43 protein-coding genes, 1 tRNA gene, 2 rRNA genes and 1 pseudogene (2 of these 47 running past the window's edge) are annotated in these 57671 nt (G+C 59.5%); 20 read left to right on the top strand and 27 right to left on the bottom strand.

The window, feature by feature from the left end:
* Positions 1-333: the 5' end (the start) of an MFS transporter gene (locus ATU_RS18605; protein WP_010973485.1), read on the bottom strand. It extends 1188 nt beyond the left edge of the window; 333 of the gene's 1521 nt are visible here — the first part of the coding sequence; its start codon is at positions 331-333; its stop codon lies off the left edge, out of view.
* Between the two features lie 132 nt (positions 334-465).
* Between ATU_RS18605 and ATU_RS18600 the strand changes: the two genes are divergently transcribed.
* A complete protein-coding gene (locus ATU_RS18600; RefSeq protein ID WP_035215780.1) occupies positions 466-1338 on the top strand; it encodes a LysR family transcriptional regulator in 873 nt (290 codons plus the stop codon).
* On the opposite strand, the gene ATU_RS18595 is transcribed toward ATU_RS18600, so the two are convergent.
* A complete protein-coding gene (locus tag ATU_RS18595; RefSeq protein WP_010973484.1) occupies positions 1335-1952 on the bottom strand; it encodes an exonuclease domain-containing protein in 618 nt (205 codons plus the stop codon). The genes ATU_RS18600 and ATU_RS18595 overlap by 4 nt on opposite strands.
* A gap of 217 nt (positions 1953-2169) precedes the next feature.
* Here ATU_RS18595 and ATU_RS18590 point away from each other — a divergent pair, with 217 nt between their 5' ends.
* Positions 2170-2952 carry a pyrroline-5-carboxylate reductase gene (locus tag ATU_RS18590; protein WP_010973483.1) on the top strand — a complete coding sequence of 261 codons (783 nt, stop codon included), beginning with the start codon at positions 2170-2172 and terminating at the stop codon, positions 2950-2952.
* 55 nt (positions 2953-3007) lie between these two features.
* Here ATU_RS18590 and ATU_RS18585 read toward each other — a convergent pair whose 3' ends face one another.
* The 6 genes from ATU_RS18585 to ATU_RS18560 form a co-directional block, all read right to left on the bottom strand.
* The gene (locus ATU_RS18585) at positions 3008-4606 is read right to left on the bottom strand and encodes an MFS transporter (RefSeq protein ID WP_010973482.1); all 1599 of its coding nucleotides are present in this window, start codon (positions 4604-4606) and stop codon (positions 3008-3010) included.
* The gene (locus ATU_RS18580) at positions 4603-5043 is read right to left on the bottom strand and encodes a DoxX family protein (protein WP_010973481.1); all 441 of its coding nucleotides are present in this window, start codon (positions 5041-5043) and stop codon (positions 4603-4605) included. The genes ATU_RS18585 and ATU_RS18580 overlap by 4 nt, the downstream gene beginning before the upstream one ends.
* Before the next feature lie 209 nt (positions 5044-5252).
* The gene (locus tag ATU_RS18575; RefSeq protein ID WP_010973480.1) at positions 5253-7235 is read right to left on the bottom strand and encodes an amidohydrolase; all 1983 of its coding nucleotides are present in this window, start codon (positions 7233-7235) and stop codon (positions 5253-5255) included.
* Positions 7235-7525 carry a XapX domain-containing protein gene (locus ATU_RS18570; RefSeq protein ID WP_010973479.1) on the bottom strand — a complete coding sequence of 97 codons (291 nt, stop codon included), beginning with the start codon at positions 7523-7525 and terminating at the stop codon, positions 7235-7237. Before ATU_RS18570 ends, ATU_RS18575 begins: the two co-directional genes overlap by 1 nt.
* Positions 7526-7598: 73 nt before the next feature.
* Positions 7599-8288: a hydrolase gene (locus tag ATU_RS18565; protein WP_010973478.1), complete on the bottom strand. Its 690-nt coding sequence runs from the start codon at positions 8286-8288 to the stop codon at positions 7599-7601.
* 138 nt (positions 8289-8426) lie between these two features.
* Entirely contained in the window at positions 8427-9359 is a 933-nt protein-coding gene (locus tag ATU_RS18560) for a VOC family protein (RefSeq protein WP_010973477.1), read from the bottom strand.
* 118 nt (positions 9360-9477) lie between these two features.
* Here ATU_RS18560 and ATU_RS18555 point away from each other — a divergent pair, with 118 nt between their 5' ends.
* From ATU_RS18555 to ATU_RS18535, 5 genes are all read left to right on the top strand, one after another.
* A complete protein-coding gene (locus tag ATU_RS18555; RefSeq protein ID WP_010973476.1) occupies positions 9478-10377 on the top strand; it encodes a LysR family transcriptional regulator in 900 nt (299 codons plus the stop codon).
* Between the two features lie 755 nt (positions 10378-11132).
* The gene (locus ATU_RS18550; RefSeq protein ID WP_010973475.1) at positions 11133-14102 is read left to right on the top strand and encodes a beta strand repeat-containing protein; all 2970 of its coding nucleotides are present in this window, start codon (positions 11133-11135) and stop codon (positions 14100-14102) included.
* A 491-nt stretch (positions 14103-14593) separates the two neighbouring features.
* Positions 14594-16639, top strand: coding sequence for an O-linked N-acetylglucosamine transferase, SPINDLY family protein (locus ATU_RS18545; RefSeq protein WP_010973474.1), 2046 nt, complete (start codon positions 14594-14596; stop codon positions 16637-16639).
* Between the two features lie 101 nt (positions 16640-16740).
* The gene (glf, locus tag ATU_RS18540; protein ID WP_010973473.1) at positions 16741-17898 is read left to right on the top strand and encodes a UDP-galactopyranose mutase; all 1158 of its coding nucleotides are present in this window, start codon (positions 16741-16743) and stop codon (positions 17896-17898) included.
* 215 nt (positions 17899-18113) lie between these two features.
* A complete protein-coding gene (locus ATU_RS18535) occupies positions 18114-23309 on the top strand; it encodes a beta strand repeat-containing protein (protein ID WP_010973472.1) in 5196 nt (1731 codons plus the stop codon).
* Between the two features lie 108 nt (positions 23310-23417).
* On the opposite strand, the gene ATU_RS18530 is transcribed toward ATU_RS18535, so the two are convergent.
* From ATU_RS18530 to ATU_RS18485, 10 genes are read right to left on the bottom strand one after another with little or no spacing between them, the layout of a single operon-like run.
* Positions 23418-24128, bottom strand: a complete 711-nt coding sequence (locus ATU_RS18530) for a ribonuclease activity regulator RraA (protein WP_010973471.1) — start codon at positions 24126-24128, stop codon at positions 23418-23420.
* A gap of 33 nt (positions 24129-24161) precedes the next feature.
* Positions 24162-24959 (bottom strand): NAD-dependent epimerase/dehydratase family protein, encoded by a 798-nt coding sequence (locus ATU_RS18525; protein WP_010973470.1) that lies wholly within the window; start codon positions 24957-24959, stop codon positions 24162-24164.
* A 9-nt stretch (positions 24960-24968) separates the two neighbouring features.
* Positions 24969-26693: an L-arabinonate dehydratase gene (gene araD / locus ATU_RS18520; RefSeq protein WP_010973469.1), complete on the bottom strand. Its 1725-nt coding sequence runs from the start codon at positions 26691-26693 to the stop codon at positions 24969-24971.
* A 37-nt stretch (positions 26694-26730) separates the two neighbouring features.
* A complete protein-coding gene (locus ATU_RS18515) occupies positions 26731-27810 on the bottom strand; it encodes an ABC transporter ATP-binding protein (protein WP_010973468.1) in 1080 nt (359 codons plus the stop codon).
* Positions 27811-27832: 22 nt separating this feature from the next.
* Positions 27833-28876 carry a carbohydrate ABC transporter permease gene (locus tag ATU_RS18510; RefSeq protein ID WP_035258869.1) on the bottom strand — a complete coding sequence of 348 codons (1044 nt, stop codon included), beginning with the start codon at positions 28874-28876 and terminating at the stop codon, positions 27833-27835.
* Positions 28869-29837, bottom strand: coding sequence for a carbohydrate ABC transporter permease (locus ATU_RS18505; protein WP_006313660.1), 969 nt, complete (start codon positions 29835-29837; stop codon positions 28869-28871). Before ATU_RS18505 ends, ATU_RS18510 begins: the two co-directional genes overlap by 8 nt.
* Positions 29838-29894: 57 nt before the next feature.
* The gene (locus ATU_RS18500; RefSeq protein WP_010973466.1) at positions 29895-31166 is read right to left on the bottom strand and encodes an ABC transporter substrate-binding protein; all 1272 of its coding nucleotides are present in this window, start codon (positions 31164-31166) and stop codon (positions 29895-29897) included.
* A 22-nt stretch (positions 31167-31188) separates the two neighbouring features.
* Positions 31189-32262, bottom strand: coding sequence for a Gfo/Idh/MocA family protein (locus tag ATU_RS18495; protein ID WP_010973465.1), 1074 nt, complete (start codon positions 32260-32262; stop codon positions 31189-31191).
* Positions 32259-33275 carry a Gfo/Idh/MocA family protein gene (locus tag ATU_RS18490; RefSeq protein ID WP_010973464.1) on the bottom strand — a complete coding sequence of 339 codons (1017 nt, stop codon included), beginning with the start codon at positions 33273-33275 and terminating at the stop codon, positions 32259-32261. The genes ATU_RS18495 and ATU_RS18490 overlap by 4 nt, the downstream gene beginning before the upstream one ends.
* Positions 33268-34320, bottom strand: coding sequence for a Gfo/Idh/MocA family protein (locus ATU_RS18485; RefSeq protein WP_035258866.1), 1053 nt, complete (start codon positions 34318-34320; stop codon positions 33268-33270). The genes ATU_RS18490 and ATU_RS18485 overlap by 8 nt, the downstream gene beginning before the upstream one ends.
* A 103-nt stretch (positions 34321-34423) precedes the next feature.
* On the opposite strand from ATU_RS18485, the gene ATU_RS18480 reads away from it, so the two are divergent.
* Together ATU_RS18480 and ATU_RS18475 are read left to right on the top strand one after the other, a co-directional pair.
* Entirely contained in the window at positions 34424-35137 is a 714-nt protein-coding gene (locus ATU_RS18480) for a GntR family transcriptional regulator (protein WP_035215740.1), read from the top strand.
* Between the two features lie 32 nt (positions 35138-35169).
* Positions 35170-36087, top strand: a complete 918-nt coding sequence (locus ATU_RS18475; protein WP_035258863.1) for an SMP-30/gluconolactonase/LRE family protein — start codon at positions 35170-35172, stop codon at positions 36085-36087.
* 19 nt (positions 36088-36106) lie between these two features.
* Here ATU_RS18475 and ATU_RS26695 read toward each other — a convergent pair.
* Positions 36107-36237: pseudogene (locus ATU_RS26695) on the bottom strand (ABC transporter substrate-binding protein); the annotation flags it as partial.
* A gap of 380 nt (positions 36238-36617) precedes the next feature.
* Here ATU_RS26695 and ATU_RS18465 point away from each other — a divergent pair.
* From ATU_RS18465 to ATU_RS18425, 9 genes are all read left to right on the top strand, one after another.
* The gene (locus ATU_RS18465) at positions 36618-37328 is read left to right on the top strand and encodes a GntR family transcriptional regulator (RefSeq protein WP_006313652.1); all 711 of its coding nucleotides are present in this window, start codon (positions 36618-36620) and stop codon (positions 37326-37328) included.
* Positions 37325-38236: a dihydrodipicolinate synthase family protein gene (locus ATU_RS18460; RefSeq protein WP_010973459.1), complete on the top strand. Its 912-nt coding sequence runs from the start codon at positions 37325-37327 to the stop codon at positions 38234-38236. The genes ATU_RS18465 and ATU_RS18460 overlap by 4 nt, the downstream gene beginning before the upstream one ends.
* Positions 38229-39746, top strand: a complete 1518-nt coding sequence (locus ATU_RS18455) for an aldehyde dehydrogenase (RefSeq protein WP_010973458.1) — start codon at positions 38229-38231, stop codon at positions 39744-39746. The genes ATU_RS18460 and ATU_RS18455 overlap by 8 nt, the downstream gene beginning before the upstream one ends.
* Entirely contained in the window at positions 39743-41089 is a 1347-nt protein-coding gene (locus tag ATU_RS18450) for an NAD(P)/FAD-dependent oxidoreductase (protein ID WP_010973457.1), read from the top strand. The genes ATU_RS18455 and ATU_RS18450 overlap by 4 nt, the downstream gene beginning before the upstream one ends.
* 78 nt (positions 41090-41167) lie before the next feature.
* Positions 41168-42019: a glycine betaine ABC transporter substrate-binding protein gene (locus ATU_RS18445; protein WP_006313648.1), complete on the top strand. Its 852-nt coding sequence runs from the start codon at positions 41168-41170 to the stop codon at positions 42017-42019.
* Between the two features lie 86 nt (positions 42020-42105).
* Complete coding sequence (locus tag ATU_RS18440) at positions 42106-43197, top strand: quaternary amine ABC transporter ATP-binding protein (protein WP_010973455.1); 1092 nt, start codon at positions 42106-42108, stop codon at positions 43195-43197.
* Positions 43198-43210: 13 nt separating this feature from the next.
* Positions 43211-44059: an ABC transporter permease gene (locus ATU_RS18435; protein ID WP_010973454.1), complete on the top strand. Its 849-nt coding sequence runs from the start codon at positions 43211-43213 to the stop codon at positions 44057-44059.
* Entirely contained in the window at positions 44056-44907 is an 852-nt protein-coding gene (locus ATU_RS18430; RefSeq protein WP_010973453.1) for an ABC transporter permease, read from the top strand. The genes ATU_RS18435 and ATU_RS18430 overlap by 4 nt, the downstream gene beginning before the upstream one ends.
* 27 nt (positions 44908-44934) lie before the next feature.
* Complete coding sequence (locus ATU_RS18425) at positions 44935-45933, top strand: 4-hydroxyproline epimerase (protein ID WP_010973452.1); 999 nt, start codon at positions 44935-44937, stop codon at positions 45931-45933.
* A gap of 134 nt (positions 45934-46067) precedes the next feature.
* Here ATU_RS18425 and ATU_RS18420 read toward each other — a convergent pair whose 3' ends face one another.
* The gene (locus ATU_RS18420; RefSeq protein ID WP_010973451.1) at positions 46068-47396 is read right to left on the bottom strand and encodes an NAD(P)/FAD-dependent oxidoreductase; all 1329 of its coding nucleotides are present in this window, start codon (positions 47394-47396) and stop codon (positions 46068-46070) included.
* A 185-nt stretch (positions 47397-47581) separates the two neighbouring features.
* Between ATU_RS18420 and ATU_RS18415 the strand changes: the two genes are divergently transcribed.
* A complete protein-coding gene (locus ATU_RS18415) occupies positions 47582-48496 on the top strand; it encodes a LysR family transcriptional regulator (RefSeq protein WP_010973450.1) in 915 nt (304 codons plus the stop codon).
* Between the two features lie 2 nt (positions 48497-48498).
* Here ATU_RS18415 and ATU_RS18410 read toward each other — a convergent pair whose 3' ends face one another.
* Genes ATU_RS18410 through ATU_RS18400 form a run of 3 tightly spaced genes read right to left on the bottom strand, consistent with a single transcriptional unit; the run spans position 48499 to position 52074 of the window.
* A complete protein-coding gene (locus tag ATU_RS18410) occupies positions 48499-49956 on the bottom strand; it encodes an aldehyde dehydrogenase family protein (RefSeq protein WP_010973449.1) in 1458 nt (485 codons plus the stop codon).
* 17 nt (positions 49957-49973) lie between these two features.
* Positions 49974-50918 carry an ornithine cyclodeaminase family protein gene (locus ATU_RS18405; RefSeq protein ID WP_010973448.1) on the bottom strand — a complete coding sequence of 315 codons (945 nt, stop codon included), beginning with the start codon at positions 50916-50918 and terminating at the stop codon, positions 49974-49976.
* 10 nt (positions 50919-50928) lie between these two features.
* Positions 50929-52074, bottom strand: coding sequence for a DSD1 family PLP-dependent enzyme (locus ATU_RS18400; RefSeq protein ID WP_010973447.1), 1146 nt, complete (start codon positions 52072-52074; stop codon positions 50929-50931).
* Positions 52075-52205: 131 nt separating this feature from the next.
* Here ATU_RS18400 and ATU_RS18395 point away from each other — a divergent pair, with 131 nt between their 5' ends.
* A complete protein-coding gene (locus ATU_RS18395; protein ID WP_236762311.1) occupies positions 52206-53684 on the top strand; it encodes an NAD(P)/FAD-dependent oxidoreductase in 1479 nt (492 codons plus the stop codon).
* A 307-nt stretch (positions 53685-53991) separates the two neighbouring features.
* On the opposite strand, the gene ATU_RS18390 is transcribed toward ATU_RS18395, so the two are convergent.
* From ATU_RS18390 to ATU_RS18370, 4 genes are all read right to left on the bottom strand, one after another.
* Complete coding sequence (locus ATU_RS18390) at positions 53992-54345, bottom strand: GNAT family N-acetyltransferase (RefSeq protein ID WP_141652186.1); 354 nt, start codon at positions 54343-54345, stop codon at positions 53992-53994.
* Between the two features lie 214 nt (positions 54346-54559).
* A tRNA-Met gene (locus tag ATU_RS18380) sits at positions 54560-54636 on the bottom strand.
* Between the two features lie 240 nt (positions 54637-54876).
* A 5S ribosomal RNA gene (gene rrf, locus ATU_RS18375) occupies positions 54877-54991 on the bottom strand.
* 267 nt (positions 54992-55258) lie between these two features.
* A 23S ribosomal RNA gene (locus tag ATU_RS18370) occupies positions 55259-57671 on the bottom strand (it continues 409 nt past the right edge of the window).

The following is a 57671-nucleotide window of genomic DNA, read 5'->3' as shown; positions in this document are numbered from 1 at the left end:
GAAGCGGGCGCCGATCAATACGGAAACACTCTGCGTCATTCCGCAGGCAAGGGAAGAAAGCGCGAAAGCGACAATGCTGGCAATAAAGACGCGTTTGCGGCCGAAGCGGTCGGCCAGCGCGCCGGTTGCCATCAGCACCATGGTCACGCCGATCGTATAGGCGTTCATGATCCACTGAAGCTGGCGGAAATCCGCCTGCAGCACCTCTTCGAGCGTGGGCAGGATTGCCGGAACACTGGAAATTTCCAGTCCGAACATCAGGGCGGAGAGACAAACGGCAGCAAGCGCCATGGCGCTTCTGCTGCCCGCTTGTTCGGTAACAGCAAGGGTCATTCTTCAGCCTTTCGTGGGTGGAGGCGCACAGGCGCCATCCGCTCAATAAACCAAAGGCAAACTAGTCAAGGCTTGACCATAACGGAATTGGATGATTGAGTATTTCAGAGACAACAAATTGGAATGACCGAAATGAGCACGCTGGATGTGGAAGCCGTCGAGGCCTTCGTCACCATCGCTGATCTGCAGAGCTTCACCCGCGCCGCCGAAACGCTGGGCACCACCCAGGGCGCCATCAGCGTCAAGCTCAAACGACTGGAAGACAGGCTTGGTCAGCGGCTGCTCGAAAGAACACCGCGTTCGGTGCGCCTGTCCGCCCAGGGGGCGGTGTTTCTCGCACCCGCCCGCGAATTTCTCGCGGCTCACGATCGTGCACTGGCAGGCCTTTCCTCGCCGCGCCGCCGTTTCGGCCTCGGCATTGCCGCGCATGTGGCGGGGCCAGAGGTGCCGACGCTTCTCGCGCGGCTCAACGACCACGACCCCGGCCTTACGATTGAAGTCCGGATGGACCATTCCCGCTCCCTGCTCGATGCCTTTGACCGTGGGGAAATCGATGCGGCCATCATCAGGCGCGAGGACGACCGGCGCGACGGCGAGGTGCTAGGACCGGAGCATTTCGGCTGGTACGCAACTCCGCAATTCGAACATCGTCAGGGCGAACCTCTCAGGCTGGCGGCACTTTCACCCGCCTGTGGTGTGCGCAACATCGCCACCCATGCCCTGGATGCGGCGGCGATTGCCTGGACGGAGGTATTTCTCGGCGGCACATCGTCGATGGTGACCGCAGCCGTCTCGGCCGGGCTTGCGATTTCCGCCTTTTCCTGCCGTCTTGCGCCGCCAGGGACAGTCGAGGTTAGCCAGCGTTTTGGCCTGCCGCCTCTGCCCTCCAGCGAAATCATCATGTTTTCGACCCTGACCGACAGCAGGTCCCGCGAAGCGTTGCGTACACTTGCCGCCGCCTTTCGCGAGCATAGGCCGGGACCAATTTCGCCTGATATCGGCTAAGCGGCGAGCGTGAATTCTTCCGGCTTCAACTTTCCGCTCCGCAGGAGATGTTGCAGGGCATAGGAAACTGAAAGTGCATCACCGAGCGCATCGTGGCCCTGCAAAGGCGGATGCGCCACGCCGTAATAGTCGGCCAGACTGTTGCTGGGCGTTTTCGCCAGGTCCTCGACCGGCATCCCCGCCGCAAGCAGGAGCCTGACGGCATTGTCGAAGCGACAGGCAGGCATGGGCGGCTGGATACCCGCGACATAAGTGCTGATCGCCATCATATTCAACTCGTCCTTGCCCCATGACCAGCATTGGGCACCTTCGGAGAAGCTGTCGAAACTCGAGAGGGCATCCTGCAAAGGAACGCCTTCCGCCTCGATATTCTCCTCGGTGATCCCCGTCAGCCTGGTGAAGAACGGATCAATCGCATATCGCCTGCCATGACGGTCGACCGGAGAGATAAGGACCTTATAGGTCTCCAGAAGCGGAAATCCACCCTCCAGCCCGAGCTTGACGGCACCGATCTGCGCGATGACGGGATCGGGATCATGGGCCGCACACCAGAATCTGCGCTGCGACCCCTCCAGGCAGAGGAACTCGCAGTCGAATATGATTGCCTTTTTCATCGATGGCTCTCCCGCCCAAACACAGGTCAGCCGGAACGGAAGTGGCGACCCCATGTCAAATTCAATAGCAGTCCCACATCATCGAGTGTGGCGGGCTCCGTTTCAATCGCAAATTAACGCTATCTGCTTGTCGACAATTCCCGACGGAGAACTTAGCATCGGATGGAAATGACACAGCCGATGCCTCTGTCGGCCCATTCGCCGCAGTGGAGTATTCATGTCCCTTCCCCAGAAAATCGGTTTCATCGGAACGGGTGCCATCACCGATGCGATGGTGCGCGGCCTGCTTGTCAAGCCCGCCGCCGTACCGCATGTCATGGTGTCCCAGCGCAGTGCGGATATCTCGGCCAGACTTGCCGCCGATTTTCCGCAGGTGATCATCTCCCGTGACAATCAGATGATCGTTGATGGCTGCGATACCGTCATGCTGGCAATCCGTCCGCAGATCGCCGAAGAGGTCATCCGGCCTCTGCGGTTCCGGGACGGACAGAAGGTCATCAGCGTCGTGGCTGCAACCAGCCGCGACGCGCTCCTGGACTGGATCGGCGCGGATGTACGTCTCGCCCAAGCGATCCCGCTGCCCTTCGTCGCCCGGCGCAAGGGCGTCACCGCCATCTATCCCGCCGATACGGACACGGCGGCGATCTTCAACGTGCTCGGCAATGCGGTGGAATGCACAACGAAGGCGGAATACGACCTTCTGGCCGCCGCCAGCGCGCTGATGGCCACCTATTTCGGCATCATGCAAACGACGACGGAGTGGCTGGCGGAGAACGGCCTGCCGGAAGACAAGGCGCGGGCCTACGTCACGCCCCTCTTTGCCGGTCTCTCCGAAGTGGCCCTGCTGTCAGGCGGAAAGACTGACTTCACCGAGATGAGCCGCGAATTCGCCACCAAGGGCGGCCTCAACGAGCAGGTCATGCAGGACTTCGACAGAAATGGCGGTTCCAATGCGCTGAAAGAGGCATTGAGCCGGGTGATGGAGCGGATCGCGCAATAACCGGCGGGCTTTAAAAAAACGAGAACGAAAAAGGGGCCTTTCGGCCCCTTTCTGTTTATGCTTTTCCTGGGCGATTGATCGTGAGGAAGTGGCGCACGACAGGCTTTTCCAACCCGGAATGGTAAGCAAGCACCTTGCCCTGCAAATCCGCATCGGCATTGGAAACCCGCTTGTGCTGGCGCAGATGCTCGGCCCAGGATTCCACCATGAACCATTCCACGATCTTCTGCGGATCGGCGGAGTCTTCGGTGACACCCCAGCCATAGGCTCCATCGCGGCGGCGCTCCTGGGAGAGTTCGTCCAAAGCATGCAGGAAAGCCGAACGGTGATCCTTCTCCACAGTATATTCGATCAGGATCAGAACCGGGCCGCGATCATGGGCCACAGGCTCGGCAACGAGCGGTTCGGGCCAATGGTTGGACGGCACCATATCCGCATCACCCGCAGGCAGTTTCAGGCGATGCATGATGAGGCCGGCGATGAAGAGACCGGCTGCACCGATCAGCAGGGTGCCCGGCACACCCGCGGCTTCACCCACAGCACCCCAGCCAATGCTGCCCGCCGTCATCGCACCATTAAAGACGGTGAGATAAACCGCCAGACCACGACCCCGCACCCAGTTCGGCAAGATCGCCTGGGCTGCGCCATTGAGCGTCGTCAGTGCCGTGATCCAGGCGCCGCCGAGGAACAGCAGGATGATGATGGCAAGCCATTTCGGCGGTGCGAACGACAGCCCGGCCATGACGAGCGCGGTGACGATGGCGGCACCCAGAAGCAGGCCATCGGCATCAAAACGGGCACGCAGCTTCGGCATGACCAGCGCACCGGCGATCGCACCGGCTCCAACGGCGCCGAGCAGGATACCGTAGAAACTCGCATCTCCACCCAGCAATTGCCGGGCGACCAGAGGCAACAGCGCCCAGACGGCACTGGCGAAAGCAAAGAAGATCGCGGCCCGCAGCAGGACGACATGCAGCGGCCGGCTGGCGCGGGTGTAACGAAGGCCGGCCCGGAATGCACCGAAGAAATTCTCCTGAAGTGCATTATTGGCGTTCTTCGCCCGTGGCCACCACAGAAGAGCGGCGATGACAAAGAAATAGCTCGCGACATCGGCACCATAGGTAAAGGCAGCACCGAAGGCCGCAAGCAGGATGCCACCGACAGCGGGGCCGATGGAACGGGCGATGTTGATGCCGAGCGAGTTCAGCGCCACGGCGCTCTTGATGTCCTCGCGCTTCACCAGTTCCGGCACGATGGCCTGCCAGGTCGGCCCCATCAGTGCCGCACCGATGCCGCCGAGGAAGGTGAGGCCAATCAGGGCGCTGACGGACAACATGCCGGTATGGGCGAGAACCATGAGGGTGACGCTGACCGAGGCCAGCAGCAGCTGGACTGCGATCAGGAATTTGCGGCGGTCTAGAATATCGGTCAGCACGCCGGCCGGGATCGCCAGAAGAAAGATCGGCAGGGTTCCAGCCGCCTGAACCAACGCGACCGCCGCCGGCGAGGCCGAAAGATCGGTCATCAACCATGAACTGGCGACATCACGCATGAAGCTGCCGGTATTGCCGAGCACCGTCGCGGCCCAGAGGACGGCGAAAACCGGTTGCGCAAGAGGAGCAAAGCTGCTCGCCGAGGATTTTGCGGCACTCATTTGCCTGTTCCTTTCGTGAGATCGATTGCAGCGACGATAACAAAGGCGCCGGCCAGACCGAGATGTTCGAAGAAGGCATTGGTGGCCATCATGCGGTCCATGCCGGGCGCCATTTCCCAGAACCGGAGAGCGATGAAGGTCGCAAGAAGCGTGAAGCCCGAAAGCGCCAGAGCACCCACCCAGCGCAGGACGCCCGTTACCACCATGGCGGAGGCGGTAAGTTCAAAAATAATGACAAAAACGGCAAATGCCGCCGCCGGCTGCAGGCCAAAATGGTTCATCTCGGCAATCGCGCCGGGAAAATCAAAGATCTTGGTGAGCGGCCCCTGAATATACGCCGAACAAAGCGCCAGAAGAGCCACGGTTCGTGTAAGGGGCGCGGCGACGATTTCAGCAAGAAGCCCGCGAAGGCGAAGGGTCGAAGATGGATCAGTCATTTTAATGCTCCTGCGATCTGGCCGTCGATATGTGCGGCGCTGCGTTCATCTGATGGAGCGATATTGGCGCAAAGGATTGCCGCCAACAATTACATCAATTGTTTCGATATAATTGCATAATCTGCAATATTCTTTTTGTTACCGTCCGAGGTTTGCAGGCAACGGGCGGCGGCATGCGTCGCCCGTTGCATTTCTCTTGTCGATCAGGCTCAGACTGCCCAGCAGGAACAGCCCAATGCGCCGAAGAAGCCCTTCAGATCGGCAATCGGCAGTTTCGATGTCCAGGCACCGGCATGGTCGTGACCATGAACACCGCAATCACTGGCGCAACCACAGGAGGTGATCGCGGCGCGTCTCAGCGAGTTCTTTCCGGCACCCTGCGGCTCGCCCCAGGCGGCATAACCGCCGAAGGTGCGGACCGGCGACCAGTCGGGCATGGCGGGCGGAATATTACTCTCGTCGAGCACCCTGAAGTCGCCGGCGCCATAAACGATCTTGCCGCCCACCATGGTCAGTTCCGAGGTGAGGAAGGATATTTCATCTTCCGCGCAGGAGAAATAATCCTTGTCCGGCACGACGAGATCGGCGAACTGCCCTTTCTCGATGCGGCCCTTCTTGCCCTCTTCGTTGGAGAACCAGGTGACCTTTTCCGTCCACATGCGCAGCGCCGTTTCACGGTCGAGGCAATTGGCGCGCGGATAGAGCTGCATGCCGCCGACTGTCTTGCCGGTCACCATCCAGAACAGCGATACCCACGGATTATAGGAGGCAACGCGCGTTGCATCCGTGCCCGCCGAGACGTTCACGCCCTTTTCCAGCATCCGCGCAATCGGCGGTGTGGCTTCCGCCACGCCCTGGCCATAACGTTCGACGAAATATTCGCCCTGATAGGCCATGCGATGCTGGGTGGCGATGCCGCCACCAAGGGCGGCGATGCGATCGATCGAGCGGTCAGAGATGGTTTCCGCATGGTCGAAGAACCAGTTCAGTCCTTCGAGCGGGATATCACGATTGACCTTTTCGAAGACATCCAGCGCCCGCGAAATGGTCTCGTCATAGGTGGCATGCAGACGCCAGGGCCAGCGGTTTTCCGCCAGAATACGGACAACGTCTTCAAGCTCGCCTTCCATCTCCGGTGGCATATCGGGTCGCGGCTGACGGAAATCCTCGAAATCGGCGGCGGAAAACACCAGCATTTCGCCCGCACCATTATGCCGGAAATAATCGTTGCCCTGCTTGTATTTGACCGATGACGTCCAGTTGAGGAAGTCCTCCTTTTCCTGCTTCGGCTTCTGCGTGAACAGGTTGTAGGCCAGCCGAACCGTCATCTGGTTCTCATCCGACAGCTTCTGGATAACCTCGTAATCGTCAGGATAGTTCTGGAAACCACCACCCGCATCGATCACGCCGGTCACACCCAGCCGGTTCAGCTCGCGCATGAAGTGGCGGGTGGAATTGACCTGATAATCGAGCGGTAGTTTCGGCCCCTTGGCGAGCGTCGAATAGAGAATGCCGGCATTCGGCTTGGCGAGCAGCAGACCCGTGGGATTGCCGTTGGCATCACGGGTGATCTCGCCGCCGGGCGGGTTCGGCGTATCCTTGGTATAGCCAACGGCGCGTAGAGCTGCGCCGTTCAGCAGCGCCCGGTCATAGAGATGCAGAAGGAAGACCGGCGTATCCGGCGCTACCGCATTGATTTCCTCGATGGTCGGCAGACGCTTTTCGACGAACTGATGCTCGGTGAAACCACCGACGACGCGCACCCATTGCGGGGCCGGCGTGATTGCCACCTGGCGCTTCAGCATATACATGGCATCGGCAAGCGAGCGAACGCCGTCCCAGCGCAGTTCCATGTTGAAGTTCAGGCCGCCACGAATGACGTGTGTGTGGTTGTCGATCAGGCCGGGCAGCACGCGCTTGCCCTTGAGATCGATGATCTTCGTTTCCGACCCGGCAAGGGCCATGACCTCGGCATCGCTTCCCACTTCAACAAACAGACCATCCTTGATGGCGACTGCCGTTGCATTCGGATTGCCGCGATCAAGTGTCGTGACGCGGCCATTGTGAAGGATGGTATCTGGATGCATGGACGAAGCTCCGCTCTTGATGGGATCAGCGGCCTTAGCCGGTGAAAACAGATTCGGAAAGGCGAGACTGGATGCCGCGCCGAGGAAAGTGCGTCGTGTCGGCATCAGCTTTTCTCCCGGTTGGACGGCTGCTGCGTCTGCGCGAGATCAGTGGTTTCAGCGCCACCCTTGGGCATATGGCCGAACATGTGCGGCTTGATCTGGTTGAACCACGAAACGGCGGCCGGTTCCCTGTCGATGATCGACCTTGCGAAGGGGATGATCTGTTCGCCGACCAATATGCCCAGCAGACCGACAAGCGCAATCACGGGCGGCGCCGGCGAGCGCACGTTAAGCAGGCTGTAGACGATGCCGACCAGCAGGCCGGCGCCAAGCGACAGAAGATAGACTTTCATGGAAACCTCCTTTGGATGGATAAAGCCGCGCCGGACGGGATACTGGTCCCGCCGGCGTGGCATGGCTGAAAGCTTACTTCGCGGGGTTCGGGCCGATGCGCTTGCCGTGCTTGACGCGCTCTGCACCACCATGGACATGGGTGACGGCATAATCGATGCCCATGCCGTAGGCGCCGGAATGTTCCTTCACCAGCGAGGTGACGGCGTCATAAGTTTCCTTGCGGGCCCAGTCGCGCTGCCATTCCAGCAGCACCTGCTGCCAGGTGACGGGAATGACACCCGCCTGCACCATGCGGTCCATGGCATATTTATGCGCATCGAGAGAAGTGCCGCCGGAGGCATCCGCCACCATGTAAATCTCGTAATCCGCGACATCATGCAGCGCCGAGAGTGCGAAGGTGGTATTGCACACTTCCGTCCACAGACCGGAGACGACGATCTTCCTGCGGCCGGTGGCGGCATTTTTCGCCAGCGCATCGCGGACATTCTGGTCATCCCAGGAATTCATCGAGGTACGTTCGAGAATATCGTTTTCCGGGAAGACCGCGAGCAGCTCCGGGAAGGTGTTGCCGGAGAAGCTTTCCGTTTCGACCGTGGTGATGGTTGTCGGGATGTTGAAGATCTTTGCCGCCTTGGCGAGGCCGACGACATTGTTCTTCAGGGTCTGGCGGTCGATCGACTGCACACCGAAAGCCATCTGCGGCTGCTGGTCGATGAAGATCAACTGGCTGTTTGCGGGAGTGAGGACTTCAAGCTTCGACATGGTGGTTCTCCGTTCAGGTGGTGATTGCCGGTCTACGGCGGTGAAATTGACAAGGCTTCGCCGGCCGGCTGCCCGTCAGGGGCAGCCGTCTTGAGAAGGCGGAATGGTATGGTCAGTCGATACGGATCAGCGATCCGCCTATGCGGCGAGCGACACCAGGTTCGCCTCGATCTGGTTGCGGAAAGGCTCGTAGCGGCTGGGCAGCTTCAGCGCTTCGCCCAGATGCGCGGTATCCTCGTCGCGGTCGAAACCGGGTTCATTGGTTGCGATCTCGAACAGGATTCCGCCCGGCGTCCGGAAATAGATCGCCCAGAAATAATCGCGATCGATGACGGGGGTGACCTGATAACCCGTATCCATCAGGGCCTTGCGCACTTCCAGCTGCTTTTCGCGGTTTTCGACCGCAAAGGCGATATGGTGGACCGAACCTGCTCCCTGACGGGCAAAGGGCGTATTCGGCAGGGTCGCAAGATCGATCGTATCGGCCCCGTTGCCGCCGGGAATGACATAACGCGTCACATTGCCCTCGGCATCGGCCCGCTCGTATCCCATGAAGCGAAGAAGTTCTTCGGTGGCAGTCGTATCATTCAGGTTGAAGCGTGCGCCGGAGAATCCGCGTATGGCGTTCTCTTCGGAAATGCCCTCAGCCTGCCAGGCGGCGCGTCCATCATTTGCCGTTTCGATCAGGGCCAGGCCATCGCCATCGGGACCGGTGAATCGCAGGCGATTGGCGCCGAAGACCGTGTCGGCCTGAATGCCGGCGGCACCCATTGCAATCAGCCGGTCTTTCCAGAAGCCCATGGCACCCTTCGGGATAGAGAACTGGGTCTCGCCCACCTCACCCACGCCGGGGCGGCCCGCCATCATGTGGTCGAAAGGAAAATAGGTCATCACCGTGCCGGGCGTACCCATTTCATCACCATAATAAAGGTGATAAACGCTGGGTTCGTCGAAGTTGACGGTCTTCTTCACCCGGCGCAGGCCGAGCGTATCGGTGAAAAAGCTGTTGTTCTGCCGCGCATCCGACGCCATCGAGGTAACGTGGTGCAGGCCCTTGATATCCTTGATCATCATCGGCGCCTTTCGTGGTCGCTGTGTTTGTTTCGATGGACAAAGATGTAACCCGCTTGATCACGTTGCGGAATTGCAATATTTCTCTCGAATGAATTGCGATTTTTGAAATAATGCGATGAACGATCATAAAGCTCTCAAAATCTTTCTGATGGCGGCCGAGAAGCGCAATTTCGCGCAGGTCGCCCGCGAACTCAGCATGACGGCCGCCGGCGTCACGCGCGCTATTGCCGCGCTCGAATGTGATCTCGGTGTGCAACTATTCGTCCGCACCACCCGGCAGGTATCGCTGACCACAGATGGCGCCGTCTTCGCCGCGCAGATACAGCCTGCGGTCGAGGCGCTGGAGAATGCCCGGCGCGATGTCCGCAACGCCCACAAGGCCGATGAGGGCCGGCTCAGGATCAGCGCGCCGACATGGCTCGGCAAGACGGTGCTGCCACCGATCCTGTCGGGTTTCCGGGAACTGTATCCGAAAATGTGTTTCGAGATTTCCCTGTCGGACGGCCTGGTCAATATTGTCGATGACGACTACGATCTGGCGATCCGCATTTCGTCGGCCCCGTCAGACAAATTCACCATCTGGCGCAAGATCAGGGCTGTGCCGAGAATCCTGGTGGCGGCACCGGGCAGCCGGTTCACACAGATGAAACATCCAAGCGACCTCACTCCTGATGATTGCCTTGCCTATAGCGGTGAAAGCCGGCGGGAGAACTGGATCCTCTCGGACGGCGGATCGAGCATCACCATAACGGCCGGTCGCGCCTTCAGCGCCAATAATGGCGAGGTTCTGGCTGATATGGCAGCCGATGGCGCAGGTGTGGCCATGCTGCCGGGATTTCATATCGCCGAACATATCCGCAGCGGCCGGCTTGTCCATGTTCTGCCGGGCTGGGCCCCACCGGAACTCTGGCTGACGCTCTATTATCCGCCCTATCAGACGCTGCCGCCGCGCATCGCCACCTTCTCGAAATTCTTCGAAGAACAGTTGACGGCCCATATGGTGGCGCTCGACTAGAGCCGGCACATTCCAGCATGACGACGCGCGGAAGGGCGGCGGTTATAAGAGCGATCTGACTGCAATAGCGGGAAGGCTCTTTCGGCGCCGTTTGCGGAATGTCGTCATCAGCGTATGGCTGAATTAGCCTATTCGTCGCATCTGCCCGGCTGAAGCATTGTCATGGCCTAAAAACAGCTTCCGATTTTAAAAAAACCTAATACCAGCGTAGAGAATCAAGAAAAAAACGATTTTTCAACCGCGGCGGGCAAGCGTTACATAAGCGCATCAGCCCCTACCAAGCATCGTTATTCAGTTTAGGGCGAGACCGGCAACCAGAACCCGATACTCCTGCCATCCCGAAGTCATGCTACCTATACGATAGCGAACGCATCTGGTTTCTGGCAGTGAAAGATGGCCAAACCGACACTTGTCCGCTTTATTTTATACTTCACTAGAATCTAAAATATGCATCTACCAAGAATAGATGACGCCACTCTAAATATTAACTCGGCTTTAAATGTTCGCCTGATATGACACGCACGTCGTGAGCTTCTTAAGCGGCAAGAAATTATTAGCGGCATTCGCACAAGCTAGCGTGGAAAATCCGGGTCCGATCTCCGGCTCGAATTGCATGAAGCGTTTCCAGCGCAGGTTCACATGAGCCATGTTCTCCACAATTTCGCTTTATTTGCGGATGCCGGGTTCCTGTCATCATGGGCAGTGTCTGGCAGCAGATAGGCGTGACCATCCGCCATTCGGTAAAGGACACGTTCATGACTTCGATCCTCTCTTCACTGTCTGCTGTGCAGATTTCCAAGCTTTCCACGTCGACGATCGCCGGCCTGACGTCGGAAGACGTAAATGCTCTTGATAGCACCAAGATCAAGGCTCTCTCTTCGTCTCAGATCGCCTCGTTGAGCACGGATAACCTTGCTCTTTTCAGCTCCGAAGACCTCCGCGCCATTTCGGTAACGGCGGTCAAGGGCCTGACGCTCACCCAGATGGCGAAACTGAGCTCCGCCCAGGTCAGCAGCCTGTCTTCGTCCCAGGTCACGGCACTTTATGCCAGCCAGATCGACGCCATGTCGACCGACCAGATCAAGGCGCTCAACTCCTCTCAGGTCGCAGGGCTCAGCTCCGCCCAGGTCGCAACGCTGAGCAGCGACGAACTCGCTCTCTTCACCACCGACGAGATCAAGTCGATCAGCGCCAATGCCATCGCAGGTCTTTCCGCGGCGGCTATCGCCGGTCTCAGCACCGACAATGCAGCCGCACTGACGAAGTCTCAGATCGCCGCCATGTCTTCCACGCAGTTCAACGCGCTCACGTCGGGCAGCCTTGCAACCTTCTCGGCGGACGAAGTCAAGGCGATCAGCAACAAGATCCTCGCTGGCCTCGATGTCACCAAACTCAGCACCGGCAACATCGCAGCCCTCAGCAAGGCACAGGTTTCGGCGCTGTCGACGACACAGTTCGCTGCCATGTCGACCGACCAGATCAAGGCCCTCACCTCCGATCAGGTCGCCGGTCTCAGCTCCGCGCAGGTTGCGACGCTCAGCAGCGACGAACTGGCTCTCTTCTCCACCGATGAGATCAAGGCGATCGGCGCCAACGCCGTTGCCGGCCTGTCTGCCGCAGCCCTGGCGGCGCTTACCACCGACAACGCTGCAGCACTGACGAAGACCCAGATCGCGGGTCTGTCTTCGACACAGCTGAATGCACTGACCTCCGCCAACCTTGCAACCTTCTCTGCAGATGAGATCAAGGCCATCAGCACCAAGGCGCTGGCCGGTCTCGATGTTACCAAGCTCAGCACCGGCAACATCGCCGCGCTGACCAAAACCCAGGCCGCATCGCTGTCCTCAACACAGTTCGCAGCCATGTCGACCGACCAGATCAAGGCCCTCACATCCGAGCAGGTCGCCGGTCTCAGCTCCGCGCAGGTTGCGACGCTCAGCAGCGACGAACTGGCTCTCTTCTCCACCGATGAGATCAGCGCCTTCAGCGCCAATGCGGTCGCTGGCCTTTCCACAGCAGCCCTGGCTGCCCTCACCACCGGCAATGCAACCGCACTGACGAAGACACAGATCGCTGGTCTGTCTTCGACACAGCTCAATGCCCTGACATCAGGCAGCATCGCCACTTTCTCCGCCGATGAAGTCAAGGCCATCAGCACCAAGGCACTGGCCGGCCTCGATGTGACCAAGCTCAGCACCGGCAACGTCGCAGCCCTCAGCAAGGCACAGGTTTCGGCGCTGTCGACGACACAGTTCGCTGCCATGTCGACCGACCAGATCAAGGCCCTGACATCCGAGCAGGTCGCCGGTCTCAGCTCCGCGCAAGTTGCGACGCTCAGCAGCGACGAACTGGCTCTCTTCTCCACCGATGAGATCAAGGCGATCGGCGCCAACGCCGTTGCCGGCCTGTCTGCCGCAGCCCTGGCGGCGCTTACCACCGACAATGCATCCGCACTGACGAAGACCCAGATCGCGGGCATGTCGTCCACGCAGATCAATGCCCTGACCTCCGCAAACCTTGCCACCTTCTCTGCAGACGAGATCAAGGCAATCACCACCAAGGCTCTCGGCGGTCTCGATGTCACCAAGCTCAGCACCGGCAACATCGCCGCGCTGACCAAAGCGCAGGTTACATCGCTTTCCTCGACGCAGTTTGCAGCCCTGTCGACCGACCAGATCAAGGCTCTCACCTCCGAGCAGGTTTCGGGCCTCAACTCTGCCCAGGTTGCGACACTGAGCAGCGACGAACTCGCTCTCTTCACCACCGACGAGATCAAGTCGATCGCCGCCAACGCCGTTGCGGGTCTCTCTGCTGCGGCGCTGGCAGCGCTTACCACCGACAATGCATCCGCACTGACGAAGACGCAGATTGCTAGCCTCTCATCCACGCAGCTCAACGCCCTCACCTCTGCAAATCTCGCTACCTTCACGGCAGACGAGATTAAGGCGGTCACCACCAAGGCGCTGGCCGGTCTGGATGTCACTAAGCTCAGCACCGGCAACGTCGCCGCACTCAGCAAGGCACAGGTTTCGGCGCTGTCGACGACACAGTTCGCTGCTATGTCGACCGACCAGATCAAGGCTCTCACCTCCGATCAGGTTGCCGGCCTCACCTCCGCGCAGGTTGCAACACTGAGCAGCGACGAACTGGCTCTCTTCTCCACCGATGAGATCAAGGCGATCGGCGCTACTGCCGTCTCCGGTCTGTCTGCCGCAGCCCTGGCAGCGCTTACCACCGACAATGCATCCGCACTGACGAAGACCCAGATTGCCGGCCTGTCTTCGACGCAGCTCAACGCCTTCAACTCCGCGAACCTCGCCACCTTCACGGCGGACGAAGTCAAGGCGATCACCGCCAAGGCTCTCGGCGGACTTGATGCCACCAAGCTCAGCACCGGCAACATCGCCGCACTCAGCAAGGCACAGGCGGCAGCATTGTCCACGACGCAGTTCGCAGCGCTCTCGACAGACCAGATCAAGGCCCTCACATCCGAGCAGGTCGCAGGTCTGAACTCTGCTCAGGTCGCGACGCTCGACAGCACCGAGCTTGCCCTGTTCTCGACAGACGAGATCAAGGCCATTGGCGCCAACGCCATTGCCGGTCTTTCCACTGCGGCCATTGGCGGCCTCAGCAGCGCGCAGGCTGGAGCACTTTCGGCCCAGCAGATGAAGGTCATGAACGATGCCCAGGTCGAGGCGGTCATCAAAGCCTACAAGACAGTATAAGGCTTAAGAACCCAGACAACACACGACGCGGCCAAAAGCCGCGTCGTGGTACGTTTGAAATAACCTTACAGAATGTTTTAATAGCATATCTTTTCAGCGAAATACGCGATAGTTTTATCTAACCATAAACCGCAATAAATACCCCTAGCGATTGGCGATTATTACGTCGTATTTTCTTTCCGATACTTTATGCGTGAGGGGATCGGCAATTTTATTAGATCAATCCTTCAATCATCATGAGAACGGCGGGATGAAACACCCCCCATCCGCAGAACATGTGAGCAGGCATCGCTTCACATGACTGCGCCAGCGCTTCGGAAGCCGCCGTTTAACTAGAGGGTCATTTCACCTCTCCGGGCCAGGGGACGATCCGGGCAAGCAATCCGGCTTTAAACACATCCAGCCACAGGCAAGTTATCTGCGATAGCTAAAGACGGCCCATCAACAGGCTGTTTTATCTTCGACCCTTTGTCGCCTTGCCGCAGGATGTCATGACCGCCAACCACGTCTCTCCTTCAAACGACGCCGCCGCTCCCAGCGCCCTTGATCTCGCGCGGAACCAACGGTTGAGCCTCATGGATCTGCTGAGCGTATCAGAGGCGCTCAATGCCGCCGGCCAGCAGGCCGCTGCGGCAGAGCTTTACAAGACCTGGGTCGCATTCAACGACAATAACCCGACGATCCATCTCGCCTATTTCAACTATGCCGTCATGCTCAACCAGCTGGGCGATCGCGCAGGTGCGGTACAGGCGTTCCGGGCGTGTCTGAAGGCCAATCCGGAATTTGCTCCCGGCCACATCAATCTCGGCCGCGCGCTTGAAGATGCCGGGCTGATCGGCCACGCGGTGGAGCAATGGTCGCATTATGCCGAGGTGACGAAAAATGTCGACGCCGAGACGATCGGCCATCGGCACATGACCCTGCAGAACATGGGCCGGGTTCTCGAAGGCGCCGGCAAGCTCGAAGAGGCCGAGACCGCTTTGCTGCAGGCATTTGAACTGCGGCCGGAACTGCCGGAAGCCGGCCAGCACTGGGCATCGTTGCGACAGCGCCAGTGCAAATGGCCGGTCCTCGCCCCTTCGAACCACATTTCCCCGCGCAAGATGCTCGATGCGATGTCGTCGCTGACGCTCAGCTGTTACGCCGACGACCCGATGTTCCAGCTGGCCAAAGCTTACCGCCTCAGCAAAACGCTGATCGGCGCGCGTCCGGACCTCAGCCGCTTTCCGCGAAGATCACCGAAGCAGAAATCCGGCACCGGTCAGCGTCTGCGCGTCGGTTACCTCTCATCGGATCTTCGCGATCACGCCGTCGGCTTCGCCCTTTGCGAAGTTCTGGAACTGCATGACAAGGACAGCCTCGAGGTCTTCGCCTATTATTGCGGCAATGTCCGCGGCACCGACAGCACGCAGGAGCGCATCAAGGCCGCAGTCCATTGCTGGCGGGATATTCACGGTGTGGACGATGCCACCGCCGCATCACAGATCATCGCCGACGAGATCGATATATTGATCGACGTGAATGGCTACACCAAGGACGCGCGCGCAAAAATCTTCGCCTATCGTCCAGCACCTGTCATCGTCAGCTTCTGCGGTTACCCCGGATCGATGGGCAGCCCGTTCCATCAATATCTGATCTCTGACGGCTACATGATCCCGCCGGAGAACGAAATCTATTATTCCGAGAAGGTGCTGCGCATCGCCTGCGACCAGCCGCTCGACCGAAAGCGGCCCGTCGCCGCCCGGCCGAGCCGGGCCGACGTCGGACTGCCGGAGGATGCCTTCGTTTATGCCAGCTTCAACGGCATGCAGAAGATCACCGAAAACTGCTTCGCACGATGGATGACCATCCTGTCGGAGACGCCCGGCAGCCTGCTATGGCTGCTGACGGGTGATGACGACGTCAATCAACGCCTGCGAGATCTTGCGGAAAAAAGCGGCGTTGCGTCCGAGCGGCTCGTCTTCGCGCCGAAGGCCCAGAACCCGCAGCATATTGCCCGCATCGGTCTTGCCGATCTGTTTCTCGATACATTCCCCTATGGCGCACATTCCACGGCATCGGATGCGATAACCTCAGGCCTGCCCGTCCTCACCATGTACGGCAAGACCTTCGCCGCACGCTTCTGCGGCAGCATTGTCACCGCAGCGGGCGTGCCGGAAATGATCTGCTCTTCACCGGAAGATTATGTCGCCCGTGCCATCGGTTTCGAACGAGACCGCCAAAGCCTTCTGGAGGTCAGGGAATCGATCGCCCGGCAGCGCGAGACGAGCGTCCTGCGGGATATCCCTGCGCTCGCACGGCGTCTGGAAGAACTCTTCTGGCAAATGCAGGGCGAATGCGAGCGCGGCGAGACCCCGGTGCCCGATCTCAGCAATCTCGATATTTATTATGAAGCGGGTGCGGAAGCGCTGCTGGAAAACATCGAGTTCGAGGACGAACAGAGCTACCGCGAGCGCTACCTGAAGAAGCTGAGGCAATGGCACGATTACGCGCCGATCCCTTATGACCGCCGCCTCTGGCAGAACCCGGACAATTGAGCGCCGCATCAAACGGCACCGGCCAGGACAAATGCCATGCGGCACCTCCCGGCAAATCTTGACCGCCCGCGGGGCGATGGATGAACAGGACTGACTTACCAATGATCGCGGACGAAAGAATTGTCATTGTGGGCGCCGGGCTTTCCGGCGCGGTCATTGGCCGGGAGCTTGCACTGGCGGGCCATCTGGTCGACATCATCGATGCCCGTGATCACATTGCCGGCAATTGCCATACCGAACGCGACGGCGAAACCGGCGTCATGGTGCATGTTTACGGTCCGCATATTTTCCATACCGACGACCGGGAAGTCTGGGACTACGTGAACAGCTTCCAGACCTTCATGCCCTACAAGAACCGCGTCAAAACGACGAGCGGTGAGCAGGTCTACTCCCTTCCCGTCAATCTGCACACGATCAACCAGTTCTTCGGCAAGAATTTCCGGCCCGATGAAGCGCGAACCTTCATCGAGGACAAGGCCGATAAATCGATCACCGATCCACAGACCTTCGAGGAGCAGGCGCTGCGCTTCGTCGGCCGCGATCTCTATGAGGCCTTCTTCAAGGGATATACCGAAAAGCAATGGGGCTGCTCGCCGACGGAACTGCCGGCCTCTATCCTGAAACGCCTGCCCGTGCGCTTCAATTACGACGACAATTACTTCTTCCACAAATATCAGGGCATGCCGGAAAGCGGTTATACTGACATGATCGAGCGCATCCTCGATCACCCCAATATCACGGTAAAACTCGGCACGCGCTTTGACCGCGCCGAAGCGCCGGCCACCGGACACGTCTTTTACTCCGGTCCGCTCGATGGCTATTTCGATTTCGAATTCGGCCGCCTGGCGTACCGGACGCTCGACTTCGAACGGTTCACCTATGACGGCGACTACCAGGGCTGCGCGGTGATGAATTACGGCGACGTGTCGGTACCCTTTACCCGCATCACCGAACACAAGCATTTTTCGCCGTGGGAAGACCATGCCGGCTCCGTCTGCTACCGGGAGTTTTCCCGCGAATGCGGCCCACAGGACATTCCCTATTATCCGATCCGGCTGGTCGAGGATAAAGAACAGCTCGCCGACTATGTGGCGCGGGCCGAACGGGAAGCGTCGGTCACCTTTGTCGGACGGCTCGGGACCTACCGTTATCTCGACATGGATGCGACCATCCGCGAAGCGCTCGACACTGCCCGCCTCTATCTCGCCAGGCGATCAGAGGGCGGTTCCATGCCGGCATTTCTGCATTCACCCGTCTGAGATTTATCGGCCGGCGAGCACGCCGGTGTCCGAGCCTCTGCTGTACTGAACTCAATATTGCAAAGGGCGATCGGCGGAAGCGCAACTTAAGGTTCAGGCAAGCCCGATTGCGTACTCAACATCTGAAAAATGATGGACCTGAGTAACCGATGCTCTTCCGAGGGCTGGGGCAGGAAATTCATCTGTCGAGGCTTGGGCTTTAGGATTTTCCAGACATGACGTCGATCATTGCTTCCCTGAATGTCAATCAGATCAGATATCTCTCGACAGAGGCGGTCGCAGCCTGGACAACCGAGGACGTCGCGTCACTCTCCACAACGCAGATCAAGGCGCTCTCATCGGATCAGATCGCGGCATTGGATGTGGAGGATGTGAAAATCCTCAACTCTCAGCAGCTGAGCGCCATTTCACAGGGCGCCATTGTTGGTTTGACGCTCGACCAACTCAACATTCTCGATCAATACGCCATCAAAAGTCTGAGTGCGAGCCAGGTTTCCGCGCTGACGACCACCCAGTTTCATGCCCTGACGACGGATCAGGCAGAAGCCCTGACCTCTTCCCAGGTGCGCGTTCTCAGCTCCGCACAACTTGCGGCGCTGAGCGCAGAGGATATCGCAACCTTCTCGACCGCTGACATGGCGGCGATCACGGCCAAAGCCATGCCGGGCCTCGGCACGGAGGTGATCGCAGGACTTACCCCGGATCAGATCGCGGCTCTGAACATCAGCGCGATCGCAAGCCTGACGACCGAACAGATCGCGATCCTGAGCCCGCAGCAGGCGGAAGCCTTGACCCCTGCCCAGGTGAGGGTGTTGAGCTCGCTTCAGCTCGCTGCCCTCGGCACAGACGATATCGCCACCTTCTCCGCGGCCGACATCGCTGCTATTACCGGCAAGGCCATAACGGGCCTGAGCATCGAGGCAATCGCGGAACTGACGTCGGATCGCGTCGCCGCTCTGAATGCAAGCGCGATTGCCGGCCTGACGACCGAGCAGATCGAGGCCCTGAGTACCGCTCAGATAGCCGCCTTGACGACAGCGCAGATCGCAGCACTCAAAACGACCCATGTCGCGGCCTTGAGTACGAGCCAGGTCGAAGCCCTGTCACCGTTACAGGTACGGTCGCTGACTGCGTCGCAGCTCGCGGTCCTGAGCGCAGAGGACATCGCAACATTCTCCACCGCCGACATCGCCGCGATCACGGGCACAGCCATGCCCCGCCTGAGCACGGAGGCGATCGGTACTCTGACGCTGGATCAGATCGCCGCGCTGACGACAGCCCAGCTGAACGCCCTCAGTTCGGCACAGTTCCAGGCCCTGAGCGCCGGTCAGGTCGAGGCCCTGTCGGCCACTCACATTGCGGCCCTGAGCACCGGCGTGATCGCTAGCCTGACAGCCGATCAGATCGAAGCCTTCAGCACCCGGCAGGTCGAGGCCCTCTCCGCGGCACAGGTGAAGCTGCTGAACTCGGCTCAAATTGCAGCCCTGAGCCCGGATGATATCGCGACATTTTCGACCGCCGATATTGCGGCGATTGCCGGCAAGGCAATATCAGGCCTGAGCACCGGCGCAATCGCCGCGCTGACCACCGCTCAGATCGCCGCCCTGACGACCGGCGCGATCGCCAGTCTGACCGACGACCAGATCGAAGCCCTGAGCACCAGTCAGGTGGCAGCCCTCTCCCCGACACAGGTGAAATCGCTGAGTTCAACACAACTCGCTGCCCTGAGCGTGGAAGATCTCGCGACCTTCTCGAGCGCTGATCTTGCCGCGATTACCGGTAAGGCCATGTCGGGCTTGAACACGGATGTCATTGCAGCACTGACCGCCGCTCAGATCGCCGCCTTCGGCGCCAGTGCGATCGCCGGCCTGACGTCCGATCAGGTAGAAGCCTTGAGCGGCAGCCAAGTCAGCCTTTTGTCCACCACGCAGATCAAGGCGTTGAGTTCAACGCAGGTCGCCGCCTTGGGTAGCGATGTCGCTGCCTTGTCCACCAGCCAGACCGCCGTATTGAGTGCGGCAAGCATCAAGGGCCTGACCCCGGAGCAGATTGCAATCCTGCGCCCCGATCAGTTTTCGGCTTTGACCACGGCCCAGATCGCGGCTCTCAGCTCGGGACAGATAACGGCGATGGGCGCCAGCAACATCGCATCGCTTTCCATGGCCCAGATCGCGGCCATAAGCACGTCAAGCATGACCGGACTTTCAACCGGCCAGATCGCCGCGCTCAGCACCGAGCAGATTTCCAGGCTGTCGAGCAGGCAGATGGCAATGTTGAGCTCGGCACAAATTGCGGCGCTTGGCACCGAGGCCGTCGCGGCTCTTTCGACAGCACAGATTTCCGGCCTGAGCGCCGCGGGTATTTCTGGGCTGAGCAAGCAGCAAGTGGCGACATTCAGCACCGCCCAGGTTGAAGCCCTGACGAGTGCGCAGATCCTCAACTTCAGTTCCATGCATATTGCCGAACTGGGGACAGAAGATCTGGCAAAATTCACCACCAAGGATATCGCTGCGATCAGTTCAAGTGCGATCGCGGGATTGTCGGCGGAGGCAATAGCCTCACTGACGACCGCCCAGATTGCGGCTCTGAACACGCAAAGCATCAATGCGCTGAGCACCGCGCAGATTGCCGCCTTGACGACCGCTCAGGTGGAGGCCTTGACCTCCACGCAGGTCAACGCGCTCACCTCGAAGCAGATCGCGGCCTTGAGCACGGATGATATCGCGACATTCTCGACCAAGGATATTGCCGCGATCAATTCGGATGCGATTGCAGGCCTCTCCGCGGAGACCATTGCGTCGCTCGCTACAGGCCAGATCGCCGCACTGAATGTGAGAAGCATCGCGGCGCTCAGCACCGTGCAGATCGTGGCCCTGACAACGGCTCAGGTCGAGGCATTGACCACTGTTCAGGTCGGCGCGCTCAGTTCTACGCAGCTTGCTGTCCTGAGCACGGACGATATCGCAACCTTCTCGACGAGGGACATGGCCGCGCTCGGTTCAAGTGCGATCGCCGGCCTATCGAAGGACACCGTAGCGTCGCTGACGACAGCCCAGATCGGCGCGCTGAGCATGGCCGGCATCAGCGGGCTGAGCACGGGGCAGATCGCCGCATTGACGGGTGATCAGCTCAACGTCCTCACCAATACCCAGATCGCCGCCCTCACCTCCAAGCAGGTTGCGGCATTTGATGTGAGCGACATCACGGCACTGTCGACAGGCCAGATCGCCGCCCTCAGCGCTGCGGGTGCGGCAGGTCTCACCACCGATCAGATCGCCGCCCTGAGTACCGATCAGGTCGGGGCGATGACCAGCGGCCAGATCGCGGCTCTCAGCGCAAAACAGATCGCCGCTCTCGGCACAGACGACATTGCGACTTTCTCGACCGGGGACATTGCCGCGCTCAGTTCGAATGCGGTTGCGGGCCTCTCAAGGGACACTGTCGCATCGTTGACGACAGCACAGATCGCCGCGCTGAGTTCGGCCGGCATCAGCGGTTTGGGCACCGGACAGATCGCAGGCCTGACAAGCGAACAGGTCAACGTCCTCACCAATGCCCAGATCAGCGCCCTCACCTCAAAGCAGGTTGCGGCACTTGAGGTGACCGATATTGCCTCGCTTTCAGCGGCACAGATAGCCGCCATCGGCGCCGCAGGCGTGGCAGGCCTCACCACGGATCAGATCGCCGCCTTGAGCATCAGCCAGGTCGAGGCCCTGACCAGTGCCCAGATCGCGGCCCTGAATTCGAAACAGATTGCGGCTCTCAGCGCCGACGATCTGGCTATCTTCACCACCGCGGAAATGGCCGCGATCGGTTCTGGTGCAATCTCCGGCCTGCCGGCATCGACCATCGCATCCCTGACGACGGCGCAGATCGCGGCCCTCGGCGCGGCGGCCGTATCCGGCCTCACCACCGACCAGATCGCCGCCCTCGGCACCGGCCAGGTCGACGCCCTCACCAATGCGCAGATCGGCGCCCTCACCTCCAAACAGGTGACGGCACTCAGCGTTTCCGGCATCGGCTCGCTTTCATCAGCCCAGATAGCCGCTCTCAGCACAGCGGGCGTGGCGGGCCTCACCACGGATCAGATCGCGGCCTTGAGCACCAGTCAGGTCGAAGCCCTGACCAGCGTCCAGATCGCGGCCCTGAGTTCGAAACAGATTGCGGCCCTCGGTGCCGATGATCTTGATATCTTCACCACCGCCGAAATCGCCTCGATTGGCTCCAGTGCGGTCGCAGGCCTGTCGGCGTCGACCATCGCCTCCCTGACGACGGCGCAAATCGCGGCCCTCGGAACCGCGGCCGTATCGGGCCTTACCACCGACCAGATTGTGGCCCTCGGCACCGGCCAGTTGAACGGCCTCACCAGCGCACAAATTGGCGCCCTCACCTCCAGACAGGTTGCAGCCCTCAGCGCGACCGGCATTGCCGCGCTGACGAAAGGCCAGATCGCCGCTCTCGACGCCAAGGCTGTCGCGGGCCTTGGCAGCGCGCAGGCAGGCGCGCTGAGCGTCGAACAGGTCGAAGCCCTGTCCACCCGTCAGATTGCGGCGTTGACTTCGGATGCACTTCAGGGACTGTCTACCGACATGCTCGAGACCTTCTCGCCGGATGAACTCGCGGCGATTGGCGCGGGCGCGATAAAGGGGCTGTCCACGAACTTTATCGCCGCGCTTTCCACGGCAGAAGTTGCCGCCCTGAGTACCGCAGGCGTCTCCGGATTGACCAGCGAGCAGGTCGATGCCCTTGGTAAGGACAGGATCGAAGCCCTGTCCACCAGCCAGATCACCGCATTGAGCTCATCCGGGCTGGCCGGGCTGACACTGGAGGATATGGGAACATTCTCCAGCGGCGAACTTGCTGCAATCAGTTCAACGGCCATCAGGGGCTTGTCCAACAGCGTCGTCGCTTCCCTGTCTTCAGAGTCGATCGCCGCTCTGACGACAGGCCAGGTGGCGTCACTGAGCTACGGCCAGATCGCGGCAATGGATGCTGCACAAATCGGCGCATTGTCGACATCCCAGGTCAGCGCCCTCAGCGCAAGGCAGGCGGCCGCGCTTGGTGCAGACGACCTCACGACATTTTCCGCCGAACAGATCATCAGCTTGAGTTCAAGCGCGATCCCGGGATTGAGCACCAGCACACTCGCAGGCCTCACGACTTCCCAGGCCGCAGCCTTCACGCCCGGCCAGATCGCGGCCATGACATCGGCTCAGGTTACCGCGTTGAACAGCAGCAAGCCGGCCAACAGCTCCGTGCAGGAGATCGCTTCCTTCCTCTCGACCCCCGCGGCGGCGACGTCTTCGGCGCAAGATAGTACCGGCAATACCAGCGGATCGGTCGGCACGTCGACCACGGCGCAGGACTCGTCCGACGTCGCCTCAGCCATCCTGTCTTATCTTGATGTCTGAGCGGTCCTTTTCCCAGATACGGCGGACGGGATTGTTCGCGAAACGCTAAAAAAGGAAACGGGCGTCACCGCAAGGGACGCCCGTCAATGCGACCAACTTTGAGAACGATCAGCGTCCGTGCTGTTTGCGCCATGCGGCAAAGGCGACCTGATGCTCTTCCTTGGTGCAGGGGTAAAGGCCGATGATCGTCTGGCCGGCCTTGACCTGTTCCACCACGAAATCTTCGTAAGCCGTCATTTCCACCGCTTCCGTCGCCACTTCATCGGCAATGCCGGCGGGGATGACGATGACGCAATCCGCATCGCCGACGATGATGTCCCCGGGGAAAACCGGCGCGTCGCCGCAGCCGATCGGGCCGTTGATCTCGATCGCCTCGTGTTTGGTGAGGTTGGTGGGGCTGGAAGGCCGGGTGTGGTAGGCCGGAATATCCAGCTCGGCAATGGTGGCCGCATCCCGGAAACCGCCATCGGAAACGATGCCCGCACCACCGCGAACCATCAGGCGCGTGACCAGAATATCGCCTGCCGAGGCGGCGGAGGGGTCCTTGCGGCTGTCCATGACAAGCACATGGCCGGGCGGGCAGGTTTCGATGGCGACGCGTTGCGGATGGGCGGGATTGCGGAATTCCACCAGCTGGTTGCGATCCTCGCGGGCCGGCATGTAACGCAGGGTAAAGGCCGGGCCAACCATATTCTTGCCCTTGTAACCCAGCGGGCGCACGCCCTGGATGACCTGGTTGCGCAGGCCGCGCTTGTAAAGCGCCGTCGCCAGCGTGGCGACGGAAATCGTCAACAGTTTTTCGCGCGTTTCATTGTTCATGTCTGTCTCCTCGCAATGGCCGAATAATGTGTTTCAAGTCCTGTGAATGGGCTCATCGATGAAGATGCCGCCCTGATATTTCGCGATCGCGGCCTCCGGGTCGGGGCGCGACACATCGCGTTCGATTTCCGCACGGTAATCTGCGGCATTGTCGCGCCGCTGCCAGCCGAGAAAATCAACATGGGAATTGTCCCACCAACTGTCGTCATTGGCCGAAACACCCCAGATGACCGGGCATCCGAGTTTCGGTGCACGGAATGTGGCCTCGATCAGCGAGACGAAGTCGCCGTGGCTGAGCCAGGTGGACAACATCCGCCAGTTGGAAGGTTTCTCTTCGCAGGAGCCGATGCGGACAATCGCCGTCTCCTGGCCGAATTTGGAATGGTAGAGGCTCGCCATCGCCTCGCCGAAAATCTTCGAGACGCCATAAAGACCGTCAGGCAGAAAGGGCGTATCAGGGGCAAGCTGCTGACCCTGCGGATAATAACCGATCGTGTGGTTGCTGGAAGCGAAAAGAATGCGCGGCATGCCGTTCAGCCGTGCCGCCTCATAGAGATTGTAGACCCCACGCAGATTGGCCGCCTCTATAGGATCGAAGGCTCTCTCGACGGACACACCGCCGAGATGGACGATGCCGTCGCAACCCTTGACGAGATCGTGCACCGCCTGCTCGTCTTCGAGCGCACAGGAAACGAGCTCCTCGTGAGGTGAGGCCGAACCGAGGTCAACGACGTCCGAAAGACGGATGGTCTGGGCGACATGGCCAAGCCGTCCGCGCAGCATGCTGCCCAGCTTGCCGCCGGCACCGGTGATGAGCAATCGCTTCAACATGTCGCGTCCTTAGAAAATATCGGGCTCGCCGGCGGTGCGGCCGAAATCCGTCTGCAGGAAGTCGAAGTCGCAGCCTTGATCGGCCTGGGTGACGTGCTTGGAGAAAAGATAACCGTAGCCGCGTTCATACCGTGGTGCCGGCGCCTGCCACGCCGCCCGGCGACGAGCGATTTCCTCTTCGCTGACCAGCATGTCGAGGCGACGCTGCGGCAGGTCGAGGCGCACGATATCGCCGGTTCTCAGGAGCGCCAGCGGGCCGCCGACGAAGCTTTCCGGCGCAACGTGCAGCACGCAGGCACCGTAGGACGTGCCGGACATGCGGGCATCGGAAATACGAAGCATATCGCGATGACCCTTTTTGATCAGCGCCTTTGGGATAGGCAACATGCCCCATTCCGGAAAGCCCGGACCGCCGAGCGGACCGGCATTACGCAGCACCAGCACATGGTCGGGCGTTACATCGAGATTCTCATCGTCAATGGCGGCTTTCATCTCGGGGTAGCTGTCAAACACCAGCGCCGGGCCCTGATGCACATGCAGTTTTGGATCGCAGGCCGCTGGCTTGATGACGGCGCCGTCAGGGCAGAGATTGCCACGCAGCACCGCAAGCGATCCTTCCGCATAAACAGGATTATCGAGCGAGCGGATGACGTCGTCATTATAGACCTTCGCACCTTCGAGATTTTCGCCCATGCTGCGGCCGGTCACGGTCAGTACGGAACAGTCGAGACGACTTTCCAGCTGCTTCATCAGCGCCCTCAGACCGCCGGCGTAAAAGAAGTCCTGCATCAGATAGTCCTTGCCGGAGGGGCGGACATTGGCGATGAGCGGCGTAACGCGACCAAGTTCGTCCAGTTCATCCAGCGTCATCGGTACACCGGCGCGGCGCGCCATGGCGATGAGGTGGACGACGGCATTGGTGGAACAACCCGTCGCCATCGCGACGATGGCCGCGTTGCGGAAAGCTGCCGCCGTGAGGATATGGTCCGGTGTCAGATCTTCCGAAACCATCTCGACAATGCGGCGGCCACAAGCTGCGGACATGCGCTGATGTTCGGAATCCACCGCCGGAATTGAAGAGGCGCCGGGCAGCGTGATGCCAAGTGCGTCGGCAATGGCCGTCATGGTCGAGGCCGTGCCCATGGTCATGCACACGCCGGCGGAGCGGGCGATACCGCCCTGCACGCCACGCCATTCTTCGTCCGTGACGTTACCGGCACGGCGCTCATCCCAATATTTCCAGGCGTCCGAACCGGAACCCAGCACCTTGCCGGCATAATTTCCGCTCAACATCGGGCCGGCCGGCAAATAGATCATCGGAACACCGGCGGAGATCGCCCCCATGACGAGGCCGGGTGTCGTCTTGTCGCAACCACCCATCAGCACCACGCCGTCGAGCGGATGAGAGCGGATCATCTCCTCCGTCTCCATGGCCAACATATTACGGTAAAGCATCGATGTCGGCTTGGTGAAGCTCTCGTCCACCGAGAGCGACGGCATTTCGACGGGGAAGCCGCCGGCCTGCAGCACGCCGCGTTTCACATCCTTCACCCGTTCCGGGAAATGCGAATGACAGGTATTCAGCTCTGACCAGGTGTTGAGGATACCGATGACGGGTTTGCCGACAAAATCCTCCTCCGCATAACCAAGCTGCATCATGCGCGAGCGGTGGCCGAAGCTGCGCAGGTCGTCAGGTGCGAACCAGCGGTCGGAGCGGAGTTTTTTATCGGTCATGTCAATGGTCCTGCGTTGCGGGTTGCGCCTGAGGCTGTCAGTCCTGCCGGAGCGTCAGCCCGCTCGTCGTATCGAAAAGATGGATGTGTTCCAGCGGCGCCGACAGGCGGATGACTTCGTCTGCCGATGTCGAGGTCTGGCCGGAAAGATGCAACGTCACCCGGGTGCCATCACCCAGAGTGCCGTAAAGATAGGATTCACCGCCCAGCTGTTCGGCGGTGCGCACCGACATGGTCAGTGCACCTTCGCCACCCGCCTGCACGTGGTTCGGACGGATGCCGAGTGTCACTTTCTGGCCGGACTTGTAGGCAAAACCGGTCTGCGGCAGGGGGATCAGTTCGCCGGTGGCGATCTTCAGGGACGGCGTTGCATCCGACGTTACTTCGCCGGCAAAGAAGTTCATCTTCGGCGAACCGATGAAGCCTGCCACGAAAATATTGGCCGGGCGGTTATACAGATCAAGCGGCACGCCGAACTGTTCAAGCTTGCCGGCGCGCAAAACGGCGATCTTGTCGGCCATGGTCATGGCCTCCACCTGATCATGCGTCACATAGATCATGGTATTGCCGAGCCGCCGGTGCAGGTTGGAAATCTCGCCGCGCATATCGACGCGCAGCTCCGCATCGAGGTTGGAAAGCGGCTCGTCGAAGAGGAATACACGCGGCTCGCGCACCACGGCGCGGCCGATGGCGACGCGCTGGCGCTGACCACCCGACAGGTCCTTCGGGCGACGCTCCAGCAGCTGGTCGATCTGCAGCATCTTGGCGACCTGGGTGACCTTCTCGGCGATGTCCTTTTTGGGGGTGCCGATATTCTCAAGTCCGAAGGAGAGGTTTTCGCGCACGGTCATATGCGGGTAGAGGGCATAGGACTGGAACACCATGGCAAGGCCACGATCCGCAGCCGGCACAGTGTTGACCACGTCGCCGCCGATGACGATATCGCCGCCGCTCAGTTCCTCGAGACCAGAGATCATCCGCAGCAGGGTCGACTTGCCGCAACCGGAAGGGCCGACGAAGACGCAGAATTCGCCGTGCTTGATATCGAGATCGACACCCTTGATCACATCGAGGGCACCATATGTCTTTTTGACCTGACGAAGCTGAATACTTGCCATTGTCGTATTTCCTCCCTGAGGATTATTTGCCGCCAGTCGATGCAATGCCGGTGGCGATGTATTTTTGCAGGAACATGAAGACCAGCGCGATCGGGGCGAGTGTCAGCACCGTCATGGCCAGAAGGTTGCTCCATTCCGTCGTCATCTCCCCCTGGAAGGAATTGAGCGCCAGCTGCAGGGTGAAGTTGTCGTTGCGGGTCAGCACGATCAGTGGCCAGAGGAAATCGTTCCAGCGCCACATGATCGCGAGGATCGCCAGAACAGCAAGCGCCGGGGCCGAGAGCGGCAGGATGATCCGCCAGTAAATCTTCCACTCGCTGGCCTTGTCCATGCGTGCCGCATCGAGGATTTCATCCGGGATCGTCAGCATATATTGCCGGAGCAGGAAGACGCCGGTCGGTGTCGCAGCGCCCGGAATGATGACGCCCCAGAGACTGTTGATCAGACCGAGCTGGCTGGTGATGAGAAACAGCGGCACGAGCACCACGGTCTGCGGGATCATCAATGTGCCGACGACCAGCGCCAGCACCACACCCCTGCCCTTGAACTCGTATTTCGAGAGCGCGAAGGCCGCCATGGAATTGACGATCAGCATGATGAGGGTGGAGGTCACCGTGATGAAGGTCGAGTTCCAGAAATAAAGCGGGAAATTGAAACGCTGGAAAAGCTCGGTGTAGTTTTCCGTCGCAAGCGCCACTTTTTCGGCCGGCTTCAGCTCGTTGAACTGCATTTTCAGCACTTCCGCGGGCTTGGCGGGATCGACCACCTGGGCCACGAGGCCGATGCGTCTGATCATGCCGAACGTGCGACCGTCCTTGTCGACATAGGCCGGCAGCGGCGCCGCCTGCCCATCCACAACAACGGTTTCCTGGCTATAGGGCAAAAGGCGCGGCGGGAAGCGCTGGAGATCGGCTTCCGTCTTGAACGAAGAGAGCAAGAGCCAGACGACGGGACCGAACATCATCAGCACGGCCACGCCAAGATAGGCGTAGGACAGCCAGTCGGTCCAGTGCAGCTTGCCGTTGCGGCCGCGGGTACGGGTCAGAAATGCGCCAATCCTAGCCATCGACCTTGCTCCTGTTTGCCCGGAATTGCAGGGCGGTCAGCACCACGAGCACCACGGCGAGCAGCAGCGAAGCGGCAGCCGCAAGGCCGAAATTGCGGGGCGTCCCGGCAAAGCCGGTCTGATAGATGAACTGAATGATAAAGGTGGTCGCCGAACCCGGGCCGCCACCCGTGAAGGCAAAGACTTCATCGAAGGTCTGCACGCCCTTGATGAGCGACAGGACGAGAACGACAAGCATGGTGGGTGCGAGCAGCGGCAGGGTGATGCGCCGGAAGATGCGCCATGGGCTTGCCTTGTCGAGCTGCGCCGCCTCATAGACATCACGCGGGATCGCCTGCAGGCCGGCGAGAAGAATGAGCGTATAGAAGCCCATATGCGCCCATACCGACAGGAAGACGGACCAGCCGAAGGCAAGATTGGCTTCAAGCAGCCAGTCCACCGAGCCGAGGCCGAGCCCCTCCATCGCCGCATTGAGAACGCCGAAACGCTGGAGAATCCATTTCCAGATCAGCGCGACCACGACGGGCGACAGCAGAACCGGGAAGAAGAACACCGCACGGAAAAAGCCGCGCGCCCGGATATCGCGGTTAAGCACGACGGCCGTGATCAGCGAAAAGCCGACCATGAAACCCACCTGCAGCACGACGAAAAACAGCGTGTTCCAGACGGAGCGCCAGAACAGGTCGCGCTGACAGGAATTGGGATCAAGGTAATTCTGACAGGAAAGAAGGACCGAAAAGTTTTCGCCGCCCACGGAAGGGCGCTCCGAAAGCAAGATGTGTTCGCTGCCGGTTACGGAATAGGCCATGTTCAGCGCGATCGGCAGAAAGGCGAAGACCGCGAACAGGATCAGGTTGGGTGTCAGAAACACCCAGGCGATCCGCCGGTGGCCGAGAACCTTCTGCAGGAAGGCAAAGGGCAATTCGACGATGCCCATGACGGGCGCAAGAAATTTATACATGAGGGTCCTCCTTCGATCCGGCGCGGCGCGGCATGCGCCACGCCGGAAGGCGATGGATCACTTCGCCTGTTTCAACGCTTCCTCAAGGTCCGTCTTCGCGCGGGCCATGGCTTCATCAACGGTGCTTTCACCGACGATGGCCTGCGTGATGCGCTGGACGGAGATGTTGAACATGGCGCGGTTGTTCTTGTAGCCCTGATAGGCATAGGCAATCGGGCTGAGGCTGGGGATCTGGTCGAGCCAGACATTCATGGCCTTCTGCGTCGCAGGCGTTGCGCCGGTATAGGTCACGCCCTTGTCGGCCACGGACTTGTTGGCCGGAACGTTGCGGGTGCGAACCGTAAAGTCGAGATAGTTCTCGTCCTGCGCCATGAAGTTCAGGATATCGGCAACGATCTTCGGGTTCTTGGTCTGCTTGAAGCCAACGATGCCGGTACCACCAGGCATGCCGGTGCAGGCAGCGCCACCGCAGGGCTGCGGCACGACTTCCCAGTCGAACGCATCGCCCACCTGGCTGTCGAAGCGCGCGGTCTGCCAGCTGCCGGAATAATAATAGACCAGCTGGCCGTTGATGAATTCCTGCGCGGCGTCGCGATAGGTATTGCCGCCCTGCCCGGCCCAGACGTCACGCGCCATGGTGCCGTCCTTGTTCCACTCCACGAATTTCTTCACGAAAGTGGTGAAGCCTTCATCGACCAGGATCGGCTTGCCGTCGGCATCGAAAATCTTCGCGCCATAAGAGATGGCCGGGCCGGCAATGCGGTGACCGGAGCGGTCGATTGCCATCGGATAAGGCGTGCCGGTCGCCTTGGCCACGGCATTGGCAGCTTTTGCCCAATCGTCCAGCGTCGCATCCTTGCCGGGGACGGCCACATTGGCCTGATCGAACAGGGTGCGGTTGATAAAGGCACCGGTGATGGTGAGCTGGGTATGCATGCCGTAGATGCCCTTGTCGTCAGGGCCGCTGCGGTACCATTTCAGCACGTTCGAGAAATTGTCTTCCCAATATTTCGCGTCCACATAGGGCGTGAGATCGAGATAATAGCGGTTGAGACCACCAAGGTCGGTCACCGTCGCGAAATCCGGGCCGCTGCCGCCGGCGAGCTGAACGGGCAGGCCTTCCAGCAGCGCCTTGTAGGGCACGACGTCGGTGACGATCTTGACGTCCGGATGCTGCTTTTCGTAACGCGCGAGAATGTCCTTGAGGATTTCGCAGCCGTTTCCGTCATAAGCGCAGGTAAAGCGCACTTCCTGGGCCGCCTGAGCGACGCCTGCAAAGGACGCCGCGCCCAGGGCGAGCGCCAATGCCATGCTGTATTTTCTGGTCATCTGGTTTCCTCCCGTTAGATGATTATGCGTTGGCGGATGCGCGCGGAGCCCAGCCCTTGATCCACTCGCCTTCGGCAGCGTCGGACAGGCGAACCGGCTTTCCTTCCCGGACCGAGCGATAGATGGCGGTGACGAGTTCGATCGATTGCAAACCGTCATTAACAGTCACTTCCTTGCCGCCACATCCTTCCATCGCGTCGGCAATGGCTTCGACAAAACCGGCGAAGCCGTTTTCGCCATCAGCCACTGTTGCCAGAACGGCGTCGATCTGATCCTGCGTCGTCGGTGCACGGGCGATGAAACGCCATGTGTCTTCAGCCGGGCGATAGGGCAAGGTGCCGCTTTCGGCGGTGAAACCTTCAAAGCAGAAACGCAGGCGCGACGTGTCTTCGGCCGCGCCGAGTGTAACAGAACTCGTCGCCAGGGCACCGCTTTTCATGCGGAAGCTGAGGGCTGCGCAGTCTTCGGTTTCGATCGTATTGACGCGCGTGTCGGCCATGGCGAACACTTCATCGACCGGACCAAGAACGTGGCAGAGAAGATCATGGGCGTGGATGGCGTGGCCGAGGATCGCGCCGCCGCACTCACCCTTCCACGTACCGCGCCATGGAATGTCGTAATAGCTGGCGCCACGGTTCCAGTGGACTTCCGAGCTCGCGACGAAGGCCTTGCCGGCAAGGCCGGCGTCGATCAGCGCGCGCAGCTGCCGCATGGCCTGTCCGAAACGGTACTGGAAGACCGGAAACACACTGCGCCCGGTCTTCTTGACGGAGTCGATCAGCGCATTTGCCTCTTCCAGCGAGCGGACGAGCGGCTTTTCGCAAACCACGTCCTTGCCCGCCGCATGCGCCTTCAGCGTCACCGGGAAATGCAGGTGCGGCGGCAGGCAGACGTCAATGAGCTGAATGCTCTCATCTGCCAGAACCTCGTCGAGATCGGTGGTCAGGCGGATGGAGGTATCATCGCCGGCAACGGAGCGGGCGCGCTCCAGGTCGAGATCGCAGATCGCCTTGACGACGAAGCGCTTCGGCAGGGCCCGATAACCGGTCAGATGCTGGGCGCCGATGCCGGCGCCAATGATGGCTACACCGATCATTTCGATGCTCCCTCAGCCTTGGCCTGTGCCTGCAGCGACAGATCGCAAACCTTGAAGACGTGTTCCTGCGTCATCGCCGTTTCCGTGCGGTTACGGATGTCGTCGCACACGAGACCGAAATAGGGCAGGCCTGCACCGGAAGCATCGATATATTCGCAGCGATCGCCATTCACGAGAACGAGGCGGTCCGTGCCTTCGCTATTGCCGACATCGACGTATTTACGCAGTTCGATGTAACCCTCGGTGCCGAGGATGGTCAGGCGGCCGTCGCCCCAGGTCGGCAGCGCATCCGGCGTATACCAGTCGACGCGGATATAGCCGTGGCCCTTGTCGCCGCGCAGCACGACTTCGCCGAAATCCTGCAGGCCCGGATCGTGAGGGTTGGCATAGTTGGCAACGGTGGCGGACACGATCTCGACCTCGGTCGAACCCGTAAAGAACATGAACTGATCGATCTGGTGGCTGGCGATATCGGTAAGGATGCCGCCGTAAGCTTCGCGCTCGAAGAACCAAGTCGGACGGATCTGGCGGTTCAGACGATGCGGGCCGAGACCGACGGTCTGGATGACGCGGCCGATGGCGCCCTGCGCGACGAGTTCAGCCGCCTTGGTCACGCTTGGAACTTCAAACCGCTCGGAGAAATCGACGGTCCAGATGCGCTTGGTCTTCGCCACGGTCTGGCGAAGACGATCCAGCTGTTCGAAGGTGGTGCAACCGGGCTTGTCGGACATGACGTCCTTGCCGGCTTCCATGGCGGCAATCGCGAGATCGGCACGCTTGGACGGAATATCAGCGATGACAACGAGATCGATGCTGCCATCTGCCAGCAGCGCCTCTTTCGATGCTGCGCGCGGCACATCCGGGAAGCGCTTGACGAAGCCTTCCACGACATCGGGCTCGCCTTCTGTCCACCAGCCGGCAAATTCCGCGCCGGCATCCAGCAGGTTCTGGGCCATGCCGAAAATATGCCGATGCTCAATACCCAGAGCGACGAACTTGATTGCTTTAGTCATCCTGCAGTTCCACTTCCTTGCCGGTGTCGGCCGAGTTGATGATCGCGTCGATCAATCTGTGAGACAAAAGAGCCGCTTCGCCGGTGACGACCGGCGGGCGTCCTGAAGAGATGGCGTCTGCGAAATCATCGAAGACGCCCTTATGCCATTCATGCGTGAAAGCCATAGGGTCGGCGCCGCCGCCCGTGCCGGCGGCCGCGCCGCCAAAAGTCTCCTGCCGGCCATCGCGCCAGTCGAGATGCAACAGACCCGAAGCGAGCCGCAGGCTGGCATTGTCGAAGTGGAGCAGGATCGATTCAGCCGCACCGGGAAAACTTGCCGTGCTCGCCACCAGAGAACCGACGGCGCCATTCTTGAAGCGCAGGCCGGCAGAAACATAATCTTCGGTTTCCATGCGATGGAAACGCGTCGTTGCCGCCATGGCCTGAACGCGGGCGACAGGACCCGTCAGACTCAATGCGAGATCGATGGTATGGATGGCCTGGGAGATCAGAACACCGCCGCCGTCGCGTGCCAAAGTGCCGCGGCCGGGTTCGTCGTAATAGGACTGGGCGCGCCACCACGGCACGGAAATTTCGCAAAGACCCAGTGCTCCGAGCGTTCCGCCGTCGACCAGTTCACGGGCTTTTTGCGATGCCGCCCGCATGCGATGCTGGAAGATGATGCCGAGCGTAACGCCCGCGTCGCGACAGAGGGCGACGATACCATCGGCTTCTTCAGTGTTACGGGCGACGGGCTTTTCCATCAGAATGTGTTTGCCGGCTTTCGCGAGCTGTCCGACGATATCGATGCGGGCATTTGGCGGCGTCGCGATGATAGCGAAATCGACATCCGCATCGCGCGCTGCATCTTCAATCGAAGAATAAACCGCAACTTCATATCCGGCGTGTTTCGACGCTTCGGCAGCCAATGCCTTGGCGCGCCCGGAACCGCCATCGACGATACCCTTCAGACGAATTTTTTCTGAACTTGCCGCACAGGCGAGCACATGCGTCTTCGCCACCATTCCGGCACCAACGATGACGCAGGTCTTGATATTTTGCATTTCGGGAGCCTCCTTCCCAATGCGCGATCAATTGCATACCGGTATGCCGGTTGTCAACAGACTTGTGTTCCGGTATACCGGTTATGAAAACGCTGGAGGGTATATGCCGAAAATTCCCGTGACAGGTGGCACCGTGCCGACGATGGAGCGACTGGACCTCAACCGGCCAGTGGTTGACCAGATCTATGCCGCGCTGAAATCCGCCATCCTTTCTCGGGAGTTTTTTCCCGGCCAGGCGGTCTCGGAAAACGAGATTGGGCAATCCTTCAGTTCCAGCCGGACGCCGGTGCGCGAGGCGCTCAGCCGGCTGAGAGATGATGGCCTGATCGTCACCCTGCCAAGCCGCGGCACCTATGTTTCAAAATTATCGGAAAAGCACATCCGCAGTGCGCAGTTCATCCGCGAGGCGCTGGAGGTGGCTGCCGTTGGCAGGCTGTGCCAGATCGGCATTACGCCGGAAGCCGAACAGGAGATCGAACACGCCCTGAGCGGCCAGCGCGCGGCCATGCACCGGGGAGACCGGAAGGCCTTCCGGGTGCATGACGACCAGTTCCACAGTGCGCTTGCGGCTGCGACGGGGCTGGAAAGACTGGAGACCCTGCTGATCCGCGAGAAATCCGGACTGGACCGCCTGCGTGCACTCGCCATCACCGACGAAGCGCATATGGCACGGCTGCTTTCCGAACATGAGGCGGTGTACGGCGCGGTCAAGGCCGGGAACGAAACCCTCGCGGCCGAAGAACTACGCAAACACCTGAGACGCGTCCTCGGCATTCTCTCGCAGGTTTTCGAGAACCATCAGGACTACTTCGAATAAGGCTGCGGCATCATTTCAACGGTTCGAGCATCATGAATACGGCAAATCCCGAACAAGCCCTTGCCATGTCGCAGGCAAAACTTCTGTGCGACACGATGAGCACGCTGGCGGAATCCCCTGTTTGGGACGAAAGGCGTCAGGTGCTTTTCTGGTGCGATATCCTCGGCAAAACGGTGCGGTCCGCAGCGCTCGAGCCCGGCCAATATCGCGAATGGCCGTTTCCTCACACGGTGTCGAGCCTCGGGCTTCGTGAAAACGGCGATCTCGTCGTCGCCTGCGGCATGGATATCGTCATCCTCGATCCTGATAGCGGCAGGACACGTCTCCTCCACTCCATTCCGGCGCCGGAGGGCATTCCCTGCCGGCTTAATGACGGCCGTGTTGGCCCCGACGGCGCCTTCTGGGTAGGAACCATGCACAATGTTCCGCTCTCAGAGATGAAGCCTTACGGCGAACTCTGGCGGATCACCGCAACGAGCGCCAAGCGCATGCAGACGGGGCTGACATGCCCGAACGGTCTGGCTTTCTCCCCTGACGGTTCCATCATGTGGCAGAGCGATTCCGTGCAGAAATGGATACGCAGACGCAATTTCTACAGGGTAAACGGCCTGTTCGACGAGGGTGTGCTGGTAGCTCAGATGACGGAAGAAACCGGACGGCCCGATGGCGGCTGCCTCGACAGCAGCGGCACCTACTACAGTGCGGGTGTTTCCGCCGGCATGTTGAATGTCTTCGCCGAAGATGGCGGCAAACAAACCGCCGCGATAAAGATGCCTGTGCCGCACCCGACAATGCCCTGCTTCGGCGGACCCGATTTCAGCACTCTTTTCGTCACCTCGCACCGCCACAACATGTCGGCAGAGCGGCTCGAACAGGCACCTTTCTCGGGCGGCGTGTGGATGATCCCGACACAGACTAAAGGATTTGCACCCTTCAGATTTGAAGGGTGACGCTGGCCGTCCAACCCGTGCCTGGTGGAGGTTTCGCGTATTTCGCCACGACGAGCGCGCGGTTCTCATCCGTCGGATAATTGTGGAACGTCCATTTGAAACCGCCGACGCCCGCCTATAGGTGATCTTCGGGTTGGAGGAAGCGGTGTTCTCCTTTTTGCATGTCTGCGAACGCGGCTTCCCACCGGCGAATATTGCAAGACACAGGCGGGTCCCACGGCAGCTGACGGAATTCGCTCCCCGGCATGGTGCTGCCCGGTCCTGAACGTCATGCTCTCACCAGCAAGATCAGCCTCCTCGCCATTACCAGCCCTTGCGCAGACCGGCGGTACGCGCGCCTCAAAGAAAATATAACATTTTCAGCGTGTTACGAATCCGTAGCGCGTAAATCTCCATGCACGAAATTATTTCCTTATAACCAATGTATAACTAGATTATACAATTTTATTGACTCATCTCTTGAGCCATGCGAACTTTTCATCGTTGGCATAATGGATTGGGCCCGCGCAGTTTTCGGGCAGGAGGTTTCGATGAAGAGCGGCAAGGACGGCTTATACGACGATATCAAGCATCAGATTCTGACGATGGAACTCGATCCCGATCAGGACCTGGACGAAGTCAGCCTCGGCTTGCGCTATGGTCTCTCCCGCACGCCGGTCCGGGAAATTTTCCGCCGGCTCGAAGGCGAAGGTTATATCGACATTCGGGCAAATCGCGGTGCGCGCGTTATTCCGATGAACCACCAGACGCTTCGGCACTTCTTTCTGGTCGCTCCGATGATCTACGCCGCGATCGGCCGCCTCGCCGTGCAGAACTTCCGGCCGAAACAGCTTGGCGAGCTGAAGGACACACAGGAGCGATTCCGCGCGGCAAGCATGTTGGGCGACGCTCCGTCCATGGTCGTGGAAAATAATCGTTTCCATGCCCTGATCGGAGACATGTCCGGAAATGTTTATCTGCAGGCGAGCCTTGGTCGTCTTCTGATCGATCACGCCCGCATCGGCCACACATTCTACCGACCACGCAATGACGACATGCGCCAGCGTCTGAACCTCGCCGTCGAACATCATGACGGCTTCATCGCCGCAATCCAGTCGCACAACGAGGACGCCGTCGTCGATCTGGTCTTCGAACATTGGGAATTGTCGCGCGAGAACATGGAGATGTTCATCGCACCCCAGGGAATGAAGGCGGATGCTCTCGTCGAGGTGCCCGTCTCAGCGATGGAGAAATCGTCTTGAAATTCGAAGGTATATATACCCCGGCGATTACACCGCTCGGTCATGACGGAGAGATCGACCGCGACGCCTTCGCAGCTGTCCTCGAGTCGCTCATGGAAGCACGGGTGCACGGCATCATCATCGGTGGGTCGACGGGCGAATATTACGCGCAGACGGCCCAGGAGCGCTTCGATCTGGCAGCCTACGCCAGACAAGTGATCGGTACGCGGCTGCCGCTCGTCGTCGGAACCGGCGCCACCCGTACCGAAGATTCCATTGAATATGCCAAGGCGGCCAAGGAAATCGGCGCTGACGCCATTCTCGTTTCCTCTCCGCCCTACGCGCTGCCGACCGAGCGTGAAAACGCCGTCCACGCGCTTGCGGTTGATCGCGCGGCGAACCTTCCGATCATGCTGTACAACTACCCTGCTCGCATGGGTGTGGTGATGGGGGAGGAATATTTCTCCCGCGTCGGCAAATCGAAGAATGTCGTCGCCATCAAGGAAAGCTCTGGCGACATGGGCAATCTGCATCTCCTCGCCCGCAAGTTCCCGCAGATTGCGCTGTCCTGCGGCTGGGACGACCAGGCGTTGGAATTCTTCGCCTGGGGCGCGAAAAGCTGGGTCTGCGCGGGCTCGAATTTCCTGCCGCGCGAGCATGTGGCACTCTACGAAGCCTGCGTCGTCGAAAAGAACTTCGACAAGGGACGCGCGATCATGACCGCAATGCTGCCGCTGATGGATTTTCTCGAATGCGGAAAATTCGTCCAATCCATCAAGCATGGATGCGAAATCATCGGGCTTCGGGCCGGATCTGTCCGGGCTCCGCTTCGCCCCCTCAATTCCGATGAAAAACGAACTCTCCAGACTGTCGTTACCACGTTGAAGCGAACAGTCGCCCAGATTGCGTCGGGAGCCAATCATGCATGAACCTTTGACCGCCGCCGAATACAAGGCGATTGCCTCAGACCTTCAGTTCCCGGCCAATGCCTTCATTGACGGGGCTTTCCGGCCCGCCGGTTCCGGCAAGACCTTCAAGACGATCAATCCCGCCACCGGCGAAACGCTCGCCGATATTTCGGCCTGCGACGTGAGTGACGTGGACTATGCGGTCGGCAAAGCCAGGGCGGCATTCGACGACGGCCGCTGGCGCCTGCTGCCACCTGGCGAACGCAAGGCCATTTTGCTCACATTCGCAAAACTACTGGAGCAGCATCGCCACGAACTAGCCGTCATGGAAAGCCTGGACAGCGGCAAGCCGGTTTCCGAATGCCAGACCGTCGACATTCCTGACACGATCCACACCATCCGCTGGCATGCGGAGCTCATCGACAAGCTGTATGACAATACCGCACCGGTGGGATCGAACGCCCTTGCACTCGTGGTGCGCGAGCCGGTTGGCGTCGTCGGCTGCGTGCTGCCGTGGAACTTCCCTTTGCTGATGCTGGCCTGGAAGATCGGCCCGGCGCTCGCCTCCGGATGTTCGGTGATCGTCAAACCGGCCGAGGAGACAACGCTGACGACCCTGCGCGTCGCCGAACTGGCGCATGAAGCCGGGATTCCGGCTGGCGTCTTCAACGTCGTTCCGGGCGGCGGCAAGGAGGTCGGCGAGCCGATCGGCATGCATATGGATGTCGATATGGTAGCGTTTACCGGATCGACGCCAACGGGACGGCGGTTCCTGCGATATGCGGCCGACTCCAACCTCAAGCGCATCGTCCTTGAATGCGGCGGCAAAAATCCGGCGGTGGTGCTGGATGATGCGGAAGACCTCGACCTCGTCGCCGAGCAGGTGGTCAACGGCGCATTCTGGAACATGGGCGAAAACTGCTCGGCCTCGTCCAGGCTCATCGTCCATGCAAAAATCAAGGACGAGCTGCTGCAGCGGATCGGCGCCTATATGCGGGAATGGAGGATGGGCGATCCTCTCGATCCGCAAAACCGCGTCGGCGCGCTCGTCAGCAAAGCCCATTTCGATAAGGTCCACTCCTTCCTCGAGGACGTGAAGGCAGAAAATCTTACCATCGTTCACGGTGGCAAGACCGAGAAGGGAATCTTCATCGAACCCACGGTCGTCGATGCCGTGCCCCCTGCAAGCCGTCTTTTCCGGGAAGAGATTTTCGGCCCGATCCTGTCGGTGACGACCTTCAACACGCTGGCAGAGGCGGTAGCTCTTGCCAACGACACGAATTACGGCCTTGCCGCATCCGTCTACACCGGAAGCCTTCGCAAGGCGATCAAGCTCTCGCGCGAAATCCGGGCGGGTGTCGTCACGGTCAATTGCTTCGGCGAAGGCGACGCAACGACGCCGTTTGGCGGCTACAAGGAATCCGGTTTCGGCGGACGCGACAAATCGATCTTCGCGCACGATAATTATTGCGAACTCAAAACGATCTGGATCGACGTCTCCGATCGTTCGGTGGACGAGACGGTCAGATGACGACCCTGTCCGTCAGGCGTTTGCCGGTCGAAAATGGCATCTCGGGCTGGGAGGCGATCAGCAAGCGTTCGAAACCGGTTCGACGCCTCGAGGGCGATGTGACAGCGGACTGGTTGATTATCGGCGCGGGCTTTGCGGGTCTTTCCGCCGCCCGCCGCCTCACCCAGCTCCATCCCGGCGAGACGATTGTCGTTCTTGATGCGAGCGAAGTCGGCAAAGGCACATCGGGGCGCAACTCCGGTTTCATGATCGACGTTCCCCACAACCTCGCCTCCAGTGAATATTCGAGCGGCGCAATCGACGCCACACGACTGGAAATGGAACAGAACCGCTCAGCGATAGCCTTTGCCGCGGCAGCGGCCGAAGACTATGGAATGTCGCGCCAGACGTTCGATCCGGCCGGAAAGATCAATGCCGCGGCAACCCGGCGCGGCATGACACTGAACCAGAACTTCGCCGCATCTCTCAAGAACGCCGGCGAGAAACACACCCTCCTCGATGCCGCACAGATGCGCGCCCTGACCGGTTCTGACTATTATCTCGGCGGGCTCTATACGCCCGGCGCAGTTCTCATTCAGCCGGCGGATTACATCCGCGAATTCGCCGCGGGTCTGTCGCCCAAAGTGGATATATTCGAGAATTCACCCGTCACGGCACTCAGGCGCGAAAACCGTGCCTGGAAAGCCACGACGCCCTCGGGCAGCGTCACCGCCCCGAAAGTCATTCTGGGGGTCAACGGCCATGTTGACGACTTCGGTCATTTTCGCGGGCGGCTGATACACATCTTCGCTTATGCATCCATGACGGCGCCATTTGCCGCGAGGGATTACGGCAGCAGGGTTTCCGGACAAGACAAATGGGCGCTGCTTCCTGCCGATGCGATGGGGGCAACCGTCCGGAAGATCACGTCCGACGGCCAGTCGCGTATCGCGATCCGGACAAGATATACGTATGAGACGACGCTCGACCTGACGAAGCACCAACTTTCGAAGATGGTACGGGCGCATCGCCGGTCGCTCGACGACCGCTTTCCCGGTCTTGGGGGCATACCTTTCGAATATAGCTGGTCAGGACGTATTTGCCTGAGCCTCAACCATGTCCCCGCCTTCGGCGAGATCGAGGAAGGGCTTTTTTCCGCCTGCTGCGAGAATGGACTCGGCACGGTAAAAAGCACCCTCGCCGGCATGATGGCGGCAGAGCTGGCGACCGGGACCACCTCCCGGCATCTCGAACAATACATGGATCACCCCGCGCCGTCCCGCCTCCCGCCGGAACCATTCGCATGGCTCGGAATAAATTCGGTGATCCGTTTGCAGGAATTGCGTGCAGGCCGCGAGGGATGAACCCTCCTACGCAATGTGAGGGCTGAGCCAAGCACGAAGCCTTCGAGAAGAATGGGAACAAGAACTAGGAGACTGACAATGAAGACTATATGGAAGGTGCTTTGTGCGGCCGCGATGGTCGGCATGACGGTATTCTCCGCCAAAGCGGAGGAAAAGACGATTACGGTGGGTACGATGTCCTGGGAGGATCTCACGCCCATCACCGGGATCACCAAGAAAGTACTTGAGGATTCCGGTTACACAGTGAAAGTCGTGTCGTTCTCGGAATGGGGTATAGCCTATGCGGCACTCTCCAAGGGCGACATCCAGCTTCTCGCCTCGCAGACCGATTACGTCGCTCAGGACTACTGGGACAAGAACAAGCGACGTCTGGAAAAGATCTCGCCGGTGTCGCATGGCCTCTACCAGGCGATCGCAGTTCCGAAATACGTGACGATCGACTCGATGGATCAGTTGAACGACAACGCCGACAAGTTCGGGGGCAAGATCATCGGGATCGAGCCAGGTTCGGGCCTGATGCGCGATGCCGGCAAGGCCGCCAAGGATTACGGTCTGAAGCTTCAGCTCGTCGAAGGCAGCACGGCCGCGATGACGGCCGCTCTGAAATCGGCAATCGACCGCAAGGAATGGGTCGCCGTGACGGTCTGGGAACCATCCTGGATGATGCAGCGATACGACGTCAAGTTCCTCAAGGATCCGAAGGGCGTTTTCCCGCCGCCACAGAGTTACTACTGGATCGGCCAGAAAGGTTTCTCTGCAGAATACCCGCATGCACGTGAGGTCATTGCCAGCGTTTACGTGCCGCTTGCCGATATCACCGCGATCAATGGTGCGGTCAATGACGGCAAGACAATGGACCAAGCGGTCAAGGAATGGACCGACAGCCATGCCGATCTGCTGAAGCGCTGGGAGAATATCAAAGGCGAATAACCCTAAGCGTGCGGGTCGCCAGGGGTGATCCGCACGTCGCGTCCAGAATTTGAAGGCCAGCCTTGAGCAGGTCCGTGGGGAACACAATGAATATGATATTGAGTGATTCCAACGAAGTGTTGGTCGACTGCCAGAACGTCTGGAAGATTTTTGGCGCGCGCGCTTCGACCGCCGTGAAGGCGGTGGCCAGAGGTGGATTGTCAAAGAAGCAGGTGCTGGAGGATTTCGACTGCGTCGTCGGCGTATGCGACGCCAGCCTTCAGGTTCATCGTGGCGAAATCTTCTGCATCATGGGGCTTTCCGGCAGCGGCAAATCGACCTTGATCCGTCTTCTCAATCGCCTCATCGAGCCGAGCCTCGGAAAAATCACGGTGAAGGGCAAGGATATCGCCAGGCTGAATGCTGCCGAATTGCGCGAATTGCGCGCCCGCAACATCGCCATGGTGTTTCAGAGCGTAGCGCTGCTGCCTTACCGCACTGTGCTCGAAAACGCCGGTTTCAGTCTCGAGGTTCGAGGCGTAGCGAAAGACGAGCGCAACCGTATAGCACGCGCCGCGCTTGAAAAGGTGGGCCTTGCCGACTGGACGTCGCGGTATCCCCACGAATTGTCAGGAGGCATGCAGCAGCGCGTCGGACTTGCCCGCGCCCTGGCTGCCGACCCGGAAATCATTCTCATGGACGAGCCGTTCAGCGCGCTCGACCCTCTTATCCGTCGGCAGCTCCAGGACGAATTTCGGCAATTGACGAAGTCGCTCGGCAAGTCCGCCGTCTTCATCACCCATGACCTCGAGGAAGCAATCCGCATCGGCGACCGCATCGCCATCATGAAGGACGGCGTTATCGTGCAGGTGGGAACCGCCGAGGAGATCGTTACGAAACCCGCAGATGATTACGTCTCCGATTTCGTAGCGGGCATCTCCAGAATTCATCTGGTGAAGGCGCATACGGTCATGCAGCCGGTTGCCGAATTCGCCGCCTCGCAGCCCCAGTGCGATATCGGCACGCTGCTCAGGGCGTCGCCACGGGACGATATCGGCGCGCTGATCGATCTGACGATGCAGTCTGACCACGACGCCGTCGCGGTGGTCGAAAAAGACCTCGTCATCGGCATCGTCACCACCCGCGACCTTCTTCGCGGCGTGGCGGGAACAGCGGAAGAAGAATCCGTGGCGGCATAGCTGGAGGCTCAAGATGGATACCTCAATCATCACGGACCGTTTCGATATCTGGACGGAGGATGCCCTTGGCTGGATCGGCGATAATGGCGAAGGGCTGTTCGATTTCGTCAGCCGGCTGCTTGAAGGCAGCTATGACGGCATCCTGTGGCTGCTCCAGCTTGCCCCGCCCGTCGTCATCGCACTCATCGCAGCCCTGCTGGGCTGGCGGCTGATCAACCTGGCGGCCGGCATTCTCGCCGGCGTCGCGTTGCTTTTCTGCGCGACGATGGGGCTGTGGGCCGAAACCATGAGCACCCTGGCGCTTGTCACGACGGCAACGATCCTCGCTCTGCTGGTCGGCATTCCGCTCGGCATTATTGCGGGATTCACCAAATCGCTCGACCGGGTGCTCGAACCCATTCTCGATCTGATCCAGACCATGCCGCCTTACATCTATCTCCTGCCTGCGATCGCCCTCCTGGGCTACGGACCGGCGACGGCGCTCATCGCCACCTTCATCGTCGCCATGCCGCCCGCGATCCGGCTGACCTCGCTCGGTATCCGCATGACGCCACGGGAATTCATCGAACTGGGTCACGCAAGCGGACTGACGCCGTGGCAGATGTTCATGAAGATCAGGCTGCCGTTCGCTATACCCAGCGTCATGGCTGGCATCAACCAGAGCCTGATGATGGCTTTCGGCATGGTCGTCATCGCGGGTATCGTCGGTTCCGGCGGCCTCGGCGAAACGATCTACGGGGCGGTACGCACGCTGGATATCGCCACCTCCATCAATGCTGCGATCGCAATCGTCATTCTGACCATGGTGCTGGACAGGCTTACACAAAGCGCGACCAGTCGCGCCAAGGCAGGTGCAAGATGAACTTCGATTTCTTCAGATTTTCTCCGGGCATCTATCTCGCACCCGCCGTGGACTGGCTGAATACCAATTTCCACCCGTTTTTCGCCGCTGTAACCAACCTCATCGAAAGTGTTCTCGGTGCGATCGAGGCCGTGCTGCTCTATCCGCCCGCTTTTGCCCTGATTGCGATCGCGACGTTGCTCGCCTTTTTCGCCATCAATCTCAAGGCCGCAATCGTAACGATGCTTGCGCTTGCCTTCTGCTTTTTCGCCGGCCTGTGGACACAATCCATGCAAACCCTGGCGCTGGTCACGGTTGCCGTCATCATTTCGGTGTCGATCGCCTTTCCGCTCGGCATACTGGCGTCCCGCAATAAACGTTTCGAGACAGCCCTCCGCCCACTGCTTGACATCATGCAGACCGTACCGCCATGGGTCTATCTCATCCCGGCGGTCATGATCTTCAGCCTGGGCCGCGTGCCCGCGATCATCGCCACGATCGTCTACGGCGTGCCGCCAATGCTGCGCCTCACCACACTCGCCTTCAACCAGGTGCCGAAGGACTTGCTCGAACTTGGACAGGCGAGCGGCGCCTCGCCCCGAGCGATCCTCCTCAAGATCGAAATCCCCTCCGCCACGCCCACGCTTCTGGTCGGCCTCAACCAGTGCATCCTGCTGTCGCTGGCCATGGTCGTTCTTGCCGGCCTTGTCGGTGCCGGTGGACTGGGCGCTGAAGTCACACGCGGTTTGACGCGCATGGAAATGGGGCCGGGCCTAAGAGCCGGACTGGCCATCGTCGCCATCGCCATTCTCCTCGACCGGCTGTCCAGGGGCGCGCTGCAAGGTCGCGGGGGCATCAGGCGGAGATGAGGCCCGGCACTAGGGAGAGACAGACACATGCGCCACAGCTTCTTCTGCATCGATTCCCACACCTGCGGAAATCCCGTTCGTCTCGTTGCCGGGGGCGGTCCGCTGTTGCCGCATCTTCCGATATCCGAGCGTCGCGACCTGTTTGTCCGCAACCATGACTGGGTACGGCAGGCATTGATGTTCGAACCCCGCGGACACGACATCATGTCAGGCGCGGTCATCTATCCGGCCTACCGCGACGACTGTGATTTCGCCGTGATCTTTATCGAGGTCAGCGGATGCCTGCCCATGTGCGGTGCCGGCACGATCGGCCTTGTTACGGCGGCGATCGAGGAGGGTCTGGTAACGCCGAGGATTCCGGGAAGGCTTTCGATCGAAACGCCGGCGGGAAAAGTCGACATTCAGTACGACAAACCCGGCGAGTTCGTCGAATCCGTCCGCATCTTCAACGTCGCCAGTTACCTTCATGCGGCCGATGTGGAAGTGAATGTTCCCGGCCTCGGCAAACTCGTCGTCGATATCGCCTATGGCGGCAACTATTACGCGGTGATCGAGCCACAAGTCGGCTGGCCCGGTCTCGACGGCATGACAGCCGGGGATGTCGTTGATCTCAGCCAGAAATTGCGCGACGCGCTTGGCACCATTTGCGATCCGGTTCATCCCGACGACGAACGGATACGGGGCGTTCATCACGCCATCTGGTGTGACAGGCCGGTTTCCGCCGAGGCGGATGGGCGCGGCGCGGTGTTCTACGGCGACAAGGCCATCGACCGTTCGCCAGGCGGCACGGGCACGTCGGCTCGAATGGCGCAATTGCACGGCAAGGGCCGCCTGAAAGCCGGCGAAACATTCCGTCAGGAAAGCCTGATCGGCACGATCTTCGAAGGCAAGGTCGAAGAAGAGACAACGGTCGGCAGCTTCAGTGGCATCAGGCCCAGCATCGGCGGCTGGGCGCGGATCATTGGGCACAACACGATATTCGTTGACGATCGTGACCCGCTCGCTCACGGATTTCAGGTCAGATAGGGAGTGTTCATCTGGTCCGGCAAGGTCGCTGCTGAGCAGCTAGCATATAGGTACGGAACTATCTTTCGAGAACAGCAGCGCCAGATCGGACGAGGGGGATACTACATCAAGCCGAATTGTCTGCGGGCGACAACTCATATTCCACCGGGTGCGCCGAGACTCGACCCGTCGAAGAAGCGGGAGTAGCGATAGGGGCGGGGATCGGAGATCGGCACATCGCCGGTGATGATGTCGGCCGCCAGGTGGCCAGCCGCCGGCCCCAGGCCAAAGCCGTGCCCACTGAGACCCGCTGCCACGAAGAACCCCGGCAGGGATGGCACTTGAGAAATCACCGGCATGGCATCAGGCATCGTGTCGATCCAGGCACCCCAAGCCTCCGCGACTTCCACATTCTTGAGTGCCGGATAAATCGCTTTCGCTTGCGCAACGGTTGCGTGAACCATTTTTGCATTGGGAGCGGGATCCAGCACGCGGATGCGTTCGAATGGAGAGATGGAATCGAAATTCCAGCGCGTAAGCGCTTCCGGACCCTCGAAGAATGAGCGGCCCATACGAATACGCAGAGCCTTCATGTGTTTTTGGAACATGGGGAGAAACTGGGTCGCGTAGCGAAGGCCCTGCGGTGTGATCTCGACAGTCCCGCGTCCACTAAGGGCCATCGTGTAGCTGCCATCCAGACGGCGGGTCAGTGTGATTTCGGGGTTGTAAAAACCGCCCTTGACGATATCGGCGGTTGGCTTGGTCCGCAGCGTCGTCTGGCGAACGCCTGCCTGCGGTAAGTCTATTCCATGCCGCCGGCAGAACATGGAAGCCCAGGCACCTCCTGAACACAGAACCATGTCGGCATGGATCAGGCCTTTCTCGGTGATGACGCCCGATACCCTGCCGCCGCTGATATCGAGGCCGCGTGCGGCACAATCCTGATGAATAACAGCACCATTCTGCCGGGCGCCCTGCGCCAGGACGGGCGCGGCGCGGGCAGGTTCCGCCTTGCCGTCGGTCGGGGAGTACACGCCGCCAATCCAGTCCCTGGTGCTGCCGGGGGTCATTTCTCTTGCTTGCGCGGCGGTGAGCATGTGGGTTTCGAAGTCGAACTGGCGCGCCACCTCACGCCACCGCTCCCATTGCTCCACGTCGGCCGAGCGGGTGGACGCATAGACCAACCCGTTACGACGAAAGCCCAGATCCTCGCCGATCTCTTCGCCGAGACGATCCCAGAGTTGCATGCCCTTCATGGCAAGCGGCAGTTCGCGAGCGTCGCGATTTTGCTGGCGGCACCAGCCCCAGTTGCGGCCGGATTGTTCGCCTCCGATCCAGCCTTTTTCGACCAATGCGACCTTGTATTTGCGTTTGGACAGGAAATAGGCAGCCGCACTTCCGACAATGCCGCCGCCGATCACGACGACATCAACTCTTTCCGGAAGCCGTTGGTCGCTTTGAATTCTGTGAATTGTGGGGCTCATTATCCTACCGCTCCAAATCAGTCTGGGGTCGATGCAAAATCAAACTGCGCGCCGAGTTCGGAGAGAGGGAACATGGAGGTCATCAGTCATGGCTTTGTGATCCTGCGAATGAAGCACCGATTGTAGCCAACCTGTCCTTCAGACGCTATTTAACAGCCTTGCATGTTGTATTAAGATCGACCTTCATGATCACATCTCAGGACCTCGAATTTTTTCGCATCGTCAGCACCGCCCAATCATTGGCAGCGGCGGCGCGGGCGCTCGACGTGACACCATCGGCTGTGACCCAGCGGTTACAGCAATTGGAGCAACGGCTGGGTGTACGGCTGTTGGAGCGTACCAGCCGTCGATTGCACCTGACCGAGGAGGGGCAGTTGTTGGCGCAACGCGGCGTCGAAATCCTCACCAATATGGAGGAGATGACCGAACAGCTGTTGGAGCGTCGCCAGGTCGTGACGGGGCATTTGCAGGTGGCCGCGCCCTTCGGCTTTGGCAGGCTTTACATCGCGCCTGCGATGGCGCAGCTGCGGGAGCAGCACCCTGAGGTCAAGCTCACTTTGTCACTGTTTGAGGATCCCGTCAGCCTGCGCAGCGATGCCTGGAACGTATTGATCCATGTTGGGCCGCTGACGGACTCCAGCCTTATCGTCCATCGGCTTGCGCCCAACCGCCGTATCCTCTGCGCCGCACCATCGTATCTTGAGCGGCATGGTGTGCCCGATCGGCCAGAGACCTTGAACCAACACGCCTGCGCCGTTATTCGGGAAGACCACGCCGATGTTACATTGTGGCGGTTCAGCCATCAGGAAAAGCCGCCATTGACCTTGCGAATCCAACCCGCGATGAGCAGCAATGATGGCGAGGTTATCAAGCAATGGGCACTAGCTGGACTTGGCATCATCATACGCTCGGAATGGGACGTTGCCGAGGATTTGCGCAGGGGGCGTCTTGTGGCGTTATTGCCGGACTGGCAACTGCCGGATGCCGATGTCGTGGCACTGCTGGACAACCGTAGTGGTCGCGTTGCGCGCACGGTCTGTTTCCTGCAGATATTGAAGCAGCAGTTTCAGCCAGTGCCGTGGCGAGTTCAGCACGACTAAGTTCAGGGATAGAAACCCAGGATAGACTTGATCTCCAGATATTCTTCCATGCCCTCGGTGCCATATTCCCGACCGTTGCCGGATTGCTTGTACCCACCAAAGGGCGCATTGGGGTCCCACGCCGGATAATTGAGATGCACCTGTCCGGATCGAATCTGCTCCGCCACTATTCGCACAGTTTGAAGGTCCGTCCCCTGAACATGGGCTCCCAGACCGTAGACCGTATCGTTTGCGATCTCTATCGCCTCTTCGAGCGTATCGTAAGAAATAATGGACAAGACGGGTCCGAAGATTTCCTGCTGGGCAATTTGCATTTTCGGATCTACGTCTGAAAAGATCGTGGGCCGCACGTAAAAGCCGGTATCCAGGCCGTCGGGTCTGCCGGTCCCCCCCACGACAAGTTTGGCGCCCTCATCCATGCCGATCGATATCATCCGCTGAATTCGGTCAAACTGCGCGTGATTCGCGACCGGGCCGTGTGTGGTATGCTCCGATAACGGGTCGCCGACAACTATTTCCAGAGCCGCTGCCGCTGCCAGTTCCTCGATGTGTTTTTGGTGCGAGCGCGGCACGATCATGCGGGTCGGCGCGCTGCAGGACTGCCCCAGATTTCGAAACGCCGCAGCGACGCCCAAAGGCACGGCCCGCGTCATATCGGCATCCGCAAGGATGATGTTCGGCGATTTTCCGCCGAGTTCCTGGGCCACCCGTTTTACTGTCGGAGCCGCCGCCTGTGCGACCAAAATTCCGGCCCGGGTCGAGCCGGTGATGGAAATCATGTCCACGTCGGGATGTGCGGACAAGCCAGCGCCGACGATGGTGCCTTCGCCGTTGACGAGGTTGAAAACGCCAGGCGGAAAGCCGGCATCTTCGATGATTTCGGCAAACAGCAACGCACTAAGGGGCGAAAGCTCGCTCGGCTTCAAAACCACCGTGCATCCCGCCGCCAAAGCCGGGCCGACCTTCGCGGTTATCTGGTACAACGGCCAGTTCCACGGTGTGATCAGGCCGCATACGCCGATCGGCTCGCGGAGGATCGCCGTATGCCCCCGTTGCGAAAGAAACGAATAGCTGGCCGCATTGTCGCGAGCCACCTTGATATGTTCGGCAGCAAGGGGAACTTGAACGCTTCGGGCATAATTGATCGCCGCGCCCATTTCCATCGTCAAAGCTTGCGCCAGAAGTTCCAATCTCTGTTGCATCAGCTGATGGACGCGATTGAGAAGTTCCGACCGGTCTGCCGGACCGGTTCGAGCCCAGCCGGCGAAAGCGCCTCTTGCAGCTGCAACAGCGAGCGCAACGTCTTCATCATTACCGAGCGCTATTTCTGCAAATTCCAGCTCGGTGGCAGGATTAATGACGGCGACCTTGTCTGAGCCGCTGGGAAGGACCCATTTGCCATCGATGTAAAACTTCTTTAGCCGTCCGGATTGTTGCAGGTGCTGAAGAGGTGATGTCATCGGCCGCGATCCTCCGTTCAATTATTCGCTGAGAGCGGCGTTTCATGTGCGCCGCGTTTGGCAAGCAAGTGGCGGGCGATGTAAAGATCCTGCAACGACAAACCGGAACTATCGAAGATGGTGATGGCACTATCGGAGGAACGGCCCGGCCGACGCCCCGCCAGCACATCGCCCAGCGCTGTGACTTCCAGATCGGGAGCGGCATGCTGGAATTCGCCGATGCTGCGCGCCTGTTCGGGAAGATCGCAAAACAGGTCGCCGCGGGCAAACAGTGCCGGCGGTAATTCCTGTTTGCCGCGGGCATCGGACCCCATGCTGGCGACATGCGTTCCAGGCCGGACCCAATCGGCTTCGAACAATGGCGCCCGTGACGATGTCGCAGTGACGATGATGTCCGCTTCCGCGCAAGCATTTTGCGGTGCAGCCACCTCGGCATTCAAGCCATGTTGGCGCAATGCGGATCGCATCTCTTCAGCCTGTTCGCCGTTGCGTGCAACGATCATCACACGGCGAAGAGAGCGCACACGCGCCAAAGCCATGCATTCGTAGCGCGCTTGATGACCCGCGCCGAAGATCGCAAGCGTTTCGGCATCCCGGCGCGCCAGTTGGTCTGCCGCAACAGCATCGGCGGCGGCGGTACGGTAGGCATTGACTGTGCCCGCTTCCATCGCCGTGCCGATCCGTCCGGTGTCTTGATCGAACAGCAGGATAAGCGAATTATGCCGACTGAGGCCAAGGTCGCGGTTTCCTGGCCAGTAAGAGCCGACTTTCAGCCCGGCCAACTCGACTGTTGCGGCTGCCTTGACCGAAAAGCGGTTGTTGGTCGAGGAACCATGGCCGAGTACGACTGGAAAAGACGCGGTCGCTTCGTCGCAAGCCGCGATCAGCGCTTCCCATGCAGCGGTAAAGGCCAGATCATGCGTTACAAGCGTTGCGGATTCTTCTTCGGATATGAACAGCATGGCAACCTCCTTACCAGCCGCTGAAGCGGGGCCACTGGGCAAGCGTCGTGGAGCCGCCAGCTGGCAGCACCGTATAGCTGGCGAATTGCGCACCAGTGGCGCAGGCATGATTGGGCAAAATGCGAAGCTGGGTTCCAAGCGGAAAATCTGGCAAACGTGCCGAGCTTCCAGGCCTCAGAGCCAGAATACCATGTTCCTGGTTCGCGGATTTAACGATCAGATCGTCAATCACATCGCCATGAATGTCACAAACGACGCCATATGCCTGATCGACCGCCTGGCTCGCCGTGCCGCGATCACGCGACAGGGCCATCCAGCCGGCATCCACAATAATCCAGCCGCGTTCCTTCTGATGGCCGATCACTGTCGTCAGCACGGAAAGCGCGATATCGTCCAAGCTGCAGACGCCAATGCCAGCCATAACGAGATCAAAAAAGACATATACCCCGGCCCTGACTTCCGTGACGCCGGACAGATCACGGGCGAAATGGGCTGTCGGCGTCGAACCGACACTGACCGTCGGACAAGGCAGTCCTGCGGCTCTCAAGGCTTCCGCCGCAGTGACGGCAGCCAGGCGCTCGCGCTCCGCGAAGGCGGCCAGCGCTTCGGCACCCACCACGCCATAGCTTTCGCCGGCGTGAGTAACGACACCGCGCAGCACAGCGCCTTCCTCGTGCAAGATACGGCCAATATCGATCAAGGCGGGATCGTCCGGCTTCAAACCCGCGCGGTGACCATCCGAGTCAATCTCAATCAACGCAGGGATGCCATCTTTCGCCCGGCGGGAGGCCTCAACCACGGCTCTTGCTTGTTCGGGCGTGTCCAGCACGACGGAAAGATCGCAGCCGCCAGCACGAAGCGCAAGCACCCGGTCCAGTTTTTGCGGCCCGATGCCGACGGCATAGAGGATATCCCGCACGCCTGCCGACGCGAAAACTTCCGCCTCCTTCAGCGTCGAGACGGTAGCCGGACCGTTGCCGCTCGAGAGGATACGCTTCGCGGCATCAACCGATTTCACCGTCTTGAGGTGCGGACGTATCGAGACGTTCAAACTGTCGAGATGCCGCTGCAATCTGGAGATGTTCCGCAACATGCGTGCTTCGTCAACAATGAGGCTAGGGGTGGAAATCTTACTGATCGCGTCGGCGTTTGTCATAACTGCAGATCCTTCAACTGGGGAGACTGTAGCCCATACGACATTCACCTGCTATTTAATGGCTCTACATATTGTATTAAGTTGGAGCTTCATCAACTGCTCGCTAGGCAGTCACGCGACTGCATGCGGCCGTGGACGAGGCCGCCCGCAACCCGAGAAGAAATGATGCGCGTTCGCCCGCGCTCTTTAGGCCCGCCTCCAACCGCAAAACAGAGCATTCCACTGAAATTGTACGAAAAAGAGCAGGGAAATCTGCTTGGCAAGACCATACTGGTGTTTCCAGCGATGTGAGACACATGATGCAGCTGAAAGCACCCTTTTTCTCGGACAATGCCACCGACCTTCCCTTCTGGTGGGAGGAGGCGCGCCCGTCGCCCGTCCAGACTGATGATCTTCCGTCGTCTACCGAGGTAGCCATCATCGGTGCTGGCTTCACCGGCCTTAACGCAGCTCTTGTCCTTGCGCGGGCTGGCAAGCAGGTCAGCGTGTTTGACGCGGACGAGCCAGGCTATGGCGCGTCGTCGCGAAACGGCGGATTCCTCGGCCCCGGCTGGGCCTTCTTCGACACCGGAATGCAGTACGGCGCCGACACGGCGCGGCAAATCGTCGAGGAAAGCTTCCATTCGCTCCAGCACGTCAAGGATGTCGTCGCGATGGAAAAGATCGACTGTGATCTCAAGGAGGTCGGATATTTCAAAGGCGCTATGACGCCTCGGGTCTATGACGCCATCGGTCGCAACATGGACCGCATTCGCAAGATCATCCCCTGCAACGTCTATATGGTGCCGCGCTCCGAGCAGCACAAAGAGATCGGCTCCGACCTTTATCACGGCGGCGTCGCCATGCCCGGATATTGCGGCATTCATCCGGCCAAGTATGTGAAAGGCCTTGCCGAGGCCGCCAATCGTCTCGGCGTGAAAATCTACAGCAACGCGCGCGTTTCAGACCTGGAGGGAAAAAATGGGGGATTTTCCTTCAAAGTCGGCTCGCGGACAATTGCGGCGCGACAGATCCTGCTTGCTGCGAACGGCTATAGTGGCTCGCTTCTGCCACACCTGAAGCGCCGTATCATCCCAGTGGGAAGCGGTCTGATCGCAACCGAACAACTCCCCGTGGAGGTCATGGACCGCCTGATGCCCAAGCGGCAGATGCTGGCTGGCAGCCAGCGCGTCGTCACCTACTACCGCCCCTCCCCCGACAACACGCGCATCGTCTTCGGCGGTCGGGTTCTCAACATGAGCGGCGCCCACGAAAGCGCCGTTGCGAATGCCAAATATATTCGTAGCCTTCTGCTGGCGGTGTTTCCTGAACTGGCATCGGCGAAGATTACCAACTACTGGCATGGTCAGCTCGGTTTCACCTTCGACCATCTGCCACACGTGCAGACGATCGACGGGATGTATTTCGCCGGCGGGTACAACGGGACGGGCGTTGCCCGCGCAAGCTGGCTCGGAAGCAGGGTCGCCTACGAAATGCTCGGCTCCGATCTTGGGAAAACTGTCTATCGCAATCTCCCCTTCGACGGGCGTCGGTTTTACAACGGCAAGCCTTACTTCCTTCCTTTGGCAGTGTGGTATTACGGCATGCTGGACAAATGGGATCAGCGATAACGCCGGTTATTCCTTTTGACGATCCGGCTTGAAGTCACGCGCGATGATCGCCCCCGACGCCTATGAATTCCCGTTGAGCAGTGCGGCGACCGCTATCATCCGCCAGCAGATTCTTCTTTGCTGCCCTTCCAGTTGATGTGCGCTGATAAAGCAGAGCCGTCCCGCAAGTTGCAGGACGCCCTCACCTCATGTGACTAGGTCGGTTGACCCGGATGCCGTTACATGAACGACTGGTTTGCGACAGCGTATGTATGAAACCTCCCAACCGAAATCGGCAGAGGACCCCGCGCCATCGATACAGCGTCACTCACCCTCTCAATCCTAGTTCTTCCAACCAGTTGCTGAGCCCGTCCTGTTCATGGACGTCGATGCGGACGAATTGGCCGCGAAGTCCGCTAAGCAGTGCCGTGATGAGAAGCTTGGCACCCTCGTCGCTTTGCGTCGCTACGGGACCGATGACGTAGCCACGTCCAAAGCGGCGAGCAATCGCGTAACCGGTAGATTTACCGTCCTCGCACAACAGAACTGCCTCGCCAACCTTGAGTAATTCGCGGATAAGCTTTTCCCGCGGCATGCCGTACGCTTTACGGTCAAGATCGAGTATTCCGTCAGCGTCCTCTTCATCGGCCGCGCGTACGATGTCGGCCGAGCGCTGCGGCATCCACGCTCGACCGATCATCAGCCGGGATTGAACACGCCCGGCCCCTCGCGCCATGCGTTACCATTTTTTTGAAGCAACATCCTTCAAAATGGCGCTGTCCAGCATCACCTCGGCAAGCAACGTCTTCAGCTTGGCGTTCTTATCTTCAAGGCGCTCTGAACGCAAAAAGGGCTCCGAGTTTCCTCGGAGCCCTTTTGATATTGGGTTTAAATTTTGGTTGCGGGGGCAGGATTTGAACCTGCGGCCTTCAGGTTATGAGCCTGACGAGCTACCGGGCTGCTCCACCCCGCGTCCAGCGCATTCGGCAAGGCCGAATGTCGCGGTTACGTCGTTGCTTTAGCGACGACGGATCTTTGCCGGAGATAAATTGCGGCACAATTTATCTCCTTTAAGGGGCGCACAAGATTTTGTACGCCATTTCATTGCCTTTAAAGCCCTGCCTTAAACGACGAAAGGCCGCTTGGATAGCGGCCCTTGGTGTCGGCTGGGCCGAGGTATGTGAATGAGAAGATTTTGAGTTGCGTTTTGCAGACCTGGCAGCGACCTACTCTCCCGCGTCTTGAGACGGAGTACCATTGGCGCTGGGGCGTTTCACGGCCGTGTTCGGAATGGGAACGGGTGCAGCCGCCCCGCGATAACCACCAGGTCGGCAAAACGCAACATTGTTCATGTTTTAACATGGACTGTTGTTTTCGAGAAGCTGGCAGACTTTCGTCTGATTTAATTTAACACGTCTTTCTGTGACTGGTCTGTTTGCCTGCCTTACTCGAGATCGAGCTTGGCAGCCATACAGGACGCTAGTCCGTCGCCAATCGTTTGGCGCGCCGTCTGCAGCGTAGTGGCCGAAGGCCACGTCAGCGTGAAGACAGAACAGATGTCATCGACCTTTGTTCGATGAACATAATCAATGGGAACGAAGAAGTCGATCGAGCTATTAGTAACGGTAAGCTTCACACATTGCTGTGCTTCCACACCCGTCCTATCAACGTGGTCGTCTTCCACGGCTCTGATAGGGAACACTCGTTTTCAGGTTGGTTTCCCGCTTAGATGCCTTCAGCGGTTATCCATTCCGTATATAGCTACTCTGCTATGCCCTTGGCAGGACAACAGATCCACCAGAGATACGTCCATCCCGGTCCTCTCGTACTAGGGACAGATCCTGTCAATATTCCTACACCCACGGCAGATAGGGACCGAACTGTCTCACGACGTTCTGAACCCAACTCACGTACCGCTTTAAATGGCGAACAGCCATACCCTTGGGACCTGCTCCAGCCCCAGGATGCGATGAGTCGACATCGAGGTGCCAAACAACCCCGTCGATATGGACTCTTGGGGGTCATCAGCCTGTTATCCCCGGCGTACCTTTTATCCGTTGAGCGATGGCCCTTCCACACGGGACCACCGGATCACTATGACCGACTTTCGTCTCTGCTCGACTTGTCAGTCTCGCAGTCAGGCGGGCTTATGCCATTGCACTCGACGACCGATTTCCGACCGGTCTGAGCCCACCATCGCGCGCCTCCGTTACTCTTTCGGAGGCGACCGCCCCAGTCAAACTACCCACCATACACTGTCCCGGATCCGGATAACGGACCGCGGTTAGACATCCACGAAGATAAGGGTGGTATTTCAAGGATGGCTCCACACGAACTGGCGTCCATGCTTCAAAGCCTACCACCTATCCTACACATGCCTTGGCGAATGCCAGTGTAAAGCTATAGTAAAGGTGCACGGGGTCTTTCCGTCTGACCGCAGGAACCCCGCATCTTCACGGGGAATTCAATTTCACTGAGTCTATGTTGGAGACAGCGGGGAAGTCGTTACGCCATTCGTGCAGGTCGGAACTTACCCGACAAGGAATTTCGCTACCTTAGGACCGTTATAGTTACGGCCGCCGTTTACTGGGGCTTCAGTTCAGAGCTTGCACCCCTCCCTTTAACCTTCCAGCACCGGGCAGGCGTCAGACCCTATACGTCGTATTGCTACTTCGCAGAGCCCTGTGTTTTTGATAAACAGTCGCTACCCCCTGGTCTGTGCCACCCCATCATACTTGCGTACAAAAGGGTCACGCTTCTTCCGAAGTTACGCGTGCAATTTGCCGAGTTCCTTCAACATAGTTCTCTCAAGCGCCTTGGTATACTCTACCTGACCACCTGTGTCGGTTTCGGGTACGGTCTATACGGTGGAGCTATTTCCTGGAACCTCTTCGCCGCACATTCAATCCAGTAAGAATGTACAACACACGAGATCCGTCACTACCACCAGGCCCACGAATATTAACGTGGTTCCCATCGACTACGCGTGTCCGCCTCGTCTTAGGGGCCGGCTAACCCTGCTCAGATTAACTTTAAGCAGGAACCCTTGGTCTTTCGGCGAGGGAGTCTCTCACTCCCTTTATCGTTACTCATGTCAACATTCGCACTTCCGATATCTCCAGCAGCCCTCACGGGTCCGCCTTCACAGACTTACGGAACGCTCCGCTACCACTGAAGCAACCCGAAGGTTGCCACAATCCTCAGCTTCGGTGCATGGCTTTAGCCCCGTTACATTTTCGGCGCAAAGACCCTTATTTAGACCAGTGAGCTGTTACGCTTTCTTTAAATGATGGCTGCTTCTAAGCCAACATCCTGGTTGTTTTGGGATCCTCACATCCTTTCCCACTTAGCCATGACTTGGGGACCTTAGCTGGAGGTCAGGGTTGTTGCCCTTTTCACGACGGACGTTAGCACCCGCCGTGTGTCTGCCGACTAGTACTCCTCGGTATTCGGAGTTTGGTTAGGATCAGTAAGACGGTGAGTCCCCATAGCCCATCCAGTGCTCTACCCCCGAGGGTATTCGGTCGACGCTCTACCTAAATAGATTTCGCGGAGAACCAGCTATTTCCGAGTTTGATTGGCCTTTCACCCCTAGCCACAAGTCATCCCAATCTATTGCAACAGATACGGGTTCGGCCCTCCAGTTGGTGTTACCCAACCTTCAGCCTGCTCATGGCTAGATCACTCGGTTTCGGGTCTAATGCAACTAACTAAATCGCCCTATTCAGACTCGCTTTCGCTGCGCCTACACCTACCGGCTTAAGCTTGCTAGTTACACTAAGTCGTTGACCCATTATACAAAAGGTACGCCGTCACCCAACCTACTAAAAGGCTCGGGCTCCGACTGTTTGTAGGCATCCGGTTTCAGGTTCTATTTCACTCCCCTCGTCGGGGTGCTTTTCACCTTTCCCTCACGGTACTTGTTCGCTATCGGTCATGCACGAGTACTTAGGCTTGGAGAGTGGTCTCCCCATGTTCAGACAGGATTTCACGTGCCCCGCCCTACTC

It is taken from the genome of Agrobacterium fabrum str. C58 (assembly GCF_000092025.1).
Lineage (GTDB): Bacteria > Pseudomonadota > Alphaproteobacteria > Rhizobiales > Rhizobiaceae > Agrobacterium > Agrobacterium fabrum.
Note: the sequence above shows the minus strand (reverse complement) of the source record. Positions and strands in the feature narration are given on the sequence as shown.

What these genes read in the sequence shown, in the direction of transcription:
- ATU_RS18600 (WP_035215780.1), top strand. Translation starts at nt 466, where the DNA reads ATGAGCACGCTGGATGTGGAAGCCGTCGAGGCCTTCGTCACCATCGCT.
- ATU_RS18595 (WP_010973484.1), bottom strand. Translation starts at nt 1,952, where the DNA reads ATGAAAAAGGCAATCATATTCGACTGCGAGTTCCTCTGCCTGGAGGGG.
- ATU_RS18590 (WP_010973483.1), top strand. Translation starts at nt 2,170, where the DNA reads ATGTCCCTTCCCCAGAAAATCGGTTTCATCGGAACGGGTGCCATCACC.
- ATU_RS18585 (WP_010973482.1), bottom strand. Translation starts at nt 4,606, where the DNA reads ATGAGTGCCGCAAAATCCTCGGCGAGCAGCTTTGCTCCTCTTGCGCAA.
- ATU_RS18580 (WP_010973481.1), bottom strand. Translation starts at nt 5,043, where the DNA reads ATGACTGATCCATCTTCGACCCTTCGCCTTCGCGGGCTTCTTGCTGAA.
- ATU_RS18575 (WP_010973480.1), bottom strand. Translation starts at nt 7,235, where the DNA reads ATGCCGACACGACGCACTTTCCTCGGCGCGGCATCCAGTCTCGCCTTT.
- ATU_RS18570 (WP_010973479.1), bottom strand. Translation starts at nt 7,525, where the DNA reads ATGAAAGTCTATCTTCTGTCGCTTGGCGCCGGCCTGCTGGTCGGCATC.
- ATU_RS18565 (WP_010973478.1), bottom strand. Translation starts at nt 8,288, where the DNA reads ATGTCGAAGCTTGAAGTCCTCACTCCCGCAAACAGCCAGTTGATCTTC.
- ATU_RS18560 (WP_010973477.1), bottom strand. Translation starts at nt 9,359, where the DNA reads ATGATCAAGGATATCAAGGGCCTGCACCACGTTACCTCGATGGCGTCG.
- ATU_RS18555 (WP_010973476.1), top strand. Translation starts at nt 9,478, where the DNA reads ATGAACGATCATAAAGCTCTCAAAATCTTTCTGATGGCGGCCGAGAAG.
- ATU_RS18550 (WP_010973475.1), top strand. Translation starts at nt 11,133, where the DNA reads ATGACTTCGATCCTCTCTTCACTGTCTGCTGTGCAGATTTCCAAGCTT.
- ATU_RS18545 (WP_010973474.1), top strand. Translation starts at nt 14,594, where the DNA reads ATGACCGCCAACCACGTCTCTCCTTCAAACGACGCCGCCGCTCCCAGC.
- glf (WP_010973473.1), top strand. Translation starts at nt 16,741, where the DNA reads ATGATCGCGGACGAAAGAATTGTCATTGTGGGCGCCGGGCTTTCCGGC.
- ATU_RS18535 (WP_010973472.1), top strand. Translation starts at nt 18,114, where the DNA reads ATGACGTCGATCATTGCTTCCCTGAATGTCAATCAGATCAGATATCTC.
- ATU_RS18530 (WP_010973471.1), bottom strand. Translation starts at nt 24,128, where the DNA reads ATGAACAATGAAACGCGCGAAAAACTGTTGACGATTTCCGTCGCCACG.
- ATU_RS18525 (WP_010973470.1), bottom strand. Translation starts at nt 24,959, where the DNA reads ATGTTGAAGCGATTGCTCATCACCGGTGCCGGCGGCAAGCTGGGCAGC.
- araD (WP_010973469.1), bottom strand. Translation starts at nt 26,693, where the DNA reads ATGACCGATAAAAAACTCCGCTCCGACCGCTGGTTCGCACCTGACGAC.
- ATU_RS18515 (WP_010973468.1), bottom strand. Translation starts at nt 27,810, where the DNA reads ATGGCAAGTATTCAGCTTCGTCAGGTCAAAAAGACATATGGTGCCCTC.
- ATU_RS18510 (WP_035258869.1), bottom strand. Translation starts at nt 28,876, where the DNA reads ATGGCTAGGATTGGCGCATTTCTGACCCGTACCCGCGGCCGCAACGGC.
- ATU_RS18505 (WP_006313660.1), bottom strand. Translation starts at nt 29,837, where the DNA reads ATGTATAAATTTCTTGCGCCCGTCATGGGCATCGTCGAATTGCCCTTT.
- ATU_RS18500 (WP_010973466.1), bottom strand. Translation starts at nt 31,166, where the DNA reads ATGACCAGAAAATACAGCATGGCATTGGCGCTCGCCCTGGGCGCGGCG.
- ATU_RS18495 (WP_010973465.1), bottom strand. Translation starts at nt 32,262, where the DNA reads ATGATCGGTGTAGCCATCATTGGCGCCGGCATCGGCGCCCAGCATCTG.
- ATU_RS18490 (WP_010973464.1), bottom strand. Translation starts at nt 33,275, where the DNA reads ATGACTAAAGCAATCAAGTTCGTCGCTCTGGGTATTGAGCATCGGCAT.
- ATU_RS18485 (WP_035258866.1), bottom strand. Translation starts at nt 34,320, where the DNA reads ATGCAAAATATCAAGACCTGCGTCATCGTTGGTGCCGGAATGGTGGCG.
- ATU_RS18480 (WP_035215740.1), top strand. Translation starts at nt 34,424, where the DNA reads ATGCCGAAAATTCCCGTGACAGGTGGCACCGTGCCGACGATGGAGCGA.
- ATU_RS18475 (WP_035258863.1), top strand. Translation starts at nt 35,170, where the DNA reads ATGAATACGGCAAATCCCGAACAAGCCCTTGCCATGTCGCAGGCAAAA.
- ATU_RS18465 (WP_006313652.1), top strand. Translation starts at nt 36,618, where the DNA reads ATGAAGAGCGGCAAGGACGGCTTATACGACGATATCAAGCATCAGATT.
- ATU_RS18455 (WP_010973458.1), top strand. Translation starts at nt 38,229, where the DNA reads ATGCATGAACCTTTGACCGCCGCCGAATACAAGGCGATTGCCTCAGAC.
- ATU_RS18450 (WP_010973457.1), top strand. Translation starts at nt 39,743, where the DNA reads ATGACGACCCTGTCCGTCAGGCGTTTGCCGGTCGAAAATGGCATCTCG.
- ATU_RS18445 (WP_006313648.1), top strand. Translation starts at nt 41,168, where the DNA reads ATGAAGACTATATGGAAGGTGCTTTGTGCGGCCGCGATGGTCGGCATG.
- ATU_RS18440 (WP_010973455.1), top strand. Translation starts at nt 42,106, where the DNA reads ATGAATATGATATTGAGTGATTCCAACGAAGTGTTGGTCGACTGCCAG.
- ATU_RS18435 (WP_010973454.1), top strand. Translation starts at nt 43,211, where the DNA reads ATGGATACCTCAATCATCACGGACCGTTTCGATATCTGGACGGAGGAT.
- ATU_RS18430 (WP_010973453.1), top strand. Translation starts at nt 44,056, where the DNA reads ATGAACTTCGATTTCTTCAGATTTTCTCCGGGCATCTATCTCGCACCC.
- ATU_RS18425 (WP_010973452.1), top strand. Translation starts at nt 44,935, where the DNA reads ATGCGCCACAGCTTCTTCTGCATCGATTCCCACACCTGCGGAAATCCC.
- ATU_RS18420 (WP_010973451.1), bottom strand. Translation starts at nt 47,396, where the DNA reads ATGAGCCCCACAATTCACAGAATTCAAAGCGACCAACGGCTTCCGGAA.
- ATU_RS18415 (WP_010973450.1), top strand. Translation starts at nt 47,582, where the DNA reads ATGATCACATCTCAGGACCTCGAATTTTTTCGCATCGTCAGCACCGCC.
- ATU_RS18410 (WP_010973449.1), bottom strand. Translation starts at nt 49,956, where the DNA reads ATGACATCACCTCTTCAGCACCTGCAACAATCCGGACGGCTAAAGAAG.
- ATU_RS18405 (WP_010973448.1), bottom strand. Translation starts at nt 50,918, where the DNA reads ATGCTGTTCATATCCGAAGAAGAATCCGCAACGCTTGTAACGCATGAT.
- ATU_RS18400 (WP_010973447.1), bottom strand. Translation starts at nt 52,074, where the DNA reads ATGACAAACGCCGACGCGATCAGTAAGATTTCCACCCCTAGCCTCATT.
- ATU_RS18390 (WP_141652186.1), bottom strand. Translation starts at nt 54,345, where the DNA reads ATGCCGCAGCGCTCGGCCGACATCGTACGCGCGGCCGATGAAGAGGAC.